This is a genomic window from Fibrella aquatica (assembly GCF_041321135.1).
Lineage (GTDB): Bacteria > Bacteroidota > Bacteroidia > Cytophagales > Spirosomataceae > Fibrella > Fibrella aquatica.
The window spans coordinates 57672-115342 of sequence record NZ_JBGGWF010000008.1; the positions used below are offsets into that span (position 1 = coordinate 57672).

General features: G+C 50.2%; 36 protein-coding genes and 1 tRNA gene (2 of these 37 cut by a window edge). 17 read left to right on the plus strand and 20 right to left on the minus strand.

Translation table 11 applies throughout. From position 1 onward, the window contains the following. Window positions 1–1232, plus strand: partial view of a family 43 glycosylhydrolase gene (locus ACAW87_RS17785; RefSeq protein ID WP_370724987.1) — the 3' portion only. It extends 223 nt beyond the left edge of the window; 1232 of the gene's 1455 nt are visible here — the last part of the coding sequence; the start codon falls outside the window, past its left edge; it ends in the stop codon at window positions 1230–1232. Between the two features lie 86 nt (window positions 1233–1318). Here ACAW87_RS17785 and sufD read toward each other — a convergent pair whose 3' ends face one another. The 7 genes from sufD to ACAW87_RS17820 all read right to left on the minus strand — a co-directional run bounded on the left by sufD (window position 1319) and on the right by ACAW87_RS17820 (window position 16499). Beyond that, window positions 1319–2641 carry a Fe-S cluster assembly protein SufD gene (gene sufD, locus ACAW87_RS17790; protein ID WP_370724988.1) on the minus strand — a complete coding sequence of 441 codons (1323 nt, stop codon included), beginning with the start codon at window positions 2639–2641 and terminating at the stop codon, window positions 1319–1321. Between the two features lie 105 nt (window positions 2642–2746). Next, complete coding sequence (gene sufC, locus ACAW87_RS17795; protein ID WP_370724989.1) at window positions 2747–3502, minus strand: Fe-S cluster assembly ATPase SufC; 756 nt, start codon at window positions 3500–3502, stop codon at window positions 2747–2749. 183 nt (window positions 3503–3685) lie between these two features. Further along, on the minus strand, window positions 3686–6412 hold the full coding sequence (locus ACAW87_RS17800) for an SdrD B-like domain-containing protein (protein ID WP_370724990.1): 2727 nt from the start codon (window positions 6410–6412) through the stop codon (window positions 3686–3688). Window positions 6413–6936: 524 nt separating this feature from the next. After that, a complete protein-coding gene (locus tag ACAW87_RS17805; protein ID WP_370724991.1) occupies window positions 6937–8160 on the minus strand; it encodes an ATP-grasp domain-containing protein in 1224 nt (407 codons plus the stop codon). A gap of 199 nt (window positions 8161–8359) precedes the next feature. Beyond that, window positions 8360–9631, minus strand: coding sequence for a replication-associated recombination protein A (locus ACAW87_RS17810; RefSeq protein ID WP_370724992.1), 1272 nt, complete (start codon window positions 9629–9631; stop codon window positions 8360–8362). A 179-nt stretch (window positions 9632–9810) separates the two neighbouring features. Then, entirely contained in the window at window positions 9811–15729 is a 5919-nt protein-coding gene (locus tag ACAW87_RS17815) for a putative Ig domain-containing protein (protein ID WP_370724993.1), read from the minus strand. 371 nt (window positions 15730–16100) lie between these two features. Then, window positions 16101–16499, minus strand: a complete 399-nt coding sequence (locus tag ACAW87_RS17820; protein ID WP_370724994.1) for a helix-turn-helix domain-containing protein — start codon at window positions 16497–16499, stop codon at window positions 16101–16103. Window positions 16500–16594: 95 nt separating this feature from the next. Between ACAW87_RS17820 and ACAW87_RS17825 the strand changes: the two genes are divergently transcribed. Further along, window positions 16595–18283, plus strand: coding sequence for a helix-turn-helix transcriptional regulator (locus ACAW87_RS17825; RefSeq protein ID WP_370724995.1), 1689 nt, complete (start codon window positions 16595–16597; stop codon window positions 18281–18283). Between the two features lie 106 nt (window positions 18284–18389). Here the strand turns inward: ACAW87_RS17825 and ACAW87_RS17830 are convergent, their stop codons facing one another. Continuing rightward, the gene (locus tag ACAW87_RS17830; RefSeq protein ID WP_370724996.1) at window positions 18390–21254 is read right to left on the minus strand and encodes an alpha-amylase family glycosyl hydrolase; all 2865 of its coding nucleotides are present in this window, start codon (window positions 21252–21254) and stop codon (window positions 18390–18392) included. A gap of 112 nt (window positions 21255–21366) precedes the next feature. On the opposite strand from ACAW87_RS17830, the gene ACAW87_RS17835 reads away from it, so the two are divergent. Next, the gene (locus tag ACAW87_RS17835; protein ID WP_370724997.1) at window positions 21367–23733 is read left to right on the plus strand and encodes a PAS domain-containing sensor histidine kinase; all 2367 of its coding nucleotides are present in this window, start codon (window positions 21367–21369) and stop codon (window positions 23731–23733) included. A gap of 135 nt (window positions 23734–23868) precedes the next feature. Then, a complete protein-coding gene (locus ACAW87_RS17840; protein WP_370724998.1) occupies window positions 23869–25806 on the plus strand; it encodes a DNA polymerase III subunit gamma/tau in 1938 nt (645 codons plus the stop codon). A 79-nt stretch (window positions 25807–25885) separates the two neighbouring features. On the opposite strand, the gene ACAW87_RS17845 is transcribed toward ACAW87_RS17840, so the two are convergent. From ACAW87_RS17845 to ACAW87_RS17895, 11 genes are all read right to left on the minus strand, one after another. After that, entirely contained in the window at window positions 25886–27412 is a 1527-nt protein-coding gene (locus tag ACAW87_RS17845) for a tagaturonate reductase (protein ID WP_370724999.1), read from the minus strand. 133 nt (window positions 27413–27545) lie between these two features. Continuing rightward, window positions 27546–28892: an MFS transporter gene (locus ACAW87_RS17850; RefSeq protein WP_370725000.1), complete on the minus strand. Its 1347-nt coding sequence runs from the start codon at window positions 28890–28892 to the stop codon at window positions 27546–27548. Window positions 28893–28946: 54 nt separating this feature from the next. Continuing rightward, a complete protein-coding gene (locus ACAW87_RS17855) occupies window positions 28947–29378 on the minus strand; it encodes a hypothetical protein (protein WP_370725001.1) in 432 nt (143 codons plus the stop codon). Window positions 29379–29418: 40 nt separating this feature from the next. Further along, window positions 29419–29853 carry a hypothetical protein gene (locus ACAW87_RS17860; protein WP_370725002.1) on the minus strand — a complete coding sequence of 145 codons (435 nt, stop codon included), beginning with the start codon at window positions 29851–29853 and terminating at the stop codon, window positions 29419–29421. Window positions 29854–29958: 105 nt separating this feature from the next. Then, window positions 29959–30408: a DUF4920 domain-containing protein gene (locus ACAW87_RS17865; RefSeq protein ID WP_370725003.1), complete on the minus strand. Its 450-nt coding sequence runs from the start codon at window positions 30406–30408 to the stop codon at window positions 29959–29961. 176 nt (window positions 30409–30584) lie between these two features. Next, entirely contained in the window at window positions 30585–33821 is a 3237-nt protein-coding gene (locus ACAW87_RS17870) for a DUF7948 domain-containing protein (RefSeq protein WP_370725004.1), read from the minus strand. A 108-nt stretch (window positions 33822–33929) separates the two neighbouring features. Beyond that, the gene (locus ACAW87_RS17875; protein WP_370725005.1) at window positions 33930–34565 is read right to left on the minus strand and encodes an ABC transporter ATP-binding protein; all 636 of its coding nucleotides are present in this window, start codon (window positions 34563–34565) and stop codon (window positions 33930–33932) included. Between the two features lie 222 nt (window positions 34566–34787). Further along, a complete protein-coding gene (lpxA, locus tag ACAW87_RS17880) occupies window positions 34788–35579 on the minus strand; it encodes an acyl-ACP--UDP-N-acetylglucosamine O-acyltransferase (protein ID WP_370725006.1) in 792 nt (263 codons plus the stop codon). Next, window positions 35576–36970, minus strand: a complete 1395-nt coding sequence (locus ACAW87_RS17885) for a bifunctional UDP-3-O-[3-hydroxymyristoyl] N-acetylglucosamine deacetylase/3-hydroxyacyl-ACP dehydratase (protein WP_370725007.1) — start codon at window positions 36968–36970, stop codon at window positions 35576–35578. The genes lpxA and ACAW87_RS17885 overlap by 4 nt, the downstream gene beginning before the upstream one ends. A 106-nt stretch (window positions 36971–37076) precedes the next feature. After that, window positions 37077–38099, minus strand: coding sequence for a UDP-3-O-(3-hydroxymyristoyl)glucosamine N-acyltransferase (gene lpxD / locus ACAW87_RS17890; RefSeq protein ID WP_370725008.1), 1023 nt, complete (start codon window positions 38097–38099; stop codon window positions 37077–37079). Between the two features lie 213 nt (window positions 38100–38312). Further along, entirely contained in the window at window positions 38313–39554 is a 1242-nt protein-coding gene (locus tag ACAW87_RS17895; protein WP_370725009.1) for an HD domain-containing protein, read from the minus strand. 116 nt (window positions 39555–39670) lie between these two features. On the opposite strand from ACAW87_RS17895, the gene ACAW87_RS17900 reads away from it, so the two are divergent. From ACAW87_RS17900 to ACAW87_RS17910, 3 genes are all read left to right on the plus strand, one after another. After that, a tRNA-Ile gene (locus tag ACAW87_RS17900) sits at window positions 39671–39744 on the plus strand. A gap of 137 nt (window positions 39745–39881) precedes the next feature. Further along, window positions 39882–41051, plus strand: coding sequence for a tyrosine-type recombinase/integrase (locus ACAW87_RS17905; protein ID WP_370725010.1), 1170 nt, complete (start codon window positions 39882–39884; stop codon window positions 41049–41051). Between the two features lie 111 nt (window positions 41052–41162). Next, the gene (locus tag ACAW87_RS17910) at window positions 41163–41762 is read left to right on the plus strand and encodes a master DNA invertase Mpi family serine-type recombinase (RefSeq protein ID WP_370725011.1); all 600 of its coding nucleotides are present in this window, start codon (window positions 41163–41165) and stop codon (window positions 41760–41762) included. Window positions 41763–42053: 291 nt separating this feature from the next. Here the strand turns inward: ACAW87_RS17910 and ACAW87_RS17915 are convergent, their stop codons facing one another. After that, complete coding sequence (locus tag ACAW87_RS17915) at window positions 42054–42473, minus strand: response regulator (RefSeq protein WP_370725012.1); 420 nt, start codon at window positions 42471–42473, stop codon at window positions 42054–42056. A gap of 206 nt (window positions 42474–42679) precedes the next feature. Here ACAW87_RS17915 and ACAW87_RS17920 point away from each other — a divergent pair, with 206 nt between their 5' ends. The 10 genes from ACAW87_RS17920 to ACAW87_RS17965 form a co-directional block, all read left to right on the plus strand. Further along, window positions 42680–43519, plus strand: a complete 840-nt coding sequence (locus ACAW87_RS17920; RefSeq protein ID WP_370725013.1) for an MBL fold metallo-hydrolase — start codon at window positions 42680–42682, stop codon at window positions 43517–43519. Window positions 43520–43568: 49 nt separating this feature from the next. Further along, entirely contained in the window at window positions 43569–44330 is a 762-nt protein-coding gene (locus tag ACAW87_RS17925) for a patatin-like phospholipase family protein (protein WP_370725014.1), read from the plus strand. A 320-nt stretch (window positions 44331–44650) separates the two neighbouring features. After that, complete coding sequence (locus tag ACAW87_RS17930; RefSeq protein WP_370725015.1) at window positions 44651–47842, plus strand: SusC/RagA family TonB-linked outer membrane protein; 3192 nt, start codon at window positions 44651–44653, stop codon at window positions 47840–47842. A gap of 82 nt (window positions 47843–47924) precedes the next feature. Then, a complete protein-coding gene (locus ACAW87_RS17935) occupies window positions 47925–49571 on the plus strand; it encodes a SusD/RagB family nutrient-binding outer membrane lipoprotein (protein WP_370725016.1) in 1647 nt (548 codons plus the stop codon). Between the two features lie 45 nt (window positions 49572–49616). Then, entirely contained in the window at window positions 49617–50192 is a 576-nt protein-coding gene (locus ACAW87_RS17940) for a hypothetical protein (protein WP_370725017.1), read from the plus strand. A gap of 355 nt (window positions 50193–50547) precedes the next feature. Next, entirely contained in the window at window positions 50548–53640 is a 3093-nt protein-coding gene (locus ACAW87_RS17945; protein ID WP_370725018.1) for a SusC/RagA family TonB-linked outer membrane protein, read from the plus strand. A gap of 27 nt (window positions 53641–53667) precedes the next feature. Then, window positions 53668–55011 carry a RagB/SusD family nutrient uptake outer membrane protein gene (locus tag ACAW87_RS17950; RefSeq protein ID WP_370725019.1) on the plus strand — a complete coding sequence of 448 codons (1344 nt, stop codon included), beginning with the start codon at window positions 53668–53670 and terminating at the stop codon, window positions 55009–55011. Between the two features lie 212 nt (window positions 55012–55223). Continuing rightward, window positions 55224–56423 carry an OmpA family protein gene (locus tag ACAW87_RS17955; RefSeq protein WP_370725020.1) on the plus strand — a complete coding sequence of 400 codons (1200 nt, stop codon included), beginning with the start codon at window positions 55224–55226 and terminating at the stop codon, window positions 56421–56423. A 107-nt stretch (window positions 56424–56530) separates the two neighbouring features. Further along, entirely contained in the window at window positions 56531–57184 is a 654-nt protein-coding gene (locus ACAW87_RS17960; RefSeq protein ID WP_370725021.1) for an endonuclease III domain-containing protein, read from the plus strand. 150 nt (window positions 57185–57334) lie between these two features. Next, window positions 57335–57671 carry the 5' end (the start) of a hypothetical protein gene (locus ACAW87_RS17965; RefSeq protein ID WP_370725022.1) on the plus strand. 812 nt of this gene lie beyond the right edge of the window, so only the first 337 of its 1149 coding nucleotides appear in the window; it begins with the start codon at window positions 57335–57337; its stop codon lies beyond the right edge, outside the window.

A 57671-nucleotide genomic window follows, 5' to 3' on the forward strand; every position in this document is an offset into this window, starting at 1 on the left:
CGGATGTACTAAAAATTGGCGATCGTTACCTGGTTGTCTATGGCGCAACAGGCGGCGGTTTGGGAGGTGGCCATAACGGACGAATACTGACCATGTGGAACAAAACACTGGACCCTAAGTCGCCCGATTTTAAGTATTCAGAAGCCATCGTGGTTGCCTCGTCTGACGGTGTTGAAGACAATGACGCCATCGATCCGGGTCTGCTTCTCGATCCAACCGATGGTCGTTTGTGGGTATCATACGGTACCTATTTTGGGTTTATCCGCCTCGTAGAACTTGACCCCAAAACAGGGAAACGGGTGGAAGGAAACAAGGCAATCGATATCGCCATTGACTGTGAAGCCACCGACCTGATGTATCGGGATGGCTGGTACTACCTGCTCGGCACACACGGAACCTGCTGTGATGGCGCTAACTCGACCTATAATATCGTGGTTGGTCGCTCCAAGAAAGTAACGGGCCCATACCTCGATAACATGGGAAGAGACATGTTGAAAGGGGGCGGTAAAATGGTCCTTGCTGCTGGCGGACGAGTTAATGGACCCGGCCATTTTGGCCGTTACGTGGTTGCTGATGGCGTCGAAAAAATGTCCTGCCATTACGAGGCCGATCTGGACCAAAGCGGACGTAGTGTATTGGGCATTCGTCCGTTACTGTGGAAAAACGGATGGCCTGTTGGCGGCGATAACTTCAAAGAGGGGACGTATGAGATCGAGTCTGAACGCCGAGGGTATGCCCTGGAACTGGTCGTTGATTTTGTAAGAATGCCCGTTGCTCCGCGAGGGGCTAATCGAAACCCTCCTGATGAACCAATAAAACCTGTACCATCGCAGGAATTAGGAGATGTACTTAAAACATGGCCAACCGGACCAATTGGTGTGCGGATAGGTGACTACATGTTTCGCCCTCATCAAAAATGGACGATTACGGCTGTTCCTGGCGCAGGAGGCTATTTAGGCGCTCCTTACTATAAAATAGTGATCGCCGGAACAGACCGGGCGTTGGTAGCCACAGCCGAAGCCGAAGTAACAACGGTGCCAACGTTTACCGGTGCACCGGAACAACTATGGCGAATCGATCAACTGACGGATGGGACTTACCGAATAATGCCGAAGGTCGTTCCCAACTCAAAAGAGAACCTGGTGTTGGTATCTTCCGGCGACAGTACACCAACACTGGCACCGTTTGATATGACGAGCGATAATTCTAAGTGGAATTTCAAGGCTCACTAACCAGCCCTTTTTTACTAGCAATACATTTCATGTAAAAGGGCTGCTACAAATCTATAGCAGCCCTTTTACATGGAATGTATACGCACCTACAAAGCCAGCTTTTCGCGGATGATACCTTCGAGGTATTCGCGGATAGGCTGGATTTTGATGTTACTGACCACTTCCTCGGCGAAGGCGTAGAGCAACAGCGTCCGGGCGGCATCTTTCGGAATACCGCGCGATTGCAGGTAGAACAACGCTTCTTCGTTCATCTTGCCGGTGGTGGTTCCGTGCGAACACTTCACATCGTCGGCGTAGATTTCCAGCTGTGGTTTCGTGTTCATGGTAGCATCGGGCGAGAGCACCACATTTTTACACGACTGGTAAGCATTTGTCTTTTGTGCGTCGGGGCGAACGTAGATCTTGCCGTTGAAAACACCGGTGCCTCTGTCGTCCAGAATGCCTTTGTACAGTTCGTTGCTGTAGCAATTCGGCATGGCGTGGTCGACCAGCGTGTGGTTATCAACGTGCTGTTTGCCGTTTGGCATGTACAGACCATACATGAAGGCTTCGCAGTGTTGACCGTTCAAGACAATGTTCAGGTCGTTGCGCACGAAGCCGCCGTTCAGCGTGATCGTGGCGTTGTAGTAATGGCTGTTATCGGCCTGGCTAACCTGGGTACGTCCGATGTGGTAAGCGCGTTCCGAGTCGTTCTGAATCCGGTAGTGCTCTACCCGCGCTTCGGCGGCTACAACCACTTCAGTTACCACATTGGTGAAGCAAGCCCCATCGCCCAGTGTCCGGTACGATTCCGCTACTTTCACCTCGGCATTACGGCCCACCACAATCAGGTTGCGGGGCTGAATGGCCACATTTGCCTGACGGGTATCGGCAATAAAGCGCAGAATGACCGGCTCTTCAACCACCTTATTGTCGGGAATGCGAATAAACACACCGTCTTGTGCAAAGGCCGTATTCAGGGCTGTGAAAGCACTATCCTGAAAGTCGGCATAGCGGCTGAAGTGCAGACCAATGGTTTCGGCATCGGTCTGTTGGGCCTCCGCAAAACTTTTGATTTGCAGGTGTGTAGGCGGGCTAACAATTTGCGATAGGTCGGCGCGGTAATTTCCGTTGACGAAATAAAGAATGTTGCCCTCCAGATTTGGAATCTGTAGCGCATTCATATCGTCGGCTGTGAGAGCGGTACCTTTATCAAAGGCATACTGCTCACCGATCATGGTTTTCACGTTCGAGTATTTCCACTCCTCGTGCCGGATCGTGGGGAAACCCAGGGTCTCGAACGTTTGCAGGGCTGATCGACGTACCTGATGAAGGGCTGATTTACTGGCGCCGTTCATGCGTTCCTCACCCTCACGGAAAGCCGTAATGAGCTGGTCTTTGAAAGACGTATATTCTTGATTTGGAGTCATCTCTTAAGAGAGTTAAGAAGTAAGAGTTAAGAAGTAAGAGTTGGCTCTGCCAGATTCAGCATGCTGTACTAAGCAAAGCAACTCTTCATTCTTAATTCTTAACTCTTAATTGATTTCAACTTCGGCTTTGATCCAGTCATAGCCTTTTTCTTCGAGTTCGTAGGCCAGCTCTTTGGTGCCTGATTTTACGATACGGCCTTTGTAAAGTACGTGAACGTAGTCGGGCACGATATAGTCGAGAAGACGTTGGTAGTGAGTAACAACGATGGCTGACCGGTCTGGAGAGCGCAGTTTATTTACGCCTTCGGCTACGATGCGGAGGGCGTCGATATCAAGCCCCGAATCTGTTTCATCAAGAATAGCCAGTTTCGGTTCGAGCATGGCCATCTGAAAAATTTCATTCCGCTTTTTCTCACCGCCCGAGAAACCTTCGTTCAGCGACCGGCTGAGGAGCGATTGGTCGATGTTGACAAACTTCATGCGCTCCTTCATCAGCTTCAGAAACTGAACAGCATCGAGTGGGTCCAGACCGCGGTACTTACGAATTTCATTCAGGGCTGTTTTCAGGAAGTTCGTGGTGCTCACACCTGGAATTTCGATGGGATACTGAAAGGCCAGAAAGATGCCTTCTGCCGCCCGCACTTCTGCCGACATATCCAGTAGATCTTTACCGTCGAAGTCAACGCTGCCACCGGTGACTTCGTAATCTTCTCGCCCTGCCAAAACAGAGGCCAATGTACTTTTACCCGAACCGTTTGGTCCCATGATGGCGTGCACTTCACCCGGCTTGATTTCCAGGTTAATGCCTTTCAGGATTTGCTTATCGCCAATGGAGGCCTGTAAGTTACTGATGGATAGCATATTATCTTATATGTGTCAGCTAAAATGAAGGGGCAAAGGTACGCTTTTAGCCCCAATGTGTCTGTATGGCTAACAAACAAATGCCCGTAAAAGTTGAGTGCCGAAAAAGCATATCGCTACGTAAAAAAGCCTTCTGCCAGGCGGCAGAAGGCTTTTTTACGTAGCATAGACTATGCGTCGGAGTTAGTTAATCTTCCGAATCATAATCGGTACACAGGCAGGGGCCGGGCAAATACAGGCCGCTGGGTCGAGCGTTACTGAAACTGTGCTGGTGCAGATACCATCCGTTCCGTAGAGGCGAATCTGGTACGTTACCCGTTGCGTTGGGTTGGCCAGATTCGTGAACGTAAAGGCCGTACCTGTCACCGTTGTTGCTGTAGCAAAGTCAGGTACGTTGGCCGCGTCGGGTGCTGAAATGCTCACCCTCACCGTGTTTTGCAAGCCGGTTAGGGCAATGCTGGCGTCGTTGTTGGCGGTGGCTCCGTTGCAGGTTGCCCGCGTAGCAATCACGTTGGCGGCCTGTACCGTTGGCGCAGGCGTTACCGTTACGGTGGTTACGATGCTGGCTGAACAACCCGTGCCCAGTGTACATACTGCGGTATACGACGTGGTTTGCAGCGGTGTTACTTCCAGGATAGCCCCTGTTGTTCCGGTCGACCATGCTACGGTGCCTTCGCAACCGCTGAGGCTCAACACAGCCGTTGATTCCTGACAAATGGTTGGGCTGTTGACCGTCAGTACAGGTGTTGGGTTTACTGTTACGGTGGTTGATCCTATTGCCGTACAACCTGTTTCGGTGTTGATGGCCGTCACTGTATATACGGTCGTTACGGCCGGTGTAACCGAGATCGCCTGCGTTGTTTCAGCCGTTGACCAGAGGTAGCTGTAGGTTGTGCCACCGGTGGCGGTTGCGGTCAGTACTACGGTGTTGCCCGCGCATATGGTCTGACTTGGCGCAATGCCAATGGCTACTGTGGTCGCTGGGTTTACCGTTACCGTAGCCGTGGCCGTGGTTGAACAACCGTCGCTGTTGGTTACTACCACTGAATACGACGTGGTAGCTATTGGCGAAACTTCTACCGATTGCGTAGAACCTGTTCCGGCTGGGAGCCAGGCGTAGGTGAAGCCTGTTCCACCGGCGGCGCTGGCCGTTAGCGTAGTCGACGTGCCGAAACAGATGGTCTGACTGGCTACGGTGGCGGTTACCGCTGGGTTTACCGTCACGGTAGCTGATGTTACGGTCGAGCAACCATCGCTGTTGGTTACCGTTACGCTATACGTGGTGGTGACTGATGGCGAAACCACCACAGATTGTGTTGATCCCGTACCCACTGGCGACCAGGCATACGTGAAGCCCGTTCCCCCCGCTACAGTAGCTGTCAGCGTGGTTGAGGTTTCGTCACAGATGGTAGCACTGGCTACGGTAGCTGTTACTGCCGGGTTCACCGTTACCGTGGCCGATGCCGTACCGGTACAGCCGCTGCTGTTGGCCACAATAACGCTGTAGGCTGTGGTGGCCGTTGGTGAAACGATCAACTCACCCGTTGTATTGATGGTGCCGTTGCTGAAGGTGTATGACGTACCACCCGTGGCAACAAGTGTGGCGCTGGTGCCGTCGCAAATGGTGGCGCTGCTGAGTGTAGCCGTTACCGATGGATTCACCGTGATAATGGCCGTGGCAGAAGCCGGACAGGCATCGGCGGCGGTTGGTGTACAGGTTACTGAATAAGTGGTGGTAACAACTGGTGAAACCGTGATGCTCGTGGTCGTTGCACTCGTGCTCCAGGCTAACGTACCCACGCAGTTATTGGCCGTAAGCAGTGCCGATTCGCCCACGCAAATGGCCGAAACCGACGACGCAATGGTCAGGTTGGGAACCGAGCCGTTATAAATGATAATCGGGCAGCAGCTACCGGCCTGGCAATTGCTGCCTACGGTGGTCGATGTGTAGCTATACGTACCAGCGGTCACAATGGTCAGGCTGTTACCCGTGCCAACCGATACGCCATCGCGGAACCATTCCACGTTGGTCAGGTTAGCCGACAGGCTGGTGACGTAGGTGTCGCCCTGACATAGTTTAACCGGTACCGTTACGCAGCTACTGGCTATGTTATTGCGGGGTGTACCATCGGCCGACGCCGCTGTAACCCCGGCCACATTCGTTATCACTCCATCGCTGATAGCCCGCACCGTGACCGAATAGCCGGTTGAAGCACCAGCTGCCAGTGTACCCAGGTTCCAGGTAATCTGCACCTGTCCTGAGCCCAGCAACGCGGTAGTGCCAGCAGGTGACGACGACACATATTCTACACCCATATCCAGCGTATCGCGGATGATGACGCCCGTGGCCGTACTGGCCCCCACGTTGTTGACGCTGATGCTACAGGAAACGGTTTGGCCCAGGGTAACGCTGAAGCTATTACTGGTGTTGGTCAATACCAGATCAGGATCGCCGGCGGCGTAACCGAAGCCAAAGTTATTGGCCAACGTACCTGTGGGGCTACTCTGCGCCACAATAACGGCGGTGCTGCCGATCAGACTGGCATCGCTGTCGGCAAATTCATCGGCACCCTGATTGGCCAACACCAATCTACGATCGCTGGGCGCGTTGCTGGCATTGATCCGAATGTCGTAGCTGGTACTGGCCAGAATGGTAGAGGTAAACGAGAACAGACCCGTCGCGGTGGTCTGCGTTGTTTCGCGCAGTACCCCATCGCTGGTATACAGACTAACCTGAATGCCGGGAATACCCACTTCCTCTGCATCAAAGATGTTGTTCTGGTTGTCGTCGCGGAATACGTAGTTACCCGGTGGGGTAGGGCCGGCTAAAGCGTGTGAGCCGTAGCTCAGTAACCCTAGCAGCAGAAGCAGGCAGTAGGGCCAGCGAATCGAAAATGTAGCGGTTTTCATCAAAATAAACGGTTTTTGTACGGAGAAAGAAGGTATATACACGGTTGGAAATGGAGCGGTTGAGAGCCTAAAGCATAGGTTGATAAGAATTAGCCTTGAAAGCATCGTTGGCAAGCCCTGCGGAGTCTGTCCAGCAGGAATTGCCGACGATGACTGCTTCGTGAATTCTGCCGGGGTTTCTAAAAACCGTGCCAGAAATAGGCGTTGGTGCGTTTCTACTGACCGAAAGAATCAATGAGGTCCGGTAGATTGCTGAGTTGATAATTGAATAAACTTCATACATATGTTGATATTTATAAAAGTTTGGCAAATTTTTCCTTTAGGTTCGCTAGGCTATATGTGGAGGAAAAAGGTGCTGTGAATCAATAAAAAAAGCGTAGCCCCCGCTCCAGACGGGTTGCTACGCTTCTAGCTGCAAAAAGCAGACTATTAATCTATGAACTAAGAATAGTAATGTGTTTTTATTAAAAAATGAAAATGTATTTATATCATGAAAAATTGCTCTCCCTTGACCCTGGATGGACTTAATTTGTCGGCTTGTCAGCCACCGGCATAGAGGCATGAACGCTACCCTGAATGCGCACGATATAATCGTCGAGCAGGGTACGTATCTGTTCCGGTGAGTTGGCCTGAAGAATAAAGCCAATATGGTGTTCGCGGTTCATGCGCCACACAATTTCGGGGTCAGTAAAGGCCGATGTATCCGGCTGAGCCTCGTTAGCAAGCGAGGCGATCAATCCGGCATGCCGACCTGTATCTGCCGGAGGGGTGTAGGGTTCGTTTCGGGCGGCGGCGGTTTCGAGTCGAGCCCACTCCGCCCACAGGTTTACACCCGATGCGGCTTCCACCATTTCGGCAATATGGGCGCCGCCCACTCGCGATGCGGTTTCCAAAAAGTAGAGTTCACCATCATGATTTCCGCGAATATATTCAGAATGTGACGCACTGTTTCGCATGCCAAAAGCGGCCATGACGGCATCATTTATGGCCGTCAGATCGGCTACCAACGCACTATCGAGGGGGAGGGTTTGAGTACGGAATACACCGCCACCATGGGCTACTTCCATGGGTGTGGCCAGGTATTCACTGGCTCGGGTGAACACTGCTTTTGTTTCGTACGAAAGGGCATCGACGTGGAAAACGGTACCGGGCTTGAACTCTTCGATCAGAAACTGATGCCGATTATCACCCAGACTATGCACAACCTGCCAGGCCTCATCGAGCGAATGCACTTTTCGAATCCCCGTAGTCGAGGCCTCAGAGCGCGGTTTGATGAGCCAGGGACCCTCGCTTTCGCGTAGGTACGTTGTTAACTGATCATCGTTAAAGAGTGAGCTGAATCGGGGTACGCGAATACCTTCGGCACTGGCCCGCATACGCATCGCCAGTTTATCGCGAAAGAAACGGGCGGTAGTTTGTCCCATGCCTGGCAGCCGGAAGGTTTCGCGCACCAATGCGCCTTTTTCTACATCAAAGTCATCCAGCGAAATCACTCGATCGATATGCCGCGACCGCATGGTGTGGGCCAGCCCCAGTAACATGGTATCGTGGTTTTGGCTATCGTTGCTCTCAGAAGGCAGATAAAAGATTTCATCGATCGACTCGTGGGGCCATGCTTTGTTGCGGAGACGTTCTTCTGTGAGCAGATAAACGGTGTGGCCAAGTGCTTTACTGGCCTGCATAAAGGCTTCGCCCTTGAAAAAAGTGGCAATGCACAGAAACGAAAGGGGGAAGTGGGTAGGGGTCATGGGGTGTTGAACGGGTTGAAGAAGTGCGTGTCGCGAGTTATGGAGTTGGAATTTACCCGAAAACTCACACACAACGGTTAATCTGCCCGATCAAAGTTGTTCAACGGCCATATTTTCAGTCTTCTGTCCTTTGTTCTCTGCTAAGGCACGCATTGTGCCTTAGCAGAGAACAAAGGACAGAAGACTGAAGACTATTTTTTCAATACCCGTACCACTCGCCCCACCAGGCTTTCAGGCTGCGAAGAATATCCTGTTCACGCGGGTTTTGGCCGGGATCATACAGCTTATGGCCTTCCAGTTCGTCGGGCAGGTAGTTTTGCTGGCTAAAATTGCCGTTGTAGTTGTGCGCATACTGATAGTCGTTACCGTAGCCCAATTGTTTCATCAGTTTGGTCGGTGCATTACGAAGGTGTAACGGTACCGGTAAGTGCGCCGTTTTTTCGGCCAGTGCCATCGCCTCGTTTATCGCCACATAGCTGGCGTTGCTTTTGGGCGAGGTAGCCAGATACACCGCCACCTGCGACAGAATGATTCGCCCTTCGGGCATGCCGATCACACGAATGGCTTGCATGGCTTCGGTGGCCATAATCAGCGCCGTTGGGTTAGCATTACCAATATCCTCCGACGCCATAATCAGCATCCGGCGGGCTATAAACACGGGGTCTTCGCCACCCACCAGCATCCGGGCCATCCAGTATAAAGCCGCGTTAGGGTCTGAACCGCGCAGTGATTTGATGAAGGCCGAAACGATGTCGTAATGCTGCTCGCCTGATTTATCGTACCGGGCAATGTTCTGTTGGGCCACACTCGTCACGTAATCGTCAGTGACTACCAACTCGTCGGCCGACACGTGGTTGGTCACCACCAGTTCGAGCAGATTCAGCAGCTTTCGGCCATCACCGCCCGAGAGCCGGAGCAGGGCGTCGTATTCGGCCATACGTACCTGGTGTTGTTTTAGGTACGTGTCGGTAGTCAGCGCCCGATCAACAAGCTTAACAAGGTCGTTGCGGTCGAGGGCTTCCAGTACGTAGACCTGGCAGCGGGAGAGGAGCGCTCCGTTTACCTCGAACGACGGGTTTTCGGTGGTCGCTCCAATCAAGGTTATCTGACCTTTCTCAACCGCTCCCAGCAAGGCATCCTGCTGGCTTTTATTGAACCGGTGAATCTCGTCGATGAACACCACCGGCGGAAACAATCCGGCTGGTCGAGCCAAAATGTCACGCACTTCTTTAACGCCTGCGCTCACGGCACTCAACGCTACAAACGGCCGCTTCACGGCTTCGGCCAGCAGCAGTGCGAGCGTTGTTTTTCCTACGCCCGGCGGCCCCCATAAAATCATGGAAGGCAGACGGCCCGAGGCCACTGCCCGTCGTAATGACCCCGCCGGACCAATCAACTTCGATTGGCCAATGACATCATCGAGTGTTCGTGGACGAATGCGTTCGGGGAGGGGCGTTGAGGAGGTGTTCATATCACAAAGCTACGAAAACCGTGAAGGGCAATTCTCATGCACACCCGACGCTTGTCATGCTGTAGTTGCTAAAGACCATCGCGGGTTGGTTTAACAAGAAAGCCCGGCTTCATCATGAGCCGGGCTTTACCGTAACTACTTATCTAGCATTAAATTCTTGACAGTCAGCGGTCGCATCTTTATGGCCTGCCGCGTTTAACAACACGTACCAGCAAGGGAACACATTTAGCTGGTGGACAGCTACAGGTGGTTGCGGGAAGCGTCACTACCACATCGGTGAAGCAGCCACCGGCCGAGAAGATACGCACGGTATACTGGTCACCCTGTGCGCTAAGCGGGTTGGTCAGGCCATTCGCCAGAACACTACCCACGCTGGTAGGTAAGCTTCTGTTGGTGGTATATAAGGGGGCCGCCGCCGTAAATGAACTACCCTTTACAATGTTGTAGCTGAGGCCGGCCAGTGCCGTTCCCGACAACACGATCTGGGCATCATTGTTTGCCACAGCTGCCGTTTGGCTGTTGCAGGTCGCTACCACCAAAGTCAGCGAAGGAGCTACTGGGGTGGGCAGCTCTCTAACGATGATGGGGCAACACGACCCATCGGAGCAGGTGCTGATTCCCTGTTTGGTAGCCTCTACGCTGTATTCTCCCGCCTGAGTAGCCACATAGCTGGTTGCCGAACTGCTCTGTACTACGGTGCTGGTGGCAGAACCCGGGGCGGTGTAACGCCATTGGTAGTTGGCGTAGCCCAGGGGGGCACTTAGTTCGAAAGCGTAATCGCTACCCTGACAGGCGGTGAAGGGCACCGATACGCAAGTGGTCGCTATAGTGCTACACCCCGCCTGGTTGGTCACTGTCACTGTAAAGGTGTGTACCCCGGCTGGCAGGTTAGTAGCAGTCACGATGGCGGCGTTGTTGGTAACCAGCGAAATACCTGCCGGTGCGTTCCATAGGTAGGTGACTCCCCCGGAAGGTATCACACTGGCGGTGAGCGTAGCCGATTGCCCTTCTGCAATGGTGGTGCTGTTAGCTGAAGCCACCACTGCGGGGTAAACGCAAGCTGTGCAACTGGCTGGCGTGGTGTAGGTGGTGCTGGCAGATAACGTACCTAATACGGCATTGACCAGTTGAACGGCCGGTCCGTTGCTAAGTCCACTCAGGCTGAAATTGGCTGAGGTCTGCCCTGCCGTTACAGAGATGACGGATACGATAGTTCCTTTGTCGGTGATGGTCAGCGATCCTGCCGGACTATTGGTGAGCGATACGGTGCCGGTGGCCGTGTACCGATCGGTAGCGGGGTTACAAACGGGCGTATTTACCGTCACGGCCATTGCCCGTTGCGTAACGGGGTCGATCTGGAAGGTCGTAAAGGCTACGGCAGCCGAACAGCTTTTGGCATCGGTGACCCTGATGGTAACGGGGAAGTTTCCGCTAGCGGTAGGTGTACCTGACAGTACACCCGTTGTTGGTGATAAGGTTATCCCTGCTGGCAACGTACCTGCCGATACCGTGAAGCTGACCGGTAGCGTGCCCCCTATAGCGATAATCGTCCGGCTGTAGGGTTGGCCAACTTGTCCGTTTGGCAGGCTGGTTGTTGTCAGGCCGATTGTGCAAAGGGTGCAGGCAGCGGGTGCGGTATAGATCGCGTTGTCGGTGCCGCACCCGGCCAGATTAGCCACGACCGTGTGCGAGCCACTGCCCGAGGTGAGCCCGGTGAGGAAATAAACCACTGCAGTCGTCGAGGCTGTGACGGCCACAGTGGTGGACTTAGTGCCATCGGTGACAACCAGATTGCCCGCCACGGGGTTGGTTAACCCAACCGTACCGCTCAGGCTGTACTGGTTGGTAGCGCTGTTACACGTACCCGGTGTCACAAGCAGATCCAGCGAACAAACTGGCAGGGCCGATGTGACGATGGTGAAGGACTGCACATCGGTACACGATTTGGCATCGGTGACCTTAATGGTGAAGGTAGTGGTGGCCGCTGCCGTTGGCGTACCGGTAATTGCACCCGTAGTTGGGTTGAGCGTCAGCCCCGCTGGTAACGTACCTGCCGACACCGTGTAGGCGTAGGGCGTAGTACCTCCCGAGGTGACTAGGGTGCGGCTGTAGGCGGTGCCTACCTGTCCGTTGGGCAGTGTGCTGGTGGTCAGGGTAGTAGTACAAACCGTGCAGGAGGCCGGTGCTACGTAGGCAATAAAGTCTGTACCGCAACCCGTCAGGCTTGAGGTGATGGTATGACTAGCCCCATTAGAGGTAAAGCCTGTCAAGGTATAAGCCACTGACGTAGCCCCCGTCGTTACGGCCACGGTTGTCGAGCTAGCACCATCGGTGATGGTCAACGTACCGGCCACGGCATTCGTAAAGCTCACTGTTCCACTGATGCTGTATTGGTTTGTGGCTGAGTTACAACTCCCCGGCGTCACCACGATGTTCTGGGCGCAGACCGCGGCCACCGTACAACTGGTTGGAGCCAGGTAGGTAGTGCTGGCCGACAGACCGTTCAGTGTAGCAATGACCGTATGACTGGCCACGTTGCTAATTCCCGACACCGAGAAGCCAGCCGTTGTCTGCCCAGCTGTCACCGAAACCGTACTGATGGTAGCCCCGTTGTCGGTGATGGTCAACGTACCCGCCGTGGCGTTGGTGAGCGATACGGTGCCTGTAGTGTTATAGTTGTTGGTCGCGCTGTTACAGACCGGTGTACCCACGGCCACCGCGATGGCAGGTGGAGCAACCGTGCAGGCAGCAGGTGCGGTGTAGGTCACGTTATCGGAGCCGCACCCGGCCAGATTAGCCACGACCGTGTGCGAGCCACTGCCCGATGTCAGGCCCGTTAGCGAGTAGGTCACCGAAGTGGTACTGGCCGTAATGGTCAGGGTGGTTGAACGCATGCCATCTGTGACGACCAGATTGCCCGCCACGGGGTTGGTCAATCCTACCGTACCGCTCAGGCTGTACTGATTGGTAGCGCTGTTACACGTACCCGGTGTCACAAGCAGATCCAGCGAACAAACTGGCAGGGCCGATGTGACGATGGTGAAGGACTGCACATCGGTACACGATTTGGCGTCGGTGACCTTGATGGTGAAGGTAGTGGTGGCCGCTGCCGTTGGCGTACCGGTAATTGCACCCGTAGTTGGGTTGAGCGTCAGCCCCGCTGGTAACGTACCTGCCGACACCGTGTAGGCGTAGGGCGTAGTGCCACCGGTGGTGGTCAATGTCTGGTTATAATTCGTACCAACCTGACCGCCAGGCAAGCTTGTTGTGGTTAGAGTAGTAGTACAAACCGTGCAGGAGGCGGGCACGATGTAGGTGGTTGTGGCCGAGAGCGAGCTGATGGCAGCTACGATAGTGCGGGTGGCCGGTCCGTTGCTGACTCCACTAACAGTGAAAGTAGCTGAGGTCTGTCCCGCGGTGATGGCAATGGTGGTTAGGCTGGTGCCGTTGTTAGTAATGGTCAGCGTGCCGGCCGTGGCATTAGTCAGCGATACAGTGCCGGTGGCGGTGTATTGATTGGTGGCTGAATTACAAACGGGTGTGGTTACCACAACGGCCAGTTGAACGGGTGCTACCGTACAGCTTGCGGGGGCCGAATAAGTAGCCGCCGCCGTTCCACAGCCGGGTAGGCTTACAATTACCGTGTGCGAACCTGTACCCGACAATAATCCGGGTAATGTGTATGGAACCGAGGTTGCCGATGCGGCAACAGAAACTGTTGTTGATACGGCGCCGTCGGTGATGGTCGCAATACCACCTGCTGTATTATTGGCCAGGCTGATTGTACCCGAGGCTGTGTATTGATTGGTTGCCGATGCACACAGGCCGGCCGTGGCGGTGGCTGTAAGTGAGCAAGGCGCTGTGCCATACCCGACATCGAACGTATGGTCATTGGCACCGAAATCTGCCGTCGAAAACGAGATCACGCCGGTTGTTGGCGCGTCTGAGTCGATGTTATCTGCACTCGCATTAGGCGTCACCAGTGACTTTCCGCTATTGGTCGTTGGGAACTTGAGCGTGTAAGCGGTTTTTGCTGTTAGTGCTGCTAGGCCATAAAGGGCACTGGCTGTATTGGTACCGCTAGCCGACGAGAAGTAGTAATTGCCGGAAGCATCGGTAGTGGCCGTGGCGATCAACGTACCTGTGCCGGTACAGAGCGAAACACTTACGCCGGCAATGCCTGTTTCGCCAGCATCCTGAATACCATCGCTGTCCTGATCATTCCAGACCCGGTTACCGATTTCGATGGGAGCATTATTACATAGCACTTCCAGGTCACCTAAGCCATTGGCCTTACCAAATAACCAGGGCTGTTGACCAAACGAAGGGTCAATAAACACAACGTAAGACTGATCAAATTCACCCGTGGTATTATTGAAGCGATACGTTCCACCTGCAAAGTAGTTGGCTGCGGGGTCAGAAACTTGAACGGCCACCTGGCCTCTTCCAGGCACTAGAGCAGCTCCGCCAGCAACAACTTCCTCGTGGACCCCATTCTCGTCGTCTCCCACATAAAATTCGCCGGAAGGACTTGTGTATCCTGTGGCGGTAGGTGTGCCCGGACCTTGTCCGTTGCCCGCCCCGGCAGTTGTAATGCCGCCTGAAGAACCATTTTTTTCTAATGTGTAAACCCCTGCCACTAATGAAGCCCTCAACAGGTCTCCAGCTGCAATGCCATAGTAAAGATTTTTATCAGAAGTACTGGGTTGAAAGTTCGCTGTGCCTGTTTGGTGTCCGAGTCGATCATTTAATACCATGATCAGAGACTCATCAGTATCAAAAAGCAGATCAGCAAACATAGGCTGGGGTTCAGCGAGAGCCTTTAAACCAGAAGAGCTGGTAAACCCGAATACATTACTGAAGGTGTCTTCCCAGGGATTCCATTTATTCCCGTAAAGATTACCCCCTTCTTTAAAAGCTGCCCCTTTCGTGTAGTTCAACGGGTAAGACAGGATACTCGTCAAGGTTGCGCCATCCAGCCTGTATACAGTAGCCTTCATATCGGTATCAACCTTCGATGTGGCAGCATCACAAACTGCACCTACGTATAATTTCCCCCGATGATAAGTCAGGGCAAATGGCCGGGCATTGCCGCCAGTGCAGGCACTTGGTACAGCAATACCGGAACCGACCAGTGTTTTTGTAGCAAGGTCAACGGTATAGATTTTTGAGTCGTTTAGATTTACGAAAAACAACTTGCTGTTGTCATCAGAGACGTCAACATCGCCCAAACCAACTTTACCAACAAGTGAGAAAACTTCGGTATCGTGCGAAGCGGCAAGGTCTGAGGTGGTAGCGGGAAGTGGCAACGCACGAGTAGCTATCGTTGGCATTAAAGCCATACCTACATCTACACCCAGCGTGGTTACATCTAACCAAAGCGAAGGGGTGCCGCTGGCAGGTATTTTGTAAATCGCACCCAAGTCCTCTTTTCCATCGCTATTGTTGTCTTTCAATGGAATGTGCCTTTTCAAAAAGGCCCCTGCATAAATCGTTTTGTTTGTTCTGTCGTATCCAATCCCATAAACTGAGCCAATCTGATTGGCAACTGCAATAGTTGAATGACTTGGTGAGTGAGCCACGCCTGCCGATGAGTAAGCATATTCAACCAATACATCGTTCACCCCGGCAGCATTGTTACCTACATAACACGAGGTTACCAACAAGGGGTCTGCAATTCCGCAATAGTCTGCGGGATAGTTAACCGCCAGATTTTGTGTTGCGGCAGATGGAAACATGACCGTTGTACCGCCCGATGAGCCATTTGAGGCAAAGGTGTAGTCATCAGGCATAAGAAACTCAAGTCGCATCTGACCCAGCGTGCCTCCCGTGATTGCGTAACCACCTGTGCCATTGGTGGCAGTGCCGCTTCCTGTGTAGGTAACGGTGAGTAGTGAACCATCTGATTTTGTGGCTATAACTCGTACGCCAGACATGCCCACTTCATTAAATGTGGTCGTATTGTCTTTTACTCCGTTGATGTTGAAATCCTTGAATACCGTACCAGTAACCTGGCCAAAACTGGAATGAGTGAGAAGGAGACCAAACAGGCTCAGCAGCGCTGAACACAATAGGTTAAAGAAGTAGTTGTTACGCATGGCTAGTCTGATATCGTAGTACAGATTTGCATTGACCTTTCACGATAGGAAATAATCGGGATAGATTAATGTTAACCTGTACTGTCCAAGAGATATGCCTGATCACTTATCCAAAATGATTATAAATGTATCCAATGTATTATTGATCCTTTTAAAAGATCAATAAATGCCAACATTGAGCTCATTTTGGATGAACAACTACTGTTTATTACGATCGATTATAGAAGTATACGTACAAATGATGCAAGATGTCTGCTTTCATCAATTATGGTACCAGCCAACAGTTTTATAGAGAAAAAATAATCATTTATATGCGTATTGCTTATGAAATATGTCGAATGTGCTGAATATATAGCTTAACTGAAGCAATGTTACTGTCTTTCTCTTTTATCGCTGTATAGTGTTGCTGTTTTATAGTGCGATGCGGTCTGTCCGGTATGGTTAAAAAAGGCTTTGGCGAAACTTTGTGATCGCATGAAAGCCACCTTGTATGCAATTTGTTCTATATTATATTTGTTATCTTTTAATAATTCTTTAGCGAATTCGATTCGCACATGGCTATAATACTGGTGAACACTCGTTCCGAATATCTTAATAAATGTATTTCTGAATTTCGACGTGCTCATGTTGGCCTTCTTCGCTAATTCTTTACTGGTTGGCGTTGGAATTGATAAATCCTGCATGATACTGTTATGGACTTCGATGATCTTCTGGTAGTCAACTACCAGTAGGCCGACTGGGCAGTTGGGTAAAGTGGGGTAAAAGCTCATTTCTTGAGTAAACGTGTTTATTGTGGTACGTGCTTGGTACGTGTGGTCAAAGTTGGATTGAACATATGAGAATGTCGAAAAAAAGCAGGTTACAAATGGCTATCATAGATTACCGTGTATATATGATACTCATTTGCTTGATAGTAGTTTCTATCTTGTTAGGGAGCTGGTTATGGGAGAAAAAGGTTGTTAGCGTAGAGCTACGCCGTTATTGTAAGGAGAAAGAAGACGTCGTAAGAGCCTATGCCCGGACTGATTCTGCCCGAGTGTTATCGATTTGTAGGGAGCTTGAAAAAAAGTATCCGGACGAAAATTTTGCGCTTTGTACTGCTTACTTATGGCAAGCGGACGTCTATAAATACTGGGGCGTTGATTCCCTTTTTATTCTATATGCTAACAAGGCAATGGAATTAGCCCGGAAGAATTATTTTCAACGGGAAGAGGCACTTGCCCTTCTACAGCTGCAAGAATCAGCACAAGACTCAGAAAAAGCATTAATCTACCTGCAACAAGCTACGATCTTACAAAAAGAAAATTCGTTTAATGATCCTTATTTTCAGTACAGATTAAATTATGATTATGCCTATTATTACTATTCATTGTCAAAAATTGTACTGGCGACGAATTATTTTAATAAAGCCCTAACTGTATGTAGAATCAATAAACTATATTTTGAAGAAGCCAGTTGTCTGAACGGCATGAGCGCAGTTCTTAATGATCAAAAAAAATATATATCTGCATTATTAAAAATAAATAGAGCCATTTTAATATGTTTAAAATATTGTCCTGTTGAATGTGGAGACCATTATTATCAAAAAGGAGTTACGCTAAGTGAAATTAAAAAATTTGATCAGGCTGAAATAGCAGTAATGAAAGCCGATAGTTTTTATAAGAAGCACCCGCACCCATTTAACCCTGGTATTGTTGATGTTCTTTTAAGTGTTATATACAGAAATAAAAAAGATATTATAAAGGATCGAAAATATAGTCTTTCTTTTCTTGAAAAGTCTAAATTTATATCAACAAAGATGTGGGCTTATAATAACTTATCAGAGCACTATTCTTCCGTAAAAAACTACACCGAAGCGCTGGCGCTTAAGGATCGTTTGTTACAGTTGAAAGACAGTGTGTATTCAGATGATATATTGCAAATGGCGGCTGATAAACGGACACAACTTGAACTGCATCAGCAAACTGTAGAATTTGACAAAAACAAAACTCGCTATCACTCCATCTTAATTATTACCTGTTTGTTACTCATCGGCGCAACATTATTGATCGTGCAAATCCGCCGTACAAATCGGTTATCAGATCAGTTGACAGTAGCAGAACAGCAAAGGTTGCAGCAACAGGTAGACTTTAAAGAAAGGCAACTAGCTACAAGTGCACTTCATCTGAGCCAGCATGCGTCTACCATGAATACAATTAGACATGAGATAGAGAAATTGAGCAGCAACGTACCTGTCGATGTAAAAGGACAACTCAGAGCTATACTGAAGTCTATCTCAAATGATGCAAGTGTCGAAGACGATTGGAGCAAATTTAAGCTGCACTTTGAAGGCGTTTCCCCTCAGTTTTTTGAAAAACTACGCGAACGAGCACCAAACCTGACGGATCTTGACCTGAAGCAGTGTGCCTATCTGAAAATGAATATGACACCGAAACAAGTTGCCCAGCTATTGGCCATCACACCCAAAGGTGTCACTCTTTCCCGGGTCAGAATTAAAAAGAAACTACAGCTTGATGAACATATGCAGCTAAGTGCTTTTCTAGCTGATATTTAAGTAATAATCCATTTTTTTGCTTACCCCAAAAAGAATCCCTGACCATTGGCCAGGGATTCTTTTTGGGTTGACGGTAATAAAAGTGAACAGATCGAAAAGGTTCTGCTTACTCTTTCAGCAGTTTACGTACCTGAGCACCTTCGGTGGTTTGTACGTTCAGGAAGTACAAGCCGGCAGGCAGTGCTTTCAGGCTGACCGACTGGCGGAGGGTTTGCGCCGTTTTCTGCACCGTCAGCGTTTGCTGGGTACGTCCCGACACGTTGCTGACAGACACCGTTACCGGCCCCCGATAAGCGCTTTCCCAATCCAGCGTGGCCATGTCGGCGGTGGGGTTGGGCGACACAGTTAGGTTAAACAGCGGTTCGGTTGCCAGTACAACGGGGGCGGGTGGTACCAAATTCCAGGGTACAATATTGGCCTCGGGCGTGGGTAGTTTGGTCGTGGTCAATACATGCCATTGACCGGGCTGCATGGTCAGGGCCGTACTCGCCGTGGCATCGACCGACTGGCCGGTGAAATAATCGTACCACACGCCTGTTTTGGGCAGATCGAGCAACACGGTGCTGGCCTGCACATCGAAATTGCCGATGATCACGGCGGGCTGGGTAGCGTGGTTCAGCACCAGACGCTTCACCGGCTGGTTGACCATAAACGTATAATCAGTGGTCTGAAAAGCCGGTTGCGATAGCTTTAACTTGATCAACTCCTGATAAACACGCAGTAGCTTGGCCCGATTAGGGTCGGCGGCATATTCCCAGCGGACTGGTTTGGCAGCGGTGCGGCAGTCGTTGCTGTAGTTTCCGTCGGGACAGCGGTTGATGCCTAAATCGTAGCCCAATTCGCCAAACTGCCAGATCAGTTTAGGACCGGGAACAGGTATGAACAGGGCCGCCGCCAGCTTGGCGCGTTCCAGGGCCGTAGCCACGTCTTTAGTGTTATACGTACCCGACGTGGTGCCGTTCTGAATCAGATCAAAGATCATTCGTTCTTCGTCGTGGCTTTCCAGATAACCCACAACATTCGGGTTGTTCCAGCCGCGCAGTTTGTACGAGATCCAGTCGAAATTATCGTCGCGGCCATTCACAGTGCCACGGGCGGCGTAGCGGTAATTGTAGTTGTGATTACCCCAGAATAGCATGCCATAATTGGCCAGTTCTTTCTCTTCGTCGTTGTCGGCAAAATGCTCTAGCATCACATAGGCCGATTTGTCGTACACCCGAATCTGGTCATAGATCCGTTTCCAGATGGCCACACGGCTGGCGTCGTAATTACCCCATGCGCCCACATTGTTCGGATTACTCTTCTGCGTGAATCCTTTCGAGAGGTCGAACCGAAAACCGTCCATCTTGTACTCCTGCAGCCAGTACTGATTAACCCGCTGCACCAGCGCCTGTGTGGCCGGGCTTTCGTGGTTGAAATCAAAAAAGACGCTAAACGGGTGCGTAGCCTGTTGGTTGAAAAACGGACTATCGGCCGAGGGACGATCACCAGCCCAGTACATTTTTACGTACGGAAATTCATAGTCGGCCTGGTTCAGCACCATATCCAGAATGACAGCGATACCGTTTTCGTGGCATTTATCAATAAATGCTTTCAGGTCATTTTTTGACCCATAGGCTTTGTCGGGCGCGAAGTAGTAGATGGGATTATACCCCCACGAATCGTTACCGGCGAATTCCATGACAGGCATAAGCTCGATGGCGTTGATGCCCAGTTTTTTCAGGTACGTTAGCGAATCACCCACGTTTTTGTACTGGCGCGAAGCCGTGAAATCGCGTACCAGCATCTCGTACACCACCATGTTTTTGGCGTCGGGGCGGGTAAAGTTGGCCACCTTCCAGGGGTAGGCTGTTTGTCCGGTTTGCAACACCGATACAATTTGCCCCTGCGCTTTGGTCGGAAATGCTTTCAGACCTGTATACGTGGTGCTCAGGAACGAGTCGTTATTGCGGTCCAGAATTTTGTCGCAATAGGGGTCGCCGGTGGCAACCTGGCCATCAACAAAGTATTGAAAAGCGAGTTCCTGTCCGGCGGTAAGTCCCGTAAGGGTGAGCCAATAGCGCTCTCCGTCGGGGGTGCGGTTCATGAGCGAGGCGGGGTCGGGCGTCCAGTCGTTTTTCTCACTTAATACCAGCACAAACGATTTCCGGGGGGCGTACAGCACCAATGTAGCACTGGTCGGGTCGGTGGCGCTGTAGTTGATGCCATCGCGTAGCCCGGCAGGAAGGGAGGCAATGGTTGGGGTAGGTTTTACATAAAGCAGAAACGAATCGGCGGTGGCTTCAGTCGCTGTTTGGGCTGTAACCACCACCTTACGAATTACGTTGGAATTGGTTCCGGTGGATACGTTCGCTACGAGCGAATCGGCGTTGGTAGCCGAAGCCGATAATACGCCATTGACACGTAACGCCAGCGTAGCCTTTTCCGAGACATTGGCCCGCACCGGAACGGTAGTATTTGGTTCGACCAGCAAAAAGCGGGCGGTTGGTCGGGCAAACGAAATGGTTAGTTTAGCCTCGTAAATCGGCGTGAAAAAATCTTCGGTTTGGGCCGTTCCTGCGCCGTTTTTGATCACCATACCCAGCCGTCGAATGGGTACGTTGGCCGGTACATTGTAATAGGTGCGGGGCATAAGCTTGATCTGCCAGCGATCATTACCCAGCGACGTCATGGTGCCTGGGGTGTATGGAGCGTTGAAATTGGTTTGACCCGTTGGGCCAAATTCAAAGGCATTGCCTGTTTCTGTTCGTCCGGCCCCCGACCAGAAGTAGATGTCGTTTGTTTTGCCGCGTAATCCGGCAGCACGGCCATCTTTTGCCTGCTTTAAGTCAATGATAATAGTTACATCCTGATCGGCTGTAGGGAAGGTAGGTAGGGTTGTAACCAGTTGAGCGTAAGCGGAAGAGAGGCTGGCAAAGCACAGGGTGAAAAGCAGAAGTCTCTTAGTTTGTTGATAAAATTTGGTACACATACGTTGTATTTTTGGATTATCAAAGGTAACAAACGGCGGTGGCTGTTTAAAATTCTCGCATCTGGAACCGCTATCCGTAGGCTAGTTGTACCTTGCAGTATCTGCGCACTGTATGTCAAGCCAACTTATTGAGGCTACTCAACCACTATTGATGGTACCCGATCAAACGAATGACCTGTCTCTGTCTGCCCTTCTAGACGTACTGCCAGAAGGGATTTCCTGGCTAAAGCCAGTGTATAGTTCTAGCAATGAGGTTGTTAATTTTAAATTTGTTTATGTCAATGATATCATACGTACCCAGTCCAGGAAGTCCGGTTTCCCACTTGAACCGGGAGAGCTGTTTTTAAACAGTACGCAGGTCAGACCTGCTTATTTTCAGAAGCACTTCGATCTCTTAGTACAGGTGTTGCAATCGGGCGTTTCGCAGACCTACACGCATTTTAATGAAGTGCTCGATGGGTGGTATTCTATCACCCATCAGCCCATGAATGGCGGTGTGCTGAGTGTGGCCCGGAACGTATCGGAGCAAATTCAGTCAGATAGAGCGATGGCTGCGCAAACGGCTCATTTACAGGCGGTAATTGATCATTCGCAAACGGGTATTTTCGTCTTCAGCCCTGTTTTTGATGATAACGGAGCGCAGATCATCGATTTTCGGTTTAAGACCATTAACCGGATGGTGGCCGCGTTGGTTGGGCAAACCCCCGACCGGCTCATTGGTGCCGTTGCCTCCGAGTGGTTTATTAGCTACCGCGAAACGGGCCTTTTCGATCACTATCTGCATACGTACCTGACCGGCGAGTCGCAACGGTTTGATATCAATTACAACGTGGATGGTTTCGATGTCTGGTTTGACGTGCAAAGCGTAAGGCTCGACGAAGATGTGCTCGTGACGTTTACCGATTATACATTGCTGAAACACGCGCAGCAAAACATTGAGCAGCAAGCCGCCCAAACCCGGAAACAGACAGAATTGCTCAATCGAATACTCGACAGTTCAGAAAGTGGAATCATGGCTTTCGAAGCCATTCGGCACGAAGTAACCAACGCTATTGTCGACTTCCGCTTCCTGATCATCAACAAAGCGTGTAATGCCATACTGAATATGCCCGTCGATAACCTGACGGGGGAACGACTGTACACTGTTTTTCCCGGAAACTGGGAAACCGGGTTGTTCGATTTGTATGTAAACACAACCGAGACAGGAGAGCCGGGTCGCAGAGAAGTATATTACAAACACGATGGCCTGGATATCTGGTTAACGATCTCGGCGCAGCAGCTAGGCGATGGGTTTGTAGTGACGTTTAATGATGTGACCGCTTTGAAACTGGCCAATAGGGCCATTGAAGATGCTGCCAGCGAACTGACAACGGTTATTGACACCTCACAGACGGGTATTTTTCTGTTTACACCGGTTCTGAACGGGTTGAAGGAAATTGTTGATTTCCGGTTTAAAGTGGCCAACAAGCAACTGGGTACGTATGTTGGGCAAGAACCAACAGCGATTATTGGCGAGTTGGGCAGCCAATGGTTTCCCGATTACCTGAACAACGGCCTGTTTAATAAGTATCGGGATGTATATGTTACGGGACAAACTCATCGGTTTGATTTTCACTACGATGGAGGCGGAATCGATGCATGGCTGGATATAATGGTGACAAAAATGGGTGATGCTATTCTGGTCACCTTTACCGATTATACGGCGCTGAAAAAATTACAGCATCAACTCGAACAGACGATTGATGAACTGAAACGCTCGAACGCCAACCTGGAGCAGTTTGCTTATGTGGCTAGCCACGATTTGCAGGAACCGCTCCGCAAAATTCAATCATTCGGTGATGTATTGCAGCACAAGTATTCAGGTATACTAGAGGAGGAAGGCGTTGGCCTGATTACCCGGATGCAGGTGGCGGCCAACCGAATGTCGGGATTGATTCGTGACCTGTTGGCCTACTCGCGGCTGGCAACCCGCACCGATAATGTTCGAACGGTTTCGTTACCTCATGTTCTGGCGCGGGTACTCGATGATCTGGATATGTCTGTTCAGGAAACGGCAGCAGTAATTCATGCCGGTCACCTACCCGTTGTAACTGGCGACGAGATGCAACTACGTCAGCTCTTTCAGAATCTGCTCTCGAATGCGCTGAAATTCAAACCACTCAACAGCCATCCCATTATCAGGATTGTCAGTCAGCGAATTACGGCCGATGCCTTGCCAGTGGGTGTTGTACCTATTCGTACATCCATGTACTACGAATGCATTGAGTTAACAGACAACGGTATAGGGTTCGATCAAAAATATGTTGATCGGATTTTTCAGGTTTTTCAGCGTCTGCACGGGCGTAGTCAGTATGAAGGAACGGGTATTGGTCTGGCTATTGTACAGAAAGTAGTGGAAAATCACGGTGGCGCAGTTACTGCCACTAGCCAGCCTGGTCAAGGAGCCACGTTTGCCATCTACCTGCCGGTTGAAATTTAAAATTTAATGTTCAATGTCTAAGGTCCAACGTTGCGCTGCCTGATTACCATCTCGGCACAGCAGCGCAACGTTGGACTTTAAACACCCCTCCTCCCTCCACATAGGTTTTCCGACCTGCTCCCGTTATCTTTGAGTATGGATAATTTTGTGGTTTCGGCCCGGAAATACCGCCCCGCCACCTTTGATACAGTCGTTGGTCAGGGGCATATCACCACCACCCTCAAGAACGCAATCAGGACCAATCAGTTAGCCTCGGCGTTCCTGTTTTGCGGGCCTCGTGGTGTAGGAAAAACCACCTGCGCCCGAATTTTGGCCAAAACAATTAACTGTACCAATCTGACGCCTGAATCAGAAGCCTGCGATCAGTGCGAATCGTGCGTTAGTTTTAATCAGAATGCATCGTTCAATATCCATGAACTCGATGCCGCCTCCAACAACTCGGTCGATGATATTCGGAATCTGATTGATCAGGTACGTTACCCACCTCAGTCGGGAAAGTATAAAATTTATATCATCGATGAGGTGCATATGCTCTCGGCGGCGGCCTTCAATGCGTTTCTGAAAACGCTGGAAGAGCCGCCCACCTACGCCATTTTTATTCTGGCAACCACCGAGAAACACAAAATTCTACCCACCATTCTGTCGCGCTGTCAGATCTTCGATTTCAATCGAATCAAGACGGCCGATATGGCGGCGCACCTGGCCGATATTGCCGGTAAAGAAGGTGTCACGGCCGATGGGGAATCGCTGGAGCTTATTGCGCAGAAAGCCGACGGTGGCCTGCGCGATGCGCTTTCGATGTTCGATCTGAACGTCACGTTTTCGCCCGATCGGACGTTACGTTACCGGGAAGTGCTTGATAACCTGCATATTCTGGACTACGATTACTATTTCCGGCTAACAGATTTGTTGTTGCAGGGAAATCTGCCACAAACCTTGCTGGTGCTCGACGAAATTCTGCGAAAAGGCTTCGACTCTCATCAGTTTGTGGTAGGCCTCAACCGCCATTTTCGCGATTTGCTGGTGTGTAAAGATGCTGCCACGGTGCAACTGCTTCAGGTGACCGAGCGGGTACAGCAGCTTTATCTGAATCAGGCCGCTCAGGCTCCCGTATCGTTTTTGCTTTCGGGGCTCAGCATTGGTGGGCAATGTGATATGAACTTTAAACAGGCTAAAGATCAGCGCCTGCACGTTGAACTATGCCTGATGAAGCTGGCTAGCCTTCGTGATCTACTAAATTGGGAAACCCTGCCCGAACCAGCAGTCAACGGTCGTACGTCAGGTACGTCGGTGGCTACACCCGCTACCAACGGCATTGCCATTAGCACCGAGCAGGAAGGCGAAAAAAAAAACGGCCGGCCACACCCTGATAGTGGCCAATCTGCCGTTGGTGTAGGAGCAAGTGGTGGGGTAGTTGGTGATCAGGAAAGCGTGCCCGATACGCCTGATGATGGTACCGCAACCCAAGCGGCTGCCCGTACGGCCGAAACGCCGCCATTCACTAGTGAGCCCGTTGGTAGTTACCAGCCGTCTGCCCGGGTGGCTCCGGCTCGCCCCGCTGTGCCGCCTTTACCTCCGCGAACAACAGCCCCGGCTACCGGTGCTCCCTTGCCCGCTACCAGTCGGCTGCGCTCAACCGTGGGCATTGGAGCCAAACCCCAGGTTGTTGAAACAGAAGTGACGGTGGTAACTGGCGAACGACCCAGTCACCCCTTTACGGCCGTAGCATTACAGGCAGTCTGGAAAGAATTTGCGAGTCAGCGTCGTGTACAAACCGACAATGCAACTGAGCAGATTATACTGAACCGGGATTTTACGCTCGACGGTACCACGGTTAGTATAAATCTGGATAATCACATTCAGGCCGATCTGTTCACCAGTATGCTGCCCGAACTATTGGCTCATCTGCGGCAGAGTCTGCAAAACTGGCAAATTCAGATCGAACATGCCGTAGTGATGGCCGAGGTGAAAAAGATGATCTATTCGCCCCAGGACAAGTTTAATTACCTGGCGGAAAAGAACCCCGCCCTGCATACACTCCGACAGGCGTTAGGCCTCGAAGTAGATTATTAATCTACCGAACAATAAGGTGATTGGGGTGGCAAATTCTCTGCTGAAAAGTATTTGCTTACCCAATCACCTTATCGTTCGTTTATTTAATCACCAGTTTTACTGCGGCCTCCACACCTTTTGTGAGCATGGTAGTCAGGTACGTTGTTACCTTATCGGCAAAACCCGGCAGGGTAGTCAGGTCAGCTTGCCACAGGTTTTTGTCGGCTAGTACAGACTGGGTAAAATCAGCTACCGATTGGCTGTCGCCTGATGTTACGGCTTGCCACTTTTCGAAGAAGTAAGCCGCCTGCGCGTCGCGGATTGGATAAACCAGTTCGCCCTTACCCACGGTGATTTCGCCCACATAATCGCCTTCATCCGTTTGGCGATTGGCGCGCATGAATAGTAAAAAAGCGGCAAAGCAAAGTGCCATGCGGTCGGGAACAGCACCCGTAGCCTCGGCCAGCCGTTGCATGGTAGGTACGTTACGTACCTGCATTTTGGCCGACTGTTGCAGCGTGATATTCAGGAGAAAATGCTCGTTGAACGGGTTCCGGAACCGATCAAGTACTTCGCTGGCAAACTGCTTCACGGCCGCTTCGCCATCATCACCCGCCGTATCGGTTGGTACGCTGGGAGCAATGTCGTTCATCATCAGGTCGGTCACCAATTGGCCCATCAAGGGGTGGTTCATGGCGTCTTCTACCGTTATGTTACCCAGCAGGTAGCTGAGTGGCGTCATGAACGTGTGAGCGCCATTGAGTAGGCGGAGTTTGCGTTCACGGTAGAAACTGATGTCTTCGTCGATAATTAGATGCGTTGGACTTACCTCGGCAAAAGAAAGAATCTTCCGTACCCGGTCGTCGCCCTCAATAGCCCAGAAATAATAGGGTTCAGTGGCGGTTAGTAATGAGTCGGTATAGCCCGCTTTTTGTTCGAACAGCGCCGTTGCTTCCTCGTCAGGTTTGCCCGTTACAATGCGGTCGACGAGTGAGTTGCAGAAACGGACGTGGAACTTAAGCCATTTGGTAAACAGCTTACCCAGTTCGTTGTATTGGGCGGTGCGCTCAACGGCATCGCGCAGTCGGAGGCCGTTGTCGGGCAATAATTCGGTAGGCACCACCACCAGGCCCATCTTGCGTGAGCCACCCGCGCCTTTGAAGCGTTCGTACAGAAAAGCGGTTAGTTTGGCTGGAAATGATTTAGGTGGATCCTGGAAAATACTCTCTTCTACGTATTGCAGACCAACCTCCGTTGTGTTGGAGACTACCACTTGCAGCGACGGTTTACGGGCCAGCGCCAGTACATCGTTCCATTGGGTCTGGGCGGCCAATACCCGGCTAATGGCTGTTACAACCGTTTGCTGATCAATGGTTTCGCCGTTCTGAATTCCCCGCACCCAAACCGAGTAACGATTCTCCTGCTGAGCAAATTCACTGACATCGTTTCCCGTTGATTTCACGACGACGACTGATCCGTTGAAAACGTCTTTTTTATTGGCTTTATCGATCAAAAAATCGACCAGGCCGCGTAATAAAACGCCGGTACCAAATTGAAGAACACGTTCGGGAAGGGCTGCGGTGGGCGTTCCGACGGCTGAGATGACAGATGATGGGAGTTGATTCATGGGGCAAAATAAAGGGCAACTGATTCGTCTGTTCAGTGTGCCTACTGATTCTTAGCTAAAAATAAGCCTACGGCGCTTACACGCACCTATATTCGGCTGATTCCTTGCGAATTGTGTAAAAAAATGAATAAAACTACCGGGTTAAGGTAAAATCGGGGGCTAACTCTTCGTCAGAAACGGGTTCGAGTCTAGGGAGCACCAGGTGAATAAGTAACAGGGCCAGCAGGTAGGTACAACCGGCCATAATGAAGAGTGGTTGGTAACCAACCGAATTGATAATATCGCCGGAATAGCGTGCCAGCAAGATACCACCTACAGCACCAAACATACTGCCAATACTGGTGACCGAGGCCGTTACATTTTTCGGGAAAAGGTCGGAGGCGAAGGTATACATATTGGCCGACCAGCCCTGATGAGCAGCCGTGGCCAGTGAGATAAGCGAAATGGCGATTACCAGACTATTAGTCTCCGACGCATACATGATGGGCACCACGCAGAGGGCACAGATAAGCATAGTTGTTTTGCGCGCCCGATTGGCCGACCAGCCTGAGTTCATGAGTTGCGTACTGAGCCAGCCGAAGAAAATACTGCCCGCGTCGGAAACTACGTAAATGATCAGAAAAGGAACACCGAACGACTTTAGATCAAGCTTTTGATCGAGCGAATCGTTGGAGTTGAAGAAATCGGGGAGCCACGCCATGTAGAACCACCAGATGGGGTCGGCCATGAATTTACCGATGGCATAGGCCCAGGTTTGTTTAAACGACAGTAACCGCATCCATGATACCCGAAGTGGAGGTTCGTTAGGGGCGTCGCTTTGGATATACGCCAGTTCGGCAGGAGTGACGTGTTTGTTTCTGTGCGGTTTGGAGTAAGTGAACCACCAGAGAATGAGAAGCCCGAACCCTAGCAGGCCTGTGACCAAAAACGAACTCCGCCAGCCATAATTTAGAATCAGATGGGGAACAAATAGAGCCGTAAGAATAATACCGACGTTGGTGCCTGCGTTGAAGACACCATTGGCGTAGGATCGTTCGCGACGCGGAAACCACTCCGATACAGTTTTGATGGCTGCCGGGAAGTTGGCGGCTTCGCCAAGCCCAAGCGCAACACGGGCGAAGGTGAGCCCCGAGAGGGTTTGTATCACCGACGTACCTACGGCGGCAATGCTCCAGACCACAATGCCCAACGAAAAACCTCGTTTGGTGCCAATACGGTCGATGAGCCAGCCCATGAAGAGCAACCCAATGGCATACGCAAATTTAAACGCTGAATCGACCTTGCTGTACTCGACCCGAAACTGATCGATACGCTCCTGCGTCAGAATATCGGTTGGAGACAGACCGAGCATTTCCTTGCGAAAAAGCTCATCGGTCATGGTAAACGAGAGTACTTGCCGGTCGATGTAATTGATGGTGGTTGCGATGAACAGAAGCGCGACCATTCGCCAGCGAAACGTGCCGGGAGTAATAAGATTCATGCCCCCGAAAGCAAATCAGGGCTCGGATTTACTTTCAGGTTTGTGGTGTTTCTCTTACTGATCCAGGAGCGCCACATGCAACAGAGCCCGGCCCGTAACACCTGCCGTAGTTTCGCCGGTATATTGTCCTGTCAAGATCACTTTATACAACCGATTACCGAACAGAACACTCGTTGAATCGCTGATACCGCCATTGCGGCGTGTTGAACCTCCAAACCAGGCAAATAGCCTCACTGACCGGGTTTCCTGATTGCGCACCAGCCGCAACGATGCTGACAGATTGTCGGGAGCGAAACAGGAGGCATCTTTGGGGCAAATAAATACATTGACCGTGTCGGCAAAAACCGTTACGCCTGCTGATGTAATCGTTGATTGGCCTTGCCGAAGCACAATGTGATCAGTAGGGATCGGGATGATCGGTTCGGTAGATTTACAGGCACCGATCAACGTGAGGGCGGCGAGCAGAAAAGCGGCAGGACGTTTCATAAAGATGACCAGATTTAGAGCCAGAGAGTAACCGGTAATGCTATAGTTTCGATACCTCGATGATGGCTTGTGTTGCCGGCGAGGCGGGTTGCTTAACACTGGGATAAGGGGTCACATCGCGCAAAACGACTTTATAGGTTTCTCCGACAAGCACCACTGAGGTAGAATCAGCTCTCGGATGATTGCCTTTCGCCGTAATGTCGCGGCCTAATATCAAACGTACCTGCGCTTTGTCGGCGGCTTTCGACAGGGTTGTGTTCACAACTGAGTTGCCTTCCCAGATACAGGTAACTCCCTCCGGGCAACGGCTGTCAGTTAGCGAGTCAACGCGCACCGTGACGTTATTTTGTAACCGGGCAGACTGATCAGCTTTCAGCGCTACTCGATTAGTAGGCGCCACCTCAGCGGTTTTACAGGCGTAAAGCAGCGTCGATAGAAGTAAGAAAGCGGCGATAGAAGGGCGGAGGTATTCCATAATAAATCAGCTTTACATTAAAAAAAGCGTAGTCGATACATCTCAATGCCTTCGACTACGCTTCACAAGACCCTTACCCTATTCGGGAGGTTGGGATCGATTTTATTATTTCTTCACAATCACGCCATCAGCCACAAAGGTGAGGGCTTTCTCGGGCTCGGTGATTTTTGCGATCTCTTCTTTGCTTTTACCGGCATCTTCAGCATAGTGCCGCAATTCATCTACCGGAGTCAGGCTTTGCTGAGCCACGCCCTGAATAACAACCGTTTTACCCACGATGTCTTTTGGCACAAAGAAGCCGTAATCTTTGAAGGATACCCGCATGGTTTGCCCATCGACAGTGTTCACTTTCATCCAGCAGCCTTTCACTTTACATACCGATTCAACCGTGCCTTCAACTTTAGCGGGCATCTCTTTTTTGTCGGCCATCACGGTAGCCAATTGAGTGGCGGGAAGAGCTCCCTTCTCTTTGATTTTCTTACCGTGAAAAGAGTCCTGCGCAGCGGCTCCAAAAGTCAGACCCAGCATAAGGGCCAGTGTAGCAACGAGTTTCATATGAGTTTGTGTGTTTGATAAGCAAAGATAGGGGAAAGTTTAGCGTTCAATGTCTAGCCTTCAATGTCCAAAGTCTAATGTTCAAAGTCTAAGGCGCTTCGCTTTGTTGAACTCTGGTATGCTTGCGAAGCTATTTGGACTTTAGACGTTGAACATTGAACAATAGGTATCAACCTTCACTCCAACACCTCAATCCAACCTTTACACTGACTTCCGCCGGGGGTGGTGAGGAGGTAGAAATAAGTGCCGTGAGGCGTTTTGCGGCCCCAGTCATTGGCGTAATTGTCTGTTTTAAAAAGCAGTTTACCCCAACGATTATAGATGTCGAGTTTGGCGCCAGAGAAGCCAACATCAAATACATCGTTTTTGCCGTCTTCGTTGGCTGTAATGGTGTTGGGAATCTGGCTGAAATCCTCGTAAATGATAGGCAATTTCAACGACAGCGCACAGTCTTTTTTGGTGGCCGTCACTACAATTTCATACGTACCTGATCGCGGGTAGCGAAAGTTCTCGGGCACCCGCGTGCGAAGCGAATCACCGTTGCCCATGACCCATAAAAACTGATCGGCTCCCACGGTTGAATTAGTGAATGCAAGCCGGGTAGGCTTACTACAGTCGGGCTTAGATTCAACCTGAATGTTGGGCAAAAAGGAGTTATCGGTGCCAACGGTCACAGTTCGGTTTACTGAACAGCCATATTCGTTGGTGATCGATACACTGTATGTGGTAGTGGCTTTGGCCGTAACCACAATACTGGCCGATGCCGGATTACTTAGCCCGGCTGCTGGCGACCACAGGTACGTTACCCCGCCCTGCGCCGTGAGCGATACCGGCCGATCGGCGCAGAGTGTGGTGTCTTTACTGATTCGAAAAGCAGACGGAAACACGTTGATAACCTGTTGGGTAGAGTCTACCAACTTGCAGTTGAGCGGATTGTAAGCCCGAAGTTTAATGACATACTGCCCAGGTTTATCGAAGGTATAGACCGTTGAACGCGGATCGGTGGATTGTACGGCTCCGGCGATTTGCCATTCATAGCGACGCCCGCCAATGCTGGTGTTCTGAAAATTCAGTGTCAGCGGCGCACAGCCCTGAATTACGTTCTTTTTGGTGCCCTCGTAGGTGTCGAAAGCGGCCTGTAGTTTATCGGTATCGAATTTGAAGGCAATGTTGTTGCAACTGGCATTGCCCCGCGTTTTCGACCAGGCCGTAGCGGTGGCTGGAAACAGGTTGGTTCGGCAGCTACAGGCAGCGTGGTAAATAGTGCCGTCTCTATCGAATCGGCAGGTTCCTCCATCTACATGGTCACCATCGTCTGTTGCGTTGGCGGGGGAACGATTATCGCCCATAAAGGTGGCGTATAATAGTGATTTAGCGCCACGCTCCAGCACGCCAATCCAGAAGTTGCTGCCACTTGTTGTTGCCTTGTATGCGTCGACGGTAACGGGTAGGCCTGTTGTGGTACTGAAGGGGTTATAACCATTGTTGATATTAACGCTTCCACCCCAGCCTGCTATGTATATGTTACCGCAAGCATTTACCAGGAAAGCAGTGGGTGCAATATCAGGGCCTGTGATAGATCCGTTCGTCTGTAATGCTCGCGCGGTACCAATAATTGTCGAAAAAACGGTACGGGTCAGATCGGGCGACAGGGCGTGGATAAACTGGCCGCTTCGTGCGTTGTTATATACATCTGCCGATACGGGGTAACGCCCTTTGGTTAAGCCAAGAACGTGGGGTATGTTGTCGGGACCAATATCAACCAGATCAGCCACGTCGGAGAAAGGTGTTCCCAGGTACGTGAAGGCCGTGATTTTGCCGTTGATCAACCGGGCTAGGTAACCATCGTTCAAACCGGCCAGACTGGGTTGCAGACTGCCGGTAGTGCCCAGATTGGTGCTGTAGGTGGTGCCGCAGACGTACAGCGAACCATCGGGCGAAAGACGCAGTCCGTGCGCCTCATCGGTGCTATTTCCCGCAATGCGTGTAGACCAGCGGAGTTGAGTAAGATCGGCGGACAATCGGCAGACTACACCGTCGGAAAAACCCGAGAGGCTGGACCCGTCTGTTACCGGGAAATTGGTCGACTGCGATGTGCTAGCCAGATACACATCATCATTTTGATCAACAATAATTTCACCCCGGAACTCATCGGCGTAATTGAGCACATTGGTCGACGGGGTTGGAAATAAATTCAAGCCGTCGTTGTCAGATCCACCCAAAAACGTACTACTTACTAGTGATCTGCCTTCGCTTTGAATTCGGGTGATAAACAGATCACTGGCAACCTGATAGGTCAGAAAAGTGCCGTATACAGATGTGCCGCCACCAGGCCTTGAGGTAAGCGTGCGCTGGAAGGCCCCCGGTGATGTAGGGAAGTTTGGTGAGGCGGTGCTACCCATCACAATCAGTTCGCCTTTGCTATTAACAACGGTACTGTGGGGCAGGTCGGCTCCGGCCCCGCCAAGCGTAACAGCATATACTAATCGGGAACCGTCGGCCGAAAACTTCATGACCCCAACATCTGTTTGTCCGGCAAAATCGACCCGAAAAGCGCCCGTTGTTATAGGGAAATTGGCGCCCCAGATCGAACCGGCTATGTAGGTATTCCCTTCCGAATCGTAGGTAGCGGCGTGCCCAAAATTGTCGGCTATCGAGCCCGAGAAGGTTGTAAATACCAATTCGGGATCAACCGTTAACGTTTGTGTGCTGTCGTATCCTGTCGGAAACTCGAACCGGGCTACTTGTCCATCCAGTGCCCAGCGGGTTGGTACTTCAGTGGCTTTCTCGGCTCGTGTAACAAAGCTGTACGGTGCATTTTCCCGAAATTCATTTACTGATGTTTTAATAATGAGCCGGTTATCGGTCAGTGAAAGCTGATCTGCACCCGAATAGGCCAGCTTGATAACCGCTGGATTAGCGCCGGGTTGCACCACGAACTCATACTTTAGTGTCTGGTAGTAGGCATAGATGCGCAGATTAATGCCGGGGTATACGTCGTGGTAAATAATCTCGGGAAACCCCCGCACGCCACCTGCCCAGCGCGATGGATCTTTCCCCGTAAAATAGCTGTAGAACGTACCTACCGGGTTAATGCCTTCAATGCGGGCATGGCCGGTCTGATTGAGCAGCGAAACTTCAACGCCATGGGCGCGAATAGTGGGTAAAACAGGTTCAGTTGGGGCGGGGGCAGCATGGCGACGCGCTGTTTCGCGAGAATCGTAGAAGGAATAATGCAGTCCGTTTTTTTTGAGAAAAAGGTAACCGCCGGGTAAATCGGCGCGAAACAAAACGTCGGAATTCCATTGCCCCTTGTTTTCAACAAACACAATACCAGTTGTTCGGTTACCAGGTGTAGCCGAGCAGGATAGGTACGTTAGAAAAAGAGCGAAACAGAGTAGCAGAAAGCGCATAGCGGCAGGGTAGGGTATAGCCTTACTTAAAGCTACAAAGAATATACCAGAGCCCGTACCACTGGTCAATTATTCAGTTTCTGCGTAGCAGAGGAACAATCGTTCACCTTACCGTTTCCACTGCATCACGTCGAGTACATTGGAGCAGAAATCGTATTCGCTGGGCTGGTTCGAGCCGATTAACAGCAACACGGGTGGCTCTGTAGAGGGGGCAATGAGTTGGACAACGTGCTCATGATACCAGGCAGCACCTTGTCGGTCTAGGTTCGATGTAGGTTCGTCGAGAAGAACGATATTGGCTTCGGAGAAAAAAGCCAGCCCCAGCTTCACGCGTTGTTTCATGCCCGATGAGAAAAATTTGATTTCTTTATCGCGGGCGTGGGTAAGCATCATCTGCTCAATCAGTTCAGCAGATTCCATACCCTGTCTAAACGGTTTGAAGCGACGGTGAAAATCGAGGAGTTCGGTGAGAGTCAGTTCTTCGATAAGTTCGAGATAGGGAGCCGCCAGCACGATATGCCTAAACCAGTCGTCTTCATCAATTGGCTTGCCGTTGGTCAGGTACGTTAGTTTACCCGCCGATGAAGGCTGCATACCGGCCAGCACTTGCAGTAAGGTTGATTTGCCACTTCCGTTTGGCCCAACAAACGTGTAGCTGTTGCCGGCAGACAGCGTCAGGTCAACCCCGCGGAAGATCCATTCGCGGCGGTATTTCTTCCCGATCTGTTCAGCGACGATTTTCAAGTTTGCAGTTTTATGTTGCTTTGCCAGTACTTGACTTATTTAATTAACTGATCATGGCAACTCATGTAGTGTTTTTGTCATCCCGCAACGGCGGACCGCTCCTGACGTCGGGATGACAAAAACACTACATATTAACGTTTAGAAATAAATCGGTCGAGTAATAGCTCACAGGGCTTCTACATGGTTGCGCGTTCAGCCAGAAGCGCAACTGTAAACTTTGCTTTATTCTCCGCTTCCGCCACCGGGGCCTTTCATGATTCCTCTCTCCGAATTGCGAATGAAGTTGAGTACTTCGTCGCGCTCGGCCGTGGCCGGAATGTCGAGTTCGATACGGTTCATTGCTTCGGCGTTATTATAACCGCGCAGGAAGACGTACCTGTAAATTTCCTGAATCTGATTGATTTGCTCATTGCTGTACCCCCGGCGACGCAAACCGATTGAGTTGATACCTGCATACGAGAGCGGTTCACGAGCAGCCTTTGTAAACGGAGGAACGTCTTTCCTGACCAGTGACCCGCCCGAGACCATGGCGTGTGGGCCCACTTTAACAAATTGATGTACTGAACTTGACCCGCCAATGATGGCCCAATCGCCCATGTGTACGTGGCCTCCCATTTGCACATTATTTACAATGATGCAGTGATCGCCAATGCGGCAGTCGTGGGCTACGTGGGCATAGGCCATAATGAGGCAATTGGCACCAATTTCGGTTCGCCAATGCTCTTCAGTGCCCCGGCTAATGGTAGCGTATTCGCGAATGGTAGTATTGTCGCCGATGATCGCCTGCGTTACTTCGCCGTTGAACTTCAGATCCTGTGGCACTCCGGCAATAACGGCTCCCGAATAGATCTTGCAGTTCCGCCCAATGCGCGCGCCTGAGTTGATCACTGCGTGAGAGCCAATCCAGGTACCTTCTTTTATCTCAACGTCCTTATGGATAATGGCGAAAGGCTCAATTACCACATTCTGAGCGATCTTAGCTTCAGGATGGACGTAGGCTAATGGTTGAATCATTTTTTCTTGACTAGGCTCGCGATCATGTCGGCTTCGCAAACGAGTTGATTATTAACGTACCCACGTCCCTGCATTTTCACAATACCGCGTTTCATTGGTGAGCTAAACTCACAACGAAAGATTACGGTATCTCCGGGTAATACGTTGCGGCGAAACCGGCAATTTTCGATACCAATCAGGTACGGCCAGTAATTTTCGGGGTCTGGAACGGTACTCAACACCAGAATGCCTCCCGTTTGGGCCATGGCTTCCAACTGCAAAACACCCGGCATAACCGGATTTCCCGGAAAATGACCCTGGAAATAAGGCTCGTTCATGGTTACGTTTTTGATGCCCACTACGCTGTTCTCATCGAGCGCAACGATTTTGTCGATCATCTGAAACGGGTACCGGTGCGGCAATAACTGTGTGATCCGGTTAATATCAAGAACGGGTGGCTGCTTAGGATCGTATTGCGGCACCTGATTCTGTGCATTTTTTTGAATCAGTCCCTTGATCTTCTTGGCAAAGGCTACATTGGCCGCATGACCGGGGCGAGCGGCCAGGATCTGCGCTTTAATAGGTCGGCCAATCAACGCCAGATCACCGATCATGTCGAGCAGTTTGTGGCGGGCCATTTCATTAGGATAATGTAATTGCAGGTTGTTCAGAATGCCTGCCTGCCTGTTCACATCGATCTTCGGCTTGTTGAGCAAAGCGGCTAAATGGTCTAGTTCGCCTTCGTCTACATCCCGGTCAACAATTACAATTGCGTTGCTGAGGTCGCCGCCTTTAATCAGATTCTGTTTGTAAAGGGCCTCCAGTTCGTGTAGAAACACAAAAGTGCGACAAGAGGCAATTTCCTGTGAGAACAACGTCAAATCGTTCAGCGAAGCATGCTGACTGCTGATTACCTGCGAGTTATAATCAACCATTACCGTGAGGCGGTAATCATTGAGAGGCAGGGCGGCAATCTCAATGTCTTTCTCAGGATTACGGTGATGCACAAATTCGGTGATCTCGAAATACTTCCGATCGGCATTCTGCTCTTCAATACCGGCGAACTGCAGTGCCTCCACAAATTTGATCGACGAGCCGTCCATGATAGGTGGTTCGGGCCCATCGAGCTGAATCAGTACATTGTCAATTTGAAGACCAACAAGAGCCGCCAACGTATGTTCTACGGTGTGAATCCGGGCTCCGCTCTGTTCCAGCGTGGTGCCCCGCGATAAGTCGACGACGAAGTCGACGTCGGCATCAACCGTGGGTTGACCGGGGAGGTCTATCCGCTGAAATTTATACCCGTGATTGGCTGGTGCAGGCATAAACGTCATCGTTGCTGATACGCCTGTGTGCAGCCCTACACCCGACACCGAAACGGCTTTTTGAATGGTTTGCTGTTTGATATTCATAAGAGGAAGTTTCAAGTTTCAGGTTTCAGGTTTCAAGTAGCTTCGCTTTATTAACGAATCGTTGATGGGGTGGAGCTACTTGAAACCTGAAACCTGAAACTTGAAACTATATTTTTTTTTCTAAATCACTAACCCGCCGTTCTAATTCGGGCAGGCGGCGGAATATGGCTTGCGAACGCATGTTATCGCGCATTAGAAAGGCATGGGAGCCGTTCAGCGAAATACCTTCTTCCGTAATGTTTTTACCCACTCCCGACTGAGCACCTACTTTGGTGCCGTTAGCAATGGTGAGGTGCCCGGCAAAACCAACCTGACCGGCAATCACGCAATTATCGCCAATCCGGGTTGAGCCTGAAATGCCGGTTTGCGCCGCAATAACGGTATTCCTGCCGATCTCTACGTTATGGCCAATCTGAATCAGATTATCGAGTTTGGCTCCCTGTCTGATAATGGTAGACCCCATCGTGGCACAGTCGATCGTGGTGTTAGAGCCAACGCTGACGTTATCTTCCAGCACCACATTCCCGAGCTGCGGAATCGTTTTATAGGTTCCGTCGGCCTGAGGGGCGAATCCAAATCCATCCGAGCCAATGACGGCGTTGGGGTGGATAATGCAGTGTTTACCAACCACAGTATTGTCTATCAGCTTAGCGCCCGAATGAATGATCGAGTTATCGCCGATGGTGACGTTATCACCGATGTAGGTGTGTGGATAGATCTTTACGTTCTTTCCAATTTTACATTGTTTACCGACATACGCAAAGGCACCTAAATACACGCCTTCGCCCATGCAACTGCTTTCATGAACGAACGATGGTTGCTCAATACCAACCCGCGCAAAGCTGATTTGCCGATGGTATTCTTCTAATAATTGAGTGAAGGCGAGGTACGCATTTTCGACCTTAATCAGCGTAGTAGAAACTGCTTCGCGAGGCTCAAATGAGCGATCTACAATCACGGCCGATGCCTGTGTCGTGTATAAAAAAGGCTCGTATTTCAGATTGGAAAGAAAGGAAATACAGCCCGGAGTAGCCTCTTCTATTTTAGATAATTGGCTGACCTTCAGGGTGTCATTGCCGCTAATATCACCGTTGAGCAGGGCAGCGATTTGCCTGACTGTGAACTCCATAAGCGTTTGATAAGCCGGGGAATAGTACTTCGTCTAAGCAGACGTTAGGGCTGCAAGGTAGCCAACAAATTGCACTATTCGTATAAATGGTCATTTAATTCAATTTAATGTTAGCCATGTCTAAATGAGTCTTCAGTCCTCTGTCTTCAGTCTTCTGTTGCGTTGCTACTCAGCAAGCAATGTTGTGTAGCAGCGCAACAGAAGACTAAAGTCTCATTTCACCACGGCCCAATTAAGTTCTCTGGCCCAACAAACGTAGTGTCGCCTGACAATGGTGGAGAGGGCACCTATATTGGCAAGATCAGAGGCATCGGCAATGTCGCGAACAAGTCCGTTTTTGAATTTAATTCGTATCGAGTCGCCGGTGGGTAAATAGGCGGCATTGGTAGCCTGTCCCTCTACCAAAAAATAAGAGAGCTCATCGTCGGAAAGGCCTTTGGCGCGTAATTGTTGCGTCATTTCTTCGACCAGAACGGGCTGAAAAGGCTCTGTAGAGAGAATGATTTTGAACAAACGCCGATCGAGTAATAGCTGACAGAGTCGCGACAGTACGGGGTCTGAATGGGTAGCCCAGGCTTTTACGCAAGCCCAGATATCATAATCGTCAAGGCGGGTAAATGCCTGTAGGTATTCAGGATTAGAACGAAACTCGTCAATCGATATCGTTTCGCGCAGAAACATCAAAAAATCGGGCAGGGCGCTTATCGGCTCGCCATTACGGACCAGAAATCGGGCGCGGCGCAGAATTTGAACGAGCATCGATTCGCAGCAGATCGACGTCTTATGCAGATACACCTGCCAGTACATGAGCCGGCGGGCATTCAAAAAATTCTCGACACTCAATATCCCTTTATCTTCAACCACGAGCTGATCGTCGGCCAGGTCGAGCATTTTAATGATCCTTTCAGCTCCGATTGCTCCCTCAGCTACGCCCGTATAAAAGCAATCACGGTTCAGGTAATCCATTCGGTCCATATCTAACTGGCTGGAGATCAGTTGGTGAAAGAATGGCCGATGGTAAGTTCCTTCAAACATTTCGATAGCCAGTGACAACGCCCCGTTAAACTGTCGGTTTAAGTCGTGCATCAGCATCAGCGAGATTTCTTCGTGGGGTACGTCTTCCAGAATACAGCATTCCAGTACGTGCGAGAAAGGGCCGTGGCCAATGTCGTGGAGGAGAATAGCAATTTGTGCCGCCTCACATTCAGCCTCTGAGAGTTGATTTCCCTTGCTGCACAGTGTAGTAGTGGCCTGTCCCATCAGATGCATTGCGCCGAGTGCATGATGGAAACGCGTGTGCAAGGCCCCCGGATATACGTATTCTGACAAGCCCAGCTGTTTTATACGCCGAAGCCGCTGAAAGTGAGGATGTTCAACCAGGTCGAAGAGTAGTGGCGACTGAATGCTGATAAAACCGTAAACCGGGTCATTGAGTATTTTCTTCTTGTTGGCCATAGCCTAAAGGTAGTGGGTGGTTGCCGCCTTAAAAATGAAAAATTAAGACCAATTGCCATTAATTCGGCTTAAAGCTGTATTTTTGTGGTATCAGAATGAGAATAATATTCTGATAAGGGCTTGTAACTCAGTTGGTTAGAGTGCCTGACTCATAATCAGTAAGTCCCTGGTTCGAGCCCAGGCTGGCCCACAGTACAGAAGAGAATCCCCCTATACGCATGGTATAGGGGGATTCTTGCGTTTAAGGCCGGTCCTAATTTTTCCCTAACGCCCGCGTAGGCTATCTGAGCAGCTCATTTTACCCTAATTTGACCCTAGCTGTATTTTATGAAAACATCACCTATCCGACTGATAATCAAGGACGATCACGTTAAGAAGGACGGCACCTCTGCGCTGTGTCTGGAGGTGCGGCTCGACGGAAAGAAAATACGATTCCCGCTCAACATCAGCTGGTCAGTGGCGCATTTCGATAAGACTAAAGGCCGGATCAAAGCCAGGCACAAGGCTGACGTCCAGTGCAACGACTACACGCTCATCATAAAGGGAAAAGAAGCCGACCTGACGGCCATCTTCACCCATTACCGGCTGGCGAAGAAACCGCTGAGTCTGGAGCTGCTCAAAAAGGAGTATTACAACTGGCACAAACGGGAAGACTTCTATGCCTACTGGTGGACGGAACTATCGGATCGAAACCGGCGCGGTAAGATCGAGCACCCGACCTATATGTGTCATAAGGCCAGCTACAATAAAATGAAGCAGTTCAAAGCCAGCTGCACTTTTGCCGAGCTGACTCCCAAACTGATCGAGAACTTTCAGGCGTGGATGAAGGCCAAGCTGGGCAACCGGCCGGCCACGGTGCAGAAAACCCTGAAAGACGTACGTACCTATGTCAACCTGGCTATCCGGGACAAATACGCCGTCGACAATCCTTTCAAGATTATCAAGGTGCGCAACGTGGAGGTGATCAAAGAAGTGCTGACCCTGGATCAGGTGCAGCAACTGCTCGACCTCTACGAGCAAGCTGACCTGCCCCCCTCGTGGTACTGCGTGCTCCAGCATTTTCTCTTCAGTTGTTTTACCGGCCTGCGCATCTCCGACATTCAGCGCGTGAAGGCCGAACACATCATCGACGGTGCGCTGGTGTTCAATGCCCACAAGACCCGTAACTCAAAACACAAAACGCTGTCCATCCCGCTTCACCCGATCGCCCGGCGCTTCATTACCGTCAATGTCGGCCGACTCTTCGACACCTATACCGATCAATACACCAACCGGCTCCTGCATAAGATCGCCGATCACCTGGAGTGGACCACCCGAGTCAGCACCCACACCGCCCGGCATACGTTCGGTACCAACTTTATCGAACTGGGTGGCGACGTGGTCACGCTTCAGGGCTACATGGGTCATTCCAAGATTCAGACCACCATGCAGTACGTGCACCTGAGCGAGCGCAGGAAGCGGGAACAGATCAACGTCTTCGATCACTTCAATAAGTGAGGCAAGCTAACGTCCGTTTGTCTGCCCCATTTTCGGGGTATACTATGCTGCCTTAGTTTCCCCTTATAGTTGCGTATATTTAGTGGTATAAATAGGTTAAACCTTGCACCCATGATTTACGCTTACATTCGGGTATCGACTGATAAACAAACCGCCGAAAATCAACGCTACGAGATACTGAAGAAAACCAGTACAGACCGCGTACTCGTCGATGAGTGGATTGAAGAAACAGCATCTGGTACCAAAGCCGCCGGTGACCGCGCACTGGGGCCACTGCTCGCCCGGATGAAACCCAAAGACGTGCTGTATGTGACAGAACTGTCCCGGTTGGGCCGCTCGCTGATGGAAGTGATGAGCATCCTCCACACCTGCATGGAGCGCGACGTGCTCGTATATGCCATCAAGGAAGGGTACGAACTCGGCAACAACATTAACAGTAAAGTGCTGGCATTTGCCTTCAGTCTGTCGGCCGAGATCGAACGTCAACTGATCAGCCAGCGAACAACTGAAGCACTGGCTCGTAAGAAGGCCGAAGGGATGCAACTGGGCAGACCTACCGGCAGTCAGAATAAAACGGTAAAGCTGACTGGCAAAGAAGAAGCCATCAAGGAGCTGCTCCGGGCGAACGTCTCGCATTCGGCCATTGGACGGATTTTAGGGGTCGACCGCCAAACCGTTAGTTCATTTATTCAAAGCCGGGGCATTAGCTAACTTTATCAAAAGTTACAAATCTGACACATGACGAATGACGTTTATACTACCTTGTCAATGTCAACGCTTATGAAAATTGTTACAGCCAGAATACCTTCAGAGATATACAGCGCTCTGAGGCATTACAAACAAACCCGGTTAGATCAGGACCAAAAACTCACGATGAGTGAGGCGATGGCTGGCCCACAAAAATGCCCCGCAGACAGCTGTTTGCGGGGCATTTTCTATATATATCACTTTTTAACGTACCTGCCTTTAGCTTCCTGTACATCGTTGCCTCATTACTTCAGGCTAAAACCGATTGGGATGAAGGCAAAGTGACCAGTAGTCAATGATGGCTCTGAATTGCTTCTCGAGTGCGTCGTATTTTGTGGGTATTTCAAATACACCCTGAATCGTCATTTTGTAGGCGTCTTCAACCAGTGATCGATCGGCCGGGTGTGCCATGAAAATAAAGGGAATCGCCTGTCTCTTCAGTGACTCATCACTTTCAATTTCCTGTCTAAGTTGTAACCCGGTCATGGCGGGCAAACTAGTGTCGCACAGGATGAGAAAAGGCGGCTCATGATTGGTCTTTAAATGGTTGATCACGTCTTGCCCTTGGGTGAAACAGATGATTTTGTTAGGCAGTTTAATCCTGTTAAGGACATTCTGGAACAACAAATGGTCGTCGTCGTCGACAATGAGAAGAATGGGGCCTTGTAAACTCATTACTGATAAGTTGATTGATTGCCATCACAAACCAGATCACGCCTAAAAGGTTAATTAGAAAGTCTGCGACCTATTCAATGGATACAGATGTACAGAGTCGTTGCCATGGATCGATGTTCGGCTGTACCGAGAGGCAAATCAATCTGAACCGGTTTTCTGTCGATTAATTATCCGTAAGTTCGCCCATTCACTTCAACACGATAAATATGACTGTGCAGACAATTGATACCGGCCTGTTTAAACTGGATGGCGGCGCTATGTTTGGTGTCGTTCCCAAGCCGATCTGGCAACGCAACTATCCCGCCGACGAGCAGAATCGCTGTACCTGGGCAATGCGGTGTTTGCTGGTTGAGGCTCAGAATAGACTGGTTCTGGTAGACACAGGTATAGGCACCAAGCAGGACGAGAAGTTTTTTGGTCATTATGACCTCAGCGGTGATGCATCGTTGACTACATCCATTCAGCAGGCGGGTTACGCAGCCGAGGATATCACGGATGTGTTACTCACCCACCTACACTTCGATCATGTGGGTGGTGCCGTTGAACGCATAAACGATATGCTTCGACCCACATTTAAAGAAGCCGTTTACTGGACGCATCCTGCTCACCTTGCTTGGGCTATTTCTCCCAATCCACGCGAGAAAGCTTCGTTTCTACGCGAAAATATAGTGCCGTTGCAGGAAAGTGGTCAGTTGCACTTTTTTGGTGATACGTACCTGGGTATTCCGGGGCTAGACCTGATTTATGTAGACGGACATACCGAGAAGATGGCCCTTCCCAAACTGACTATCGGTGACCGTACTGTCCTATATTGTGCCGATCTGATTCCGTCAGCAGGGCACGTGCCGTTGCCCTATGTAATGAGTTACGATGTACGGCCTTTACAGACTATGTTCGAGAAAGAGCAGGTACTTAGCGAAGCGGCGGCCAACAATTGGATTCTGGTGTTTGAACATGACCCCTACATTGAGGCGGCTACTGTAGAGCGAACCGAAAAGGGAATTCGCGTACGGCAACAGGGCAATTTGGCCGATCTACTGGCTTAAACCTTCGCGTGATACAGTACGTTTGTACCGGTACATTAGCTGTAACTCTATGAAGATTGGTCTTGTATTATCGGGCGGCGGTGCACGTGGTATTGCTCATTTGGGCGTTATAAAAGCCATTTTAGAACAAGGAATTCAGATCAGTCGCTTGTCGGGGACAAGTGCAGGGGCTATTGCCGGCGCATTGACCGCAACGGGCTATCTCCCCGATGAAGCGCTTAAAATTATTGAGTCTTCTTCGCTGGTGCGTCACCTGCGCCCTGCCTGGACGCATATGGGTTTACTCCGAATTGATACAGCCATTGACTTATACCGAAAATATATTCCTAAAGATAGTTTCGAGGCGCTGAATATTCCGTTGCACGTAGCAGCCGTAGACATGAACGCCGGTGAAGTGGTGATCTTTGAAGAAGGCGAACTCATTCGGCCCATTCTAGCCTCCTGTTGTTTGCCCGGCATCTTCGAGCCGTTGCTTATCAACAAGAAACAATACATTGATGGCGGTGTGCTGAACAATCTGCCCGTAGAGTCACTGCTGGGTAAAGTTGATTACATCATTGGGTCACACTGCAACCCTTTCCCGGCTAATAAGCCGATTCGGACAGCCCGCGGCGTCATAGAGCGGAGTTTGGTGCTCTCGGTGCGAAGCCGGACAAAAGAGCGTATGGCGCTCTGTAACTTTGTTATTGAACCACCGAGTTTGGTCAATTATAGCGTCTCTGACATAAAATATGCCCGCGAAATTTTCCAGGCTGGCTATCTCCACGCTCGTACTCTCCGAATTGCAGATGCAATCACCAGTATTGTGTAAATAAGTATAATTGCTTAATTGAAATTTTGCTTCGTAGTATCAATTTGTTGATATTACTCATATTTTATTGACCTATATTTCGATTAACTATATTTATATTGTTGAAAAGTACACTAAATTTGATTATTTACTCATCTCATATTATGTTTATTTTAATTCTGTATAGATTGTATTTAAAGAATAATATTTTGTTGTTGATAGATTATTCCAAATAAAAAATTTAAAAAAGTCTGATTGTTGCTTGACTGGCTGTTATTCAATACTTAGTTTTGTTGACCTAGTAATTGATGTATTTACACTTAATCTAAAAGCCAGTTTACATGAGAAAATTACTACTTCTGAGCTTTCTGTTGGTTTGCTCGGCCTGTTCCATCAGTTTGGCGCAGGATAGAACGGTAACCGGAAAGGTCACCTCGGCCGATGACGGCGCCCCTATGCCCGGCGTATCGATTGTACTGAAAGGGACCACACGCGGGGTCAACGCGGATGCTAATGGGGCTTACTCTATTACTGTACCTTCGGGCGGTAAACTCGTATTTAGCTTTGTGGGGTCAACGCCTCAGGAAGTGGAAGTGGGTACCAAGTCAATCATTAATGTGAGCCTGGAGGCCGATAGCAAACAACTGAGCGAAGTGGTAGTAACGGCGCAGGGTGTTGTTCGCGAAAAAAGGGCGCTGGGCTACGCGGTCACAGCTGTTGACAAGAAATCGATCGAAGATCGTCCGCAGGCCGATGTAGGTCGTGTGTTACAGGGTAAAGTGCCCGGTGTAAACGTTACAGCAACATCAGGGGTATCGGGTACGGGTACCAATATTACCATCCGTGGTTACTCGTCAATCACGGGTTCCAATCAGCCTTTGTTTGTGGTCGATGGTGTTCCATTTAACTCGAATACTAATACGCGGGGGGGGTTCACTAGCGGCGGCCAATCATCGTCGAGTCGCTTTCTGGACATTGATCCAAACAACATCGAGAACGTAGTGGTCCTGAAAGGTCTGGCCGCTACAGTAACGTATGGTGATCAGGGCCGGAATGGCGTAATTCTGGTGACGACTAAAAACGGTAGCAAGAAAGCGCGCAAGACCGAATTTACGCTGACACAGTCGTTCTTCACCAACACGGCTCATTTGCCTGAGTACCAAAACAGCTACGTTGGTGGTTTCCAGCAGAACTTGGGTTACTTCTTCAGTAACTGGGGTCCAACACTGGAAGAGGCAGCTATTTACCCTTCGCAGAACACAAACACTGCATTGACAAACCACCCATATGCGTTTTTATCGGTAGCCGCTACACGGGCCGCTATGGCCGATTATGTAGCGTCGGTGAGTCCATATAAAATGCAAGTGTTCCCCAATAACGTAAAGGACTTTTTCCGGACTGGTAAAATCTCGACCACCTCGATGAATATCTCAGGTGGTGGTGAAAAAGTGAGTTACAACGTGTCGGCAGGCTACAATGATGAGGGTGGTTACATTCCGAACAACGGCCTGAAGCGTCTGAACCTGGGCCTGGGTATCAATGCACAGATGAGCAAACGCCTGACGGTGCAAACCTCGATCAATTTTGCCAACACTGATCAGTTCTCGCCGCCACTCAGCGCCGGTCAGGGAAACAACGCCAACGATTTCCCGTCGGTATTAGCCAACGTAATGTACACCCCCCGGCAGGTTGACCTGATGGGCTGGCCCTTTGCCAATCCGGCTGATGGCAGTTCCGTGTATTTCCGTAGTGGGAACGACATTCCTAACCCACGTTGGGTGCTCGAGAATTACAAAACTACCGGTGTAGTAAACCGGGTATTTGCGGCTACGACTGCAACCTATGATTTTGGCAACGATCTGATGCTGTTGTATAAAGTAGGTCTGGATACCTACGACGAAACGCAGGAGTTTAAGCTCAATAAAGGCGGTGTTCAACTGGTGAATGGGTTATATAACACGCTGAACTTCAAGAACACGATCTGGGATAATAGCCTGATTCTGTCGTATTCGAAATCACTGAACGAAAAACTGGCATTGTCAGGTAAAATTGGCGGCAACTTACGGAACGACCGCTTTAGTCAGTATAACATCACGAGCCAAAACCAACTGGCGAGAAATCTGTTCCGGCACTCGAACTTTATCGATAACGTTGCCTCAAACTTTGCTTCAGAACAAACCCGGATGGGTATTTTCGGGGAACTCACAGCCGATTACAACAACTTTCTGTTCCTGAACTTCGCTGGCCGTAGCGACTGGACATCGACGGTTGAGAAAGAGAACCGGCAGATCTTCTATCCGTCTGGCAGTATCTCGTTCATTCCTACTACAGCCTTCAAAGGTATAGAGTCGACCACACTGAATTTTCTGAAACTGCGGGCTGGTATAGGTACGTCGGCTGGTTTTCCAAATCCCTACAGTACGCGTAACATCCTCAACCAAAGTGCTCGTGGTTGGTTGAACGGTGGTACACCGGTACAGACACACTCGGTAGATAACACGTTGGGAAACCCAAACCTGAAGCCCGAGTTGCATAGCGAAGTAGAATTTGGTTTGGAAGGAAAGCTGTTCAACAGCCGCCTCGGGTTCGACCTGACTGCTTACCGTCGGATTACCCGTGATCTGATCACTAACTCGCCACTCGATGCGGCTACCGGCTATACCCAAACGACCATCAATATCGGTAAAATTCGTAACCAGGGTATCGAACTTAGCCTGACAGGCTCAATCCTGCGCGGAGGTGCCTTAGGCTGGGACGTAACGGCCAACTATTCACGCAACGAACCACTGGTAATGGATCTGGGTGGTACCTTGCAGGAGGTACAGGTAACTGGTTTTGGTTCGTCTTTGGGTAACTACGCTATTGTTGGTCAACCATTTAACATTATTAAAGGTACTGGTTTCCGCCGCAACGAGCAGGGCCAATTCCTGATCGGTAACAATGGCTATTTGCAGGCAACTACTTCTCCGGTTGTATTGGGTGACCCTAACCCGGCCTTTACAACGGCGATGATCAATGACTTTACGTACAAAGGATTGTCGTTGAGCGTGATGATGTCATACCGGCACGGTGGTGTCATGTACTCGTCAACGGCGGGTGCGCTGTTGGGTCGTGGTCTAACGGTTGATAACTCGCTGGAAGCTGGGTATGACCGGGCACAAACATTTATTTTCCCCGGTGTGAAAGCGGATGGAACGCCCAATACATCGCAGATTACAGCGTCTGACGTAGGCTTTAACAACGTTTACTTCTTCGGAGATGAAGGTCGGATATTCGATGGGTCAACCATTCGCTTGCAGGAAGTGTCGCTGTCGTACCAACTTCCCAAGTCAATTCTGACCAAAGCATTCTTCAAGGCAGCATCGATTTCAGTAGCTGGTAACAACCTGTGGTACAGAGCTGTCAATATCCCTAAAGGATTGAATCTCGACACCGATAACCTCGGTCTGGGCGTAGGTAATGGTCTTGGTTTTGAATTCCTGACTGGCCCTAGCGCCCGTCGAATTGGGGGAACATTGAAACTGACATTCTAATCCTATCAGTGAAACGAGTCTGTATGGTGTCAATCGGCATCAACTCCCGGTCACTATTTCTAATTTGTTCTCTTGTCAAAAGATGAAAAAGATATTCAAACTGTCAATCCTGGCCTTGTGCGCTGTGTTTGTTAGTTCCTGCGAATTGGATTTATTGGATAATCCAAACGCTGTAACGACCAGCAACACAGACATTAACTACCTACTCAGTCAAATTGAGCTGAGTTATGCGGGCCACTTTAATCAGGTGAGTGACCCTGGTATGCGTTTAACCCGCATGCTGAATCAGGGTGCTGCTATCTACGATAATGCTGTTTCGCCCGGTGGGCAGGACGGCACCTGGACAACGGCCTATGCAGGTATTCTGAACGACGTAAAAACGATCATTCCTATTGCCGAAGGAAGTGAACTCTTTGTTCATGCCGGTATTGCGCGTACACTACGTGCTTCGGTACTGGCCAATATGGTGGATGTATTCGGGGACGTACCTTACACAGAATCGTTAGATGCCGCCAACTTTAATCCTAAAGTTGAATCGGGCGCTACCATTTACACGGCTGCTATTGCCGATCTGGATAAAGCGATCGAAAACTTCAACGCCCGATCAAAAGCAGGAGCAACGGGTGATTTGTATTTTGCCGGTACCGTTGATAGCTGGATTCGTACGGCTAATACCATCAAGCTGAAACTGCTCTTGAACCGTCGTTTGGTTGATAAAACAGGTTCTACCAGCGCTATCAATACACTGGTAGCGGGCGACAAGCTGATCTCGACAGCGGCTCAGAATTTTATCTTCAAATACGGTACGAACCTGACCAACCCCGATACGCGTCATCCGCGTTATGCTGGTCAGTATTCACCAACGGGCGGTGGCGACTATCAGTCTAATTCGTACATGGGCACCATGTATGAGAGCAAAGGAGCGCCAGATCCACGAATGCGTTTCTACTTCTATCGTCAGGTGGTGGTGAACACGAAAGACGTGAACGAACTGCGGTGCATTAACAGCTCAAAGCCTGCGCATTACGGCAACAATGATTATTTCTGTCTGCCAACAGCAGTGGGCTATTGGGGTCGTGATCACCTGAGCAACGAGGGTATTCCACCCGATGGACTGCGTCGTACTGCTTGGGGCGTTTACCCTGCTGGTGGCTCATTCGACGATGACGCTGGCAAACCTGTAACGTTGGGCGCTGGTGCTGGTGGTGCTGGTATTCATCCTATTATGATGCGCTCTTTCGTAGACTTCATGTTGGCCGAGGCCGCGTTGCAATTAGGTGTATCGGGTAATCCAAGAGCTTATCTGAAGTCAGCTATCGAAAAATCAATGGCCGATGTTCGGACACTGGCGCTGGGAACTGGTGAAGCTGGTAAGATTGCAGCGTTTGAAGCTGCTAAAAAAATCGTCTGGGCCGATGACGTGACCAAGTATGTAGACAAAGTACTGGCTGATTATGATGCGGCTGCCACCGCTGATGCCAAAATGAACATCATCGGTACCGAATACTGGTTGGCGCTGCACGGTAACGGAGTTGAGGCCTATAATCTCTACCGCCGTACCGGAAAACCAGCTAATCAGCAACCCGCGTTGGAATCTAACCCAGGTCCGTTTGTACGTTCGTTTTATTACCCAACTTCGTTTATTGCCCGAAATGCCAATGCGAAGCAGAAAGCAAACGTATCGATTCCCGTTTTCTGGGATACCAATCCTGCTGGACTGACGAAGTAGTGACTACCCTATGTTCTACCGTTTTTTGATCTTATATCAAGTACTATGAAACGTTTCAATATGCTTGCTTTGCTGCTGGTAACAGTGGTCACGGCAATATCCTGCAAAACGCAGATGATTGATAAGTTGGATGATTTTAACCTGGAGCAGGGCGGCTACATGCGTACCGTAACTCCATTCCCGGTTGTGGCGGCCACCTTTGCGGTGAGCAAAGCCAATATGGCGGGCACCAAAATGGAGTTAGTGGCCGAAGCGGTCACGCCCAACAGCGGCGCCAATTTCTCGTCGTATGACCTGTCTATCCGGTTTGTAGATGCTACGCCAGCCAATGGAACAAAAACGACAGATATCGTCGCGCTGAAGTCATTGCCTGCTTCGTCGTATGTTAAAGACGCCAAAACCGGCTACCCGCGCACAACGATTTCTGTAACTGGAACTGAAGCATTAACCGCTACGAAATTGACGGCTGCTGATATTTCAGTTGGCGATCGATTTGAAGTTACGGCTACGATGAAACTTGCCGATGGCAAGAGTTTTTCAGCCGCTAACTCAACCATTGATATTACTGGTGGCGCTTTCTACAGCTCTCCATTCTTCTACAGAATCAACGTGATTCTGTAATCCATTAGAATAAAGGATTTGTACGGTCTTTTTTGGATATCACCATATGTGAATCCAGAAAAGACCTTTTTTCTTAGTAGATATACGAAGCAAAATTAGATAACTTTTTGATAATTAGAGATTTGTGAAAATTAGTAAAGCGAATGAATGAGAAGATTAGGTATAAATTTCTTAAATATGAAATTACAATAATATATCACAGAATAGTATAAACTTAAAATTATATTTTGCTATACTGCAGTTGAGCGGAATAAAAAGTCGGCATAGGCCAAGTTCGTTATTGCCTTCCCACCGATTTGATGTTAATTTTGTATTATCATAGTTAGTGTATTTTCACTTAACATAGACCAATGATATGAGGCAATTATTACTTGTAAGCTTACTATTGGTAAGCTCCGTCTGGACCATGTGTTTTGCACAGGACAGGAACATAACAGGAAAAATTACGTCTTCGGACGATGGATCCCCTATTCCGGGGGTATCCGTTTTAGTGAAAGGGACTACGCGTGGTGCTTCTTCAGATGCATCAGGTAATTATTCATTATCGGTACCCGCTGGCAAAGTAACCCTTGTTTATAGCTTTATCGGTTCGTCGACACAGGAAATTGTTGTTGGTAATCAGTCGGTTATAAATGTTGCGTTAGCCAACGAATCACGTCAGCTATCTGAAGTGGTTGTAACTGGTTACGGATCGCAGATTAAGCGTGACCTTACCGGAAACATCGCTAAGATTCGGCCGAGTGATATTCAGGATCAGCCAGTCACCAGTTTTGATCAAGCCATTCAGGGCAAAGCCGCTGGCGTTCAGGTGAATGCTGGGAGTGGTAAATTAGGGCAGGGCATTCAGGTGAACATCCGGGGTAAATCATCTGTGTCAGCGTCGAACCAGCCGCTATACGTGGTGGACGGTACGCCGGTTACTACCGATAACCTGTCGTTCAATGCGGCTGCTACCAACCCACTTTCTGATATCAACCCGCAGGATATTGAGAGTATCGAAATTCTGAAAGATGCCTCGGCAGGTGCTATCTACGGCTCACGTGCCGCCAACGGTGTAGTGCTGATCACCACTAAAAAAGGAAAGTCCGGGCGCACGAACGTTACGTTCGGTATTCAACGGGGTTCCAGCACGCCAACGCGTAAAGTGCAGTTCCTGAACACAGAGCAGTACGTTGATTTTTACCGTAAAGCCGCTGCCAATTCTGACCGTATTGATGGTCTCGATCCGGCTGACCCCGATTCGTATACGACCTACATGGAAGATTTCTATGTGACTCAGGGTCTGGGTACGTTCGGAACGGCCAATCAGGCCAGCACAAACTGGGGTGACCTGGCTTATCAGGATGCGCCTTTCGGACAGTATGATATGAACATCAATGGTGGTAACGACAAAACAACGTTCTACCTGTCGGGTCAGATTCTGGATCAGCAGGGTATTTTGATCGGCAATGCCCTGAAACGTTACTCGGGCCGGGTTAACCTCGATCACAAAATTTCGGATCGTTTCCGGGTTGGCTTCAACACGGGCTTGTCTCGTACCCTGAACCAGCGGTTATCAGGTGATCGACAGTTCGACAACCCGGTACAGATGGTGGCACTGCCTCCAATGACTCCGTCAATCGATCCGGCTACTGGTTTGCCAGCCGGTACACCTCCCGGTGATATCAGCATTCCGTACTATTACAATCCGATTGTGAACATTGGCAACTCTAACTTTAACACAACCGTCTATCGCAACATCAGCAATGTGTATGGTCAGTTAGGTATTGCTAAAGGACTTTCATTCCGTTCTGAGTTTGGCCTTGATGTGCTGAATCAGCAGGAGGAACTGTATTACAGCAGCAAAACGCAGCGGAATTCAGGTTCACCACTGGGTGAGGGGTCTAACCGGTATGTACGGGTTGAAAACTACACGACCAACAACTTCCTGAACTACAACACGGCGTTTGGTCAGCACACTATTGATGGGGTGGCCGGTATGTCGTATCAGCAGTCGCAGACACGGGCTAACCTGGCCGAAGGGCAGGATTTTCCATCCGATGCCTATAAGCAAATTGCCAGTGCAGCCCGTAAAACCAATGCCAGTTCATCGGCAACGGACTATCGCTTTCTATCGTACTTCGCCCGGGCGAACTACAAATTCAATGATCGTTATCTGTTGGGTGTAAGTGCCCGTCTTGATGGTTCATCTCGTTTTGGTCGCGATAGCCGGTACGGTTTCTTCCCCGCTGTTTCGGCAGGTTGGGTCTTAACCGAAGAGAATTTCCTGAAAAACGTTGGTGCGGTTAGTTTCCTGAAAATTCGGGCTAGCTATGGTCGTACCGGTAACGCCGAGATTCAGAACTTCCCGCAATTGGGTCTGTTCACAGGCGATGCCGGCTACGCTGGTTTACCCGGCCAGCGCCCTTCACAGTTGGCCAATCCTGACCTAAAATGGGAAACAACTGATCAGGCTGATATCGGTCTTGACTTTGGTTTCCTGAACAACCGGATCAACGGTGAAATAGACTACTACAACAAGCAAACTACGGGGTTGCTGCTGAACGTGAACGTACCTGGTACCAGCGGTTTTGCTACGCAGTTCCGCAACGTGGGTAGTCTGGAGAATACAGGTTTTGAATTCGTGTTGAACACAGAAAACACCACGGGTGCTTTCCGCTGGACCACCAGTTTGAACGGCGCCATCAACCGCAACAAAATCAAAAACCTACAGGGGCAGGTCATCGAGGGTGGTTTGAATTCAATGAGCCGCGCCGTTGAGGGGCAGCCATTGGGCGTTTATTTCACGCCGGAGTTCGCCGGTGTTGATCCTGCAAACGGCAATGCGCTGTGGTACAAAAATGCAGAAGTGAAAGATGCCAGTGGCAACGTAACCAGCATTGACCGAACTACAACCTCTGTTTATAATCAGGCGCAGCGCGTGGTAGCAGGTAACCCACAGCCGAAATTTACAGGTGGTGTAACTAATACCTTCAGCTACAAAGGCTTTAGCCTGAGTGTATTCTTCAACGCAGTTATTGGCAACAATATCAACTTCTACGGTGTGGGACGTTTCTCGTCGGCCAACGGTCGTTTCGAAGATAACCAGACTGTGGATCAGTTGGCTGCCTGGACACCCCAGAATACCATTACCGACGTACCTGAGGCTCGTCTGTTCTTCAACAATGGAGCACAGCCGTCAACGCGTTTTATTCTAGACGGTTCGTTTGTGCGTCTTCGCAACGCTACACTGGCCTACAACCTGCCCAAGTCAGTACTCAGCCGGGTGAAGCTGAACAGCGTGCGGGTATTTGTAACGGGTGTAAACCTGTTAACGTTTACCAACTATGCTGGCTGGGACCCGGAAGTAAATGCGGATGACATTGTGGGCAACATTGCTCAGGGTTACGATTTCTACACGGCACCACAGGCTCGGACAATCACAGGGGGTATCAACATTGGTTTTTAAGCAACCTGACAAACAGAACTTCACACGATGAATACATACATAAAAAACGGATTGCTGGTTGGTTTGAGCGCGTTTATGCTGACCGCCTGCAATGACCGCCTGACGGTACAACCCACCCAAAGTATTGACGCGGGGCAGGCATTAGCCACCGATCAGGACGTTCGGATTACCCTGACCGGGGCCTATGATGGTCTTAGCGATGGTAACCTCTATGGAGGTGGTATACTGTATACCGGCGAACTGCTGGGCGATAACCGCGACGTAGTATTTGGGGGTACGTTCACAACGCTGGATGAACTCTGGCGTAAAACCATTACCACGACCAATGTAGACGTTCGCGATACATGGCTGGATGGGTACAGCGCCATTAACCGGGCCAATAACGTGCTGGCCAATGTTGATAAGGTTATTGCAGCCAACAAAAACAGCGTGGAGGGGCAGGCTCGCTTTATTCGGGGCTCCCTGTATTTTGAGCTGGTAAAGCTGTATGGAAAAAGTTTCAACGACGGTTCTCCGGCGGCTAATCCAGGTGTGCCGCTTGTGCTGACGCCGACTGGAAGCATTACCTCCGCCGATAGCCGTGCCCGCAACACCGTAGCCGAAGTTTACACGCAGGTGCTCGATGATCTCACAAAAGCGGAGCAACTCTTACCCGCCACCCAATCGGCTGGTACTGGGTTTGCAACTAAAGGGGCAGCACAAGCTATGTTGGCCCGTGTGTATCTGCAACAGCAGAATTTCGCTGCCGCTCGTGATGCTGCCAACCGCGTAATCACCTCAGGTACGTTCTCTCTGGCCCCTACATTTGCCGGTGCCTTTACGGACGCTTCCCCCGAAACGATTTTCAAAATTGTGGTGACCGATCAGGATGGTGGAAATAGTATGAATACGTACTACGGTTCTACCCGTGTCTCAGGTCGGGGCGATATTCGGGTACAAACGAAGTTTCGTCAGTTGTATGACCCTGCCGATCCACGCGGTACGTTCTTTACAACGGTGAATAATAACGTGTTTACCAATAAGTTTAACGACCGTTTTGGCGACGTGCCCATTGTGCGTTTGGCTGAAATGTACCTCGTGCGTGCTGAAACCAACATTCGCTTGAACACCACGACTGGTGCAACCCCGCTAGCCGATATAAATGCGGTGCGTGCCCGTGCGGGTGCCCCTGTGCTGGCTGCAGCAGATTTGGCAGCCGTGCTGCTCGAGCGTCGGCTGGAGCTGGCTTTTGAAGGGCAGCAAATTGCTGATCTAAAGCGGACAGCCCGGAGCGTAGGCACCACGGCTTATAACGCCAACAATTTGGTGTTGCCAATCCCACAACGGGAGATCGATACCAACAAGAGTCTGGTTCAGAATCCCGGTTATTAATCACATTTTTTTGCAGTGATAAAAGGCGGGCTACTTCGGTAGCTCGCCTTTTTTGTTTGCCAGCGAGTAACGCTGTAGCTGATTGGGAGGAAGCTAACGGCGGGTTAACTGGTAACCGTTTATACACTGGCTGGCGGTGACATGCATTAAACTTAAACTACCGAAGCAACTCTAACGTTCTGACTATGATATTCACGTAGGCTCATAATACCATGTTGACGCGTATTCTTATTGTTCTGGGCGTTTGTGCATCGTTTTTAGGGCATGCACAAACGGTAGAGTATTCGACACAGCGCCCCCGAATCGACGATGCAAACCACAGGGGGGTACTCATCAGTCGAATTGACCTGACGGCGCAGTACACCATCATTTATATGCGCTTCCGGGAAGATTCGCGCACAGGAAGTAGTATTGAGTTTGTTCCCGAATCGAAACTCTACGCCAATGGAGGCGCACGTTCATTTAAGTTTATAAAGGCTCAGAATATTCCCACTACCAGTCGACGTGAGGTGCGGTTGGGTGAAGTGGTTGATTTTGTGGCCTATTTTGAAAGGCTCGATCCGGGAATCGATGTGTTTGACTTGTTTGAATGTTCGGATCGCAACCGGCCGGGTATCACCTGTTTCAACTTCTGGGGCGTTCATGTCAATAATCCGCCCCGGCGTAAACGTACCCAGCCAACCCCATCACCTACTCCCCGGCAGTTCCCGCGTCCAGCCAAACCCGTCCCCCAGCCTGTTCCTCAACCAGATCCAGAGCCCGTAGTGGTGGCACCAGCTCCCCAAACGCCCGCTTTGGCTATAAAAGGCGCAGTGCGCGATGCGAAGACGGGAAAACCGGTCGTGGCGACGCTGACCTACCGATTGCTGTCGGGAGCAGAGTCGTACGGAAATGCCGCGCCCGATTCGATCCGCTCAGCGCCGCAGAATGGGGCTTACACTATATCGGGCGATGCACTTACGGTTTGGGATGTAATCGTTTCGGCTCCGGGTTACTTTGGGCAGCGCGATACCATCAGCATCAACCTGACTGAAAAAACGGCCAACTTCGACCTTATTCCAATCGTGGCAGGCACGAAAATCACGTTGAAGAATATCTATTTTGCCCAGTCGAAGTATGACCTACAGACCGAATCATTCCCTGAACTGGATCGGTTGGTGATGGTGATGCGCCAGAACCCGACTATGGCGATCAAACTGGAAGGGCACACCGACATCATCGGCGATTTCGATAAAAACCTTGAACTGTCGCGTAGCCGGGTTCAGTCGGTCAAACAATATTTGATTAACAAGGGCATCAGCGCCACACGCGTTGAAGCCATTGGGTACGGCCACTCGCGCCCCATCAACAACACCCCCGGAAAACCACATCCCGAAAACCGGCGCGTAGAAATGGTGGTAACTAAAGTGTGAGTTTCGGGTTTGTAGTTTGACGTTTGATGTTGCGCTGCTGATCAACCTTTTTTGGGTTATCAGCAGCGCAACATCAAACGTCAAACTACAAACCCGAAACTCATTTTATGTTCCCTCTCAACGCTGTGCTTGCTGCCATTGAACCGGTTATGGTGAAGTATCCCAAAGCCGCTATGTTCGATCTTTTTGAGCAGGGGTATAGCAGCCTCTTCGAGCAGTTGATTTCGTGCATTATTTCGATCCGGACACTTGACGAAACGACCATTCCGGTGTCATTACGGCTCTTTGAACTGGCCCGTACGCCCGCCGAAGTAGCGGACCTGTCACCCGAAGAGCTGATTCCTATATTGTACGGAACAACGTACCCGGATCAGAAAGCGTATACCATACTTGGCATTGCGCAGCGCATCATGACCGAGTTTTCAGGTACGTTACCCGCCGACTTTACCGTGCTGACGTCACTGAAAGGTGTAGGGCCCAAATGCGCAAATCTAGCGCTGGGAGTAGCTACCGGTCAGGCGGCAATCAGCGTAGATATTCACGTCCACCGCGTGACAAATCGTTGGGGGTATGTACATACCAAAACGCCTGAACAAACGCTGGCTGTCCTTGAAAAGCAGGTGCCGCCTGAGGAATGGATCAACATTAACCGGCTGCTAATGCCATTCGGCAAGCACATCTGCACAGGTACGTTGCCTCACTGTTCTACCTGCCCCGTAGAGAAATGGTGTGAGAAAGTAGGTGTAACGCGGCATGCTTGAAGTCTAATGTCCAAAGTCTAACAAGCCGGGACGCATCAACGTAAGCTTACCCAAGCGAAACCTTTGGACCTTAGACCTTGGACATTAGACCTTGGATCTTAGACTCCAAGCCTTGAACTCCAAACATGAGACCTTCCTATCTTTGTTACCATGAGCACGCAGAAGCCAGAGCAGCACCTTGTTCGGATTAATTCCGAAAAGGCCGTACCACTCTCCAAGAATCAGAAAGTATTCAATCGCTTGTCGAAGCGGATTGCTGATCAGGAGAAATTGATTTCGGAGCTGAACATCGCGATCGAGAAGGGTAGAGGGCGCATTCAAACAGACCTGCTTCCGCTTCACACTCAGTTTGATAAGTTACGGGTTGATATGGTCAAATTGTTCGACCAGATGAATACACGCCATCAGTTTACAAAGGCTGAACGAAAAAAACTGACCCACCTGATCACCGAGATGTCGTACGAACTGATTCAAAAAGGGTACGATG

Coding starts and splice junctions, on each gene's coding strand:
- sufD (WP_370724988.1), bottom strand. CDS start 2,641: ATGACTCCAAATCAAGAATATACGTCTTTCAAAGACCAGCTCATTACG.
- sufC (WP_370724989.1), bottom strand. CDS start 3,502: ATGCTATCCATCAGTAACTTACAGGCCTCCATTGGCGATAAGCAAATC.
- ACAW87_RS17800 (WP_370724990.1), bottom strand. CDS start 6,412: ATGAAAACCGCTACATTTTCGATTCGCTGGCCCTACTGCCTGCTTCTG.
- ACAW87_RS17805 (WP_370724991.1), bottom strand. CDS start 8,160: ATGACCCCTACCCACTTCCCCCTTTCGTTTCTGTGCATTGCCACTTTT.
- ACAW87_RS17810 (WP_370724992.1), bottom strand. CDS start 9,631: ATGAACACCTCCTCAACGCCCCTCCCCGAACGCATTCGTCCACGAACA.
- ACAW87_RS17815 (WP_370724993.1), bottom strand. CDS start 15,729: ATGCGTAACAACTACTTCTTTAACCTATTGTGTTCAGCGCTGCTGAGC.
- ACAW87_RS17820 (WP_370724994.1), bottom strand. CDS start 16,499: ATGAGCTTTTACCCCACTTTACCCAACTGCCCAGTCGGCCTACTGGTA.
- ACAW87_RS17825 (WP_370724995.1), top strand. CDS start 16,595: ATGGCTATCATAGATTACCGTGTATATATGATACTCATTTGCTTGATA.
- ACAW87_RS17830 (WP_370724996.1), bottom strand. CDS start 21,254: ATGTGTACCAAATTTTATCAACAAACTAAGAGACTTCTGCTTTTCACC.
- ACAW87_RS17835 (WP_370724997.1), top strand. CDS start 21,367: ATGTCAAGCCAACTTATTGAGGCTACTCAACCACTATTGATGGTACCC.
- ACAW87_RS17840 (WP_370724998.1), top strand. CDS start 23,869: ATGGATAATTTTGTGGTTTCGGCCCGGAAATACCGCCCCGCCACCTTT.
- ACAW87_RS17845 (WP_370724999.1), bottom strand. CDS start 27,412: ATGAATCAACTCCCATCATCTGTCATCTCAGCCGTCGGAACGCCCACC.
- ACAW87_RS17850 (WP_370725000.1), bottom strand. CDS start 28,892: ATGAATCTTATTACTCCCGGCACGTTTCGCTGGCGAATGGTCGCGCTT.
- ACAW87_RS17855 (WP_370725001.1), bottom strand. CDS start 29,378: ATGAAACGTCCTGCCGCTTTTCTGCTCGCCGCCCTCACGTTGATCGGT.
- ACAW87_RS17860 (WP_370725002.1), bottom strand. CDS start 29,853: ATGGAATACCTCCGCCCTTCTATCGCCGCTTTCTTACTTCTATCGACG.
- ACAW87_RS17865 (WP_370725003.1), bottom strand. CDS start 30,408: ATGAAACTCGTTGCTACACTGGCCCTTATGCTGGGTCTGACTTTTGGA.
- ACAW87_RS17870 (WP_370725004.1), bottom strand. CDS start 33,821: ATGCGCTTTCTGCTACTCTGTTTCGCTCTTTTTCTAACGTACCTATCC.
- lpxA (WP_370725006.1), bottom strand. CDS start 35,579: ATGATTCAACCATTAGCCTACGTCCATCCTGAAGCTAAGATCGCTCAG.
- ACAW87_RS17885 (WP_370725007.1), bottom strand. CDS start 36,970: ATGAATATCAAACAGCAAACCATTCAAAAAGCCGTTTCGGTGTCGGGT.
- lpxD (WP_370725008.1), bottom strand. CDS start 38,099: ATGGAGTTCACAGTCAGGCAAATCGCTGCCCTGCTCAACGGTGATATT.
- ACAW87_RS17895 (WP_370725009.1), bottom strand. CDS start 39,554: ATGGCCAACAAGAAGAAAATACTCAATGACCCGGTTTACGGTTTTATC.
- ACAW87_RS17905 (WP_370725010.1), top strand. CDS start 39,882: ATGAAAACATCACCTATCCGACTGATAATCAAGGACGATCACGTTAAG.
- ACAW87_RS17910 (WP_370725011.1), top strand. CDS start 41,163: ATGATTTACGCTTACATTCGGGTATCGACTGATAAACAAACCGCCGAA.
- ACAW87_RS17915 (WP_370725012.1), bottom strand. CDS start 42,473: ATGAGTTTACAAGGCCCCATTCTTCTCATTGTCGACGACGACGACCAT.
- ACAW87_RS17920 (WP_370725013.1), top strand. CDS start 42,680: ATGACTGTGCAGACAATTGATACCGGCCTGTTTAAACTGGATGGCGGC.
- ACAW87_RS17925 (WP_370725014.1), top strand. CDS start 43,569: ATGAAGATTGGTCTTGTATTATCGGGCGGCGGTGCACGTGGTATTGCT.
- ACAW87_RS17930 (WP_370725015.1), top strand. CDS start 44,651: ATGAGAAAATTACTACTTCTGAGCTTTCTGTTGGTTTGCTCGGCCTGT.
- ACAW87_RS17935 (WP_370725016.1), top strand. CDS start 47,925: ATGAAAAAGATATTCAAACTGTCAATCCTGGCCTTGTGCGCTGTGTTT.
- ACAW87_RS17940 (WP_370725017.1), top strand. CDS start 49,617: ATGAAACGTTTCAATATGCTTGCTTTGCTGCTGGTAACAGTGGTCACG.
- ACAW87_RS17945 (WP_370725018.1), top strand. CDS start 50,548: ATGAGGCAATTATTACTTGTAAGCTTACTATTGGTAAGCTCCGTCTGG.
- ACAW87_RS17950 (WP_370725019.1), top strand. CDS start 53,668: ATGAATACATACATAAAAAACGGATTGCTGGTTGGTTTGAGCGCGTTT.
- ACAW87_RS17955 (WP_370725020.1), top strand. CDS start 55,224: ATGTTGACGCGTATTCTTATTGTTCTGGGCGTTTGTGCATCGTTTTTA.
- ACAW87_RS17960 (WP_370725021.1), top strand. CDS start 56,531: ATGTTCCCTCTCAACGCTGTGCTTGCTGCCATTGAACCGGTTATGGTG.